Raw genomic sequence first — 55,018 nt, 5'->3', positions numbered from 1 at the left:
TCGTCGGATGCTCGGGATCGAGTACTTTTCCGCGGCGTTCAAGAACCGTATCCGTCAGTAAAAGCACAACGGCGAGCAACAGATAAACACCGATACTGGTGAAGAACGGCAGACTCAGATTTAATACGACCGGCAGGAACAGACCGACCAATACGATGAAACAATAATCAATCACGTACTGGATCTGGATGATCCGCTTCATTGCCGGGTTCGGCGTCAACGCCATATCCCGATTGACTTCTTTTGAGTGCAGGCGGGCAATCAGCACCAGCGCAACGATGAGAACGGCGAACGGCCAGTAAGCGCCGCGATTGGCGATAATCAAAATAATACTTGTTCCGTACAACAGTGCACTCAACATGCGTTGTTTCATCAGGCGCCGTTTTGCCTCCTGAATGAACCGGGTTCGCTCCTGTTTATTTTTCATGGATATTTCCTCTCCTTACCAGGACGGCGGGTCATTTCGATGATGGATATCCAGTTCGTGATCGTTTGACGTATACGCACGATCATCCATTGACCGTTCCCGGTAACCGCGTCGTGCCGCTAAAATCGTCATTCCTACAGCAATCACGGCAAATATGCCAATCATAATCATCGCCATTCCTCCTTTTAGAAATCTTCTAATTATATCCTATTCGCTTCCATTTACCGGATGTCCTTTAACCAGATTAAACAGTTGTTCCGTACGATTCCTAAAAATAAATTGATGGAATTTTTAGATAATTATCTCCATTCCGAACCAAAAAGGTTCTTTAATTGTATATAATGGTAAAATAATCATTTTTAAATGAAAAATATGACATAAAAAATCAAGGGAGGAACTGTGATGAGCGATGTATGTAAAAATCCAATCGTCATCCGAATGAATGAACCATCATTTATTGAACCTGTAATTTCGTTTTTTTATAGTCAAAGGATGATTGGAGGAACGGTCGATGCTGAAATTCATCTGGAATTCCTGGTGGCGTAACAAGGAGCGGTTCATCCTGCTCCTCGTCGGCGTCCTCATCGTCAGTACCGGACTCAGTTACCTGATCGGGACGACACAGGCGAGCAACGGCACCGTCGTCGATGAACTGCAGAAACGCTGGGGTTCCTCTTATGATATCGTCGTTCGTCCGCCGGACAGCCGCAGTGTGACGGAAGACTTAAAGTTGCTTGAGCCGAACTATATGAGCGGTCTCGACGGCGGCATCACGATGAAACAGTATAAAACGATTCAAAAAATTTCCGACGTTGAAGTCGCCGCACCGATTGCGATGATCGGAAATTATTATGCGGATGCCCAGATTGGGACATTCGATTTCAAAGAACAAGGCTTCTATAAAATCACCATTCAAGACGTTCAGGATACCGGTTTACGGAAAGAACAACAGTCCAGTTCTTCCTTCTTAGGTGCCGGATGGTCTCCTTCCGAGGGGGATGGCTTGAACCGGGATATTTCACCGCAAGCATTAGGAAAACAACCGCTGATGGAGTTCGGCAGTGCCACCATGCTTGCCGGAATTGATCCGGAAGCAGAAGCAAAACTCGTCGGTCTTGACCAAGCAACCAAAAAAGCGACACACAGCCGTTATTTCACAAGAGACGACATCGCGACAGATAACGGAGACGATGTATGGAATATCCCGTTGATTTTAAATAGTCACGAATACGTCGATGCCTACCGTAAATATCGTTACGAAAAAGTAGACATTCCTTTGGTTAATGATTCGATGACCGAGACAGTTAATGCCATCATGAAAAAAGGCGGCGCATCGCATCTGAAGACACTTCCGGTACAACCCGCTAAGGTGTACAAGATCACGACGAGCGAAACCTCGAAAAAGCTTGTCAACGATATTTTAAAAGGAACGGTCCCGTCTAAACCAACCGGAAGCTTCGACTGGATGTATTTAAAACCGTCTGCCGTCGAATACCAGACACTGACCAGTCCCTATGCTACCCGTTGGCCGTTTGCGTATCAGGTTACACCACAGGAAGTGCCGAAAGATGTCCTGCTGGCAAAACGGACGATGTATCGAAAAGCTCGGTCGTTTGGAGATACATCGATTAATTTAAAGTCTGTGCCTAAAATGAAGTTGAATTTCATCGGTGTCTTTGACCCACAAAAACTGAACATTTCAAAGGATCCGTTAACCGAGCTGCCGATGGAAACGTACTTCCCGGCGAAAGCCCAATGGGTCATGGACAAAAACGAACGTCCCGTTAATCCGGTCCGCGACGTCAAGCCGACAAATGATCCGTATGACTTCCTGACGAAACCGCCGTCGATGCTGACGACACTGGATGCGGCGTTTAAGCTCCGTGGTGATAAAGCCATTTCGGCCATTCGGGTCAACGTCAAAGGGGTCGAAGCCATGAATGCGACAAGCGAAAAAAAATTGCAGGCTGTCGCTCAAGAGATTGAAGACAAGACGGGACTGATTACCGATGTGACACTTGGTTCCTCCCCGCAACTCGCCCTGACCTACCTGCCCGGCTTAAAAAATGAATCTGCTTTAGGTTGGGTTCAGCAGCCGTGGATCAAGCTCGGTTCCTCGATGGCGATTTTTCAAGAGGCGAAAGTCGGCATGAGCGGTGTCATCGCGAGTGTGATTGCCGTTGCTCTCGTTTATGTCTTCAGCTCGAACATTATTTTGCTGTATGCCCGCAAAAAAGAGTTTGCGATTTTACTGTCGCTCGGTTGGCGTCCGCGTCAGTTGTCAAAGCTGCTGTTTTTTGAAGCGACGCTACTCGGTACCTTCGTCGCCCTGATTTCCTGGACGATTCTCGGGTCGTTCTGGCTGACGACGGATCATCCGATTGCGCTCGGACGGATTCTGTTGATCGGACTCGCCGGTCTGTTGATTTACTGGGGCGGGACGCTCGTTCCGATGGCTCTGATCCGCCGCATCCAGCCGTTTGAAAGCATGCGGTCCGGTGAAGTCTCTAAAGGCCGTCGGCTCGTCCGTTCGCAATCGATTTTCGGGATGAGTCTCAATCAGTTGTTCACGTACTGGCAACGGACGTTGCTGTCAGTCGTCGCGATTGCCCTGCCGACGAGTCTGTTCATCTTCTTCCTCTTCGTGACATTCCGGCTGAAAGGCGTCTTGTACGCGACCTGGCTCGGCGAGTACGTCGCGCTTGAAGTCGGTACGATGCACTATGTCGCAATGGCAGTCGCCCTCTTGATTGCCATCCTGACGACAACGGAAATCATGTGGCAAAACGTCAATGAGCGGAAACCGCAACTCGCTGTCTTAAAAGCAACCGGTTGGCGCGACGGTTGGATCCGGCTCCTTGTCCTGACGGAAGGCATGTTAACCGGTTTATTCGCCGGTCTGATTGGTCTCCTGATTGCGCTCGCCATGATCGGATACGTCTACAATCAGTTCCCGGTCAACGAGCTCTTGTTCCTCAGCGTGATGCTGTTCATCCCGGTCGTGACCGGCGTCCTCGGTGCCCTTTTACCAGCACAACGGGCCGTCCGGATTACGCCGAATGCGGCGATCGGCAGTGTCGCCGTCAATACCCAGGCGACGGAACGCCGCTTTAAACTGGCCCTTGGCACGATCGGCGTCGCCTTGGTCGCCGGCGTTACGAGCCTGTTCCTGTTTGCTGCAAACGAAGATATCACGCAAACACCAAAACAGGCGCAGGATAAACCGCCTGCCGTTCAAACGACAGGTGCGAAAATCGCTGATTCAAAACAGACCGAGTCGAAGAAAAAGACGGCGGTTTCGCAGACGGAAACGGATAAAAAAATCAAGAAGCTGATGAAAAAAGGTATGGTGCAGACGACTCCGGGCGGCGAACAGATCAGCAATCAGTTCTTTTATGTCGATCCGCTGATCGAGACACCGAAAGAACTGGATTTACAAGAAAAACCGGGTTACCGTTTTGTGACGGTTCCGGTGACCATGCAGGATAATCAGGACCCCCGCTCAAAAGGGTCCGTCGCCAACTACCGGCCAAGCACTTATGCGATGACCGCTCCTGACGGGAAAGAATACTTGCCGGTTGATTATGTCAATCATAATGAAAAAGCCTGGAAGTTCAGCTATCAGTATGTTTCGGGCGAAAAATCACATGTTGATCTCGTCTATCAAGTACCGGAAGACGAAAAAGTATTGGTCCTGTATGCATCGGACGATGCGTTTCCGAGAACGGTCACCGTCAAAATCGAATTGCGTCCGGTAGCAAAGGCATTGACGGATCAAGAAGAGAAAGCCGTCAAACAGATGATGGACAAAGGTGTCGTTCAGACCTATCCCGGTGATCCAAATCAGAAAAAATCGGTGTTTCATGTGGATGCTATGTTGCCGAATCCGCCGAAAGAATTGAAGTTAAAACCGCGCAACGGCTACCGGTTGGTCACGTTACCGTTGATTTTTCAGGATACATTCGAATCTTACGATGGAGGCTTCCTAGAATATCGGCCGAATACGTTTACGTTACAAGCAACTGACGGAACCGAGTATGAACAAATCGATTATCTCAATCGGAACGAAAAAGCATGGAAAAACGGGTTCCAGTACTATTATCCGTTGCGTTCGCGCGTTGATTTTGTATATGAAGTACCGGACGATCAGCACGTCTTCGTCATGTATGCATCAAGTCCAGCCTTCCCGAAACCGACAACCGTCAAAGTCGAACTGGACTAAAAAATGCTCTCTTCCGTCATTGGAAGGGAGCATTTTTGATTAGAGCCGGATCAGCACGATGCCGACAATCATCAGCCCGAGGCTGACCAGTTGAACACCTGTGACTGGCGCTTTCGCTGCGCCAAACAATCCGAACCGGTCAATTAACAGACTGCCGGTCAACAGACCGATGGTGACGATGACGACAGCAGCACCCGCTCCGACAAGCGGCACGATGACGGCATTCCCGGCGATGAACAAAGCACCGATCAAGCCGCCGATCCAAATCCACCATGGTGTCGGGAGCGACCGATCGAACTGCCACTTCGTCCGGACGATTAGATTGACAAGCAACAACGTTACCGTTCCGACGACAAAGGAAATCAATGCTGCTTTAATGGCGGAATCGAGAACCACTCCGAGATGCCCGTTGATCGCGGCTTGGGCGGCACTCATCATTCCCATGATGACACCCATGATCCGCCAACCGTAAATCGTCGGATCGACAGACTTCGCTTGTTCCGGATGTCGACGTTTTGCGAGCCAGTCACCGAGCGCAACGGTACCGACGACACCGAGCAGCACAAATCCGGCGCCGAGTAGTCGCGTCGACGACAAAGGTGTGACAGCAGTCGAAAACCAACCGAAGTTATCAATTAACAGGCCCATCAAGACCTGTCCGAAAATCGGCATAATGACGGTCTGAACACCGCCAATTCGCGGGAACAGCAGAATGTTTCCGGTCAAAAAGATGACACCGAGCACACCGCCGATCCAAATCCAGGCGGGTTCCGACCAGACACCCGGATTCAGACGGAAATTCTGTTCAACGAACAGCGTCAGCAAGATCAAAAAAACCGTCCCGATGCTGAACGACAGCAGAGATGCAAGGAACGGCGAGCCGACAATGCCGCGTAAGCGTGTATTGACACTCGTTTGAACGGGAACGAGGATCCCGATGATTAATCCAATGATAATGGCAAGAATAAGAAGCCCTCCTTTTGTACGAATCGTTCCTATCATATGCCAGAGGCGGACAGGAAAGCGATTTGCCTGCTTATACCGTCAGTTGAACACAAGAAAAAGCATCCGAATGTTACAGATGCTTTCTCAACAGATGGATTTAGTCAGCGGTATTCTTTACTTAACGGCTGTTCCGGATCGGCTCGACGGATACGGTAATCAAGGACGGTTTCGATGACAATTCCAAGCAGCATGAAGCCTGCCACGTAAAGCAGTGACATGTCCGTATCATCTCTAAGTTCAGTAGTGACGATCAGGAGCAGCATGAGTGAAATGATACCAAAACCCATGATGGACCTGAGTCGAATCAACCGTTTGGCACGTGTCGAGTCTGACAGCCGACTGATTTCGAAACTTTCGCGACCTAACATCATGCCGGAAACCGCGAGTGCACAGATTAGTACCAGAATCGACCAAATGGATTGGTCAAAAAAGTGAGCCGCTAAAAAGGCGCCGCCGGTAACGACTGCCGATAGAATCCGGGCCGGTTTCGTTCGCTTGCGGATGGTCTGAATGGTTTGGATCCATTCTTGTTTGTTCATCTTCTCACCTCATGACGATCATACGTGTTCTGGCTATAAGGGGTCCCTCATTATGCCAGACCTTTTCCCCCGTGCGGCTGATCTTCCAGCAGCCGCTCGACTTGCAGGAGAATCGGTCGCGCCTGTTCAATCAATTGCCGGGTCGCCGGCAACTGTAAAGACGCAGCATGTGCCGCTTGATCCGTCCAAATCTCCCGGACTATTACGGTATCAGCTTCTTCGGTCGTACTGACGACATACTGCTTACAATCCGAGACATCCTGTAAGGAAGTTGCTGCTTCTAACAGTACCTCCACCAATCGTTGTCCCTCACCGACTTGTGTCTTAAACTTTGTCCATAACCCATAATACATCTTTGTTTCCCCTCTCATGACATGATGATCGATTGTTTAAATCAAGTTTCTGGGAACATTTAGTTGAAAAATACGTATATTAAAAATAGCTTACATAAGAAAAAGGAGGATGCTCTATTGAAAAAACGTCTGCTTGTCACGACCGGTTTGTATCTGCTCGTCATGATGATGACGATTTATGCCATCTTTTTCGAACAATCCGATTCGACTTTTCTGCTAGTCATCCAACTTGGACTGTTGATCCATTTCTACTTTCAGTACCGGATGTCGTACATCGTCCCTGATCAGGATCTTCCTACTACACCATTTCGATTGAATGTCCTTCGAACCGTACTGATTGTAGCAGCCTTCGTCTCGTACATAATGCTTGATTCCGTGCCGCTCCTGCTCGCAACGGCTGTCGCTTTAGCGCTCGCTGTCCCGACGCTCGTTTCCTACTTGCGTTTACGGACGCAGGAAGACTGATGCGTTCAGCTTATTCCCGTTCCGGCAACGAGCGGGTCCGTCCGATGAAGACGACCTGTTGCTTGACCAGCCGAAAGACCTGATACTCGCCGCGCGGATCGGTTTTCAATTGAACAGCGACCTGATGCCTTGCCTCTTTCGAAGAAGCCGTCTTGTCATAGGCAGACCGGACCGCAACGATCGTCTCTTTGCCATATTGCTCGGCGACATGTTTCGTCACCCGGGCCCGTACGATTTGTTCAAACGTCTCATCCTGTTCCTGCTCAAGAAAAAACCAACCGATGCCGCCGATCATTCCTAATAAGAGTAGTGCCAGTACCGTCTTTCGCATTTCGAACGCCCCGTTTCCGTTTTGTTCTCTGTAGACAGAATTCGCTGTTCATTAAAGATTTCCTGCTTTTTGAATAAAGACCGAGATGGACAGGAATCCTTTTAAACAAGCCGTGCATCCACTCCCTTTTAGGGAATCGGATGCACGGCTTGTTCGTTATTGCCTTAATTCTTCAACTAAATTCTCGTGTTTGCGTCTTGTCGCAAATCAGAAAACACCGGTATACCGGTGTTTTTAAATCCAACAAAACAGCCCGCTGAGCATCTCAAGGGCTGTTTCCAAATTCAAATTAGTTGCGCGTGTCTTTTCGGTACGTCAAACCGATGAACTGTGACTTTTGATTAAATAATTTCCGGTACGACATGTAACCGACAAGAACAGCCGACGTCGCTGCCGTCGTAAGCAACAGGAATAAGATCAGCAGTTGATACAGAACGGCTTCCATCGGGTCGGCCCCGCCGATGATCAGACCGCTCATCATGCCCGGCAGTTGGACGAGTCCCATCGTCTTTTGCGCCTCAATCGTCGGAATCATACTCGTCCGAATCGCACTTTTGAGACTGGTATCAATCGCCGTTTTCGTATCACCGCCGAGGGATAAAATCAATTCAATCACTTCGTCGCTCCGTTCGACCTCATCCTTGAACTTATTCAAAAACAACAGTGACAGAATCATACAGTTCCCGATGACCATCCCGCTGATCGGGATGACTTGCTGGGCTTCAAACGGAATGATGTTCAATCCAAGCATCAGTCCCATCGTCAGGACTTCGACCGAGACCAAGGTCGCAAGGACAATCCACTGGATGCCCGGGATGCCGTCGCCCTTGCGGATGACGTTCAGCGTCGCGGCACCAATCATCAACAGAATCATCAACAGGATGTAAATCGGACTGTCGCTCTCAAAAACGAATGTCAGGATATACCCGATGATCAGCAGTTGAATGATCGAGCGGACGGTCGCAATTAAGATATCTTTTTCAAGCCCGAGTTTCAGCGTAAAGGCGAGAATGAGTGGTATCGCGATGAAAATCAGGGAAGTTGCCAGTTGGACGTAACTCATGACAATTCCCCCTTTAGGAACGCCTGAATGTCCGAACGTGCTCCGTCCGGCTCAAGCAACGAGACGTCCCCCTGCTCAAGCAATTGACCGTCTTTTAAGAACCAGACCTCTTCACTGACCCGGCGTGCCTGATCGAGATCATGCGTGATCCAGATGACGGTCACCTGAAGCTCGCGTTGCAGGCGCTGAATCAGCTGTTCGATTTCCTTGACCATCCGAAAATCAAGACTGGCCGTAATTTCGTCGAGCAACAAGACATCCGGTCGATTGACGAGCGTCCGGGCAATCGCAAGCCGGCTCCGTTCACCGCCTGACAACTCTTTGACCGGCTGTTTTAAGTCGACATGGAGGTCGACTTGTTCCAGCAGTCGCTTTGCTTCGTCCGGTGCCAAGGTCTCGCGGAAAATCGTTTTCGGCAAACTGAGATTATCCAGGACGGACTCCGGCAACATCGGCGCACTTTGAAACGCCATCCCGATTTGTTTCCGCAGTTCGACAAGGTTCATCTGTTCTAAGTCCTCGCCGCGGTAACGAATCCGTCCGCTGTCCGGAGAAATCAGTCCGTTGATTTGTTTTAAGCACGTCGATTTGCCAGCACCGCTTGGTCCGACGAGCGTCGTGATTTTTCCTTCCGTAAACGCACCCGAGATGCCACGGAGTATGTGTTTGTACTGCACGTCTTCAAAGGTAATGATCGACACGTCTGCTTCACCTGACTTTCTGGTTTCTGTTGATAGCTATGAAACAGGTATACCCGAAAATCACAAAAACATACAACGCATCGATGCGCTGTATGTTCAAAAAACCGTCTATTTTGCTTCTTTCGGATCAATCAGCGGTCGCACTTCCATCCGCCAGCCGTACTTCTGTGCTTCCGGTAACTGGGTCGTCGGATGAAGCAACGCCAGGTCGACCGCCTGTTCCAAATCATCCGCTTCAAACACGATCAGACTGCCGATCTGTTCCGTTTTGTCCGGGTCCGGTCCGTCCTGATGCTGAATCTGACCGTCGAGAAGCCGGGCCCGTTTCGTTTCGGCTCCCGGATGCCATTCATACAAAACGTTGAGTTTCGTAAAAAAGGTCTCGAGAGGTGGATTACACCGTTCCATGACGGCATCGAGCTCTTGTTGCGAGGACTGATTCATCTTTTCTGCATCGTAATAACCGATGAATAGAAATAACATCTGATCCCTCCTAGTTCCAAGGCCTCCTGAAGACGTCGTTCATTATTTAAATACCCTGTTTTTAATGGATGTAATACAAAACACCTTGTCTCCTTCGAGGAAACAAGGTGCCGCTTATTTATTAGCAATCTTCCGCAACAGATACAACGCGTACACCATTGACGGGATGGCCATGACGAGGACTGCTATGCGCAGCAAACCAAAGATAAAATTCAAGTCTGTATAATCCATTCATACTTCCTTCTTTCTTAATTTAACGATTTCGCGACGACTTGGCGCATCTTTTCAAAGCCAAGCCGTTCGTAGAAGATATCGACCCCGTCATTGCTCATCCAGTAGTCGAGATCGATTTTATGTATGCCCTGCTCTAGTGCCCTGCGCTCGACTTCAAGCAACAACTGACGGCCAAACCCTTGCTGCTGTTTGTCATCGACGATACAGAGATGATGGACGCGGGCTTTCGAATTGGCAAACTGAAAGGCACTTTCCGGACGGCGCAGGTATTCGATCCAGACGTAGCCGATCGCTTCTCCGTCGAGCTCCGCAATTAAAAACTGATGACTACCGGTCCCGGTGATTTTCGCAAAAAAAGCCCGGACCGTCGCAAAGTCGTACGGTTTAAAGAAGTCCGACTGCTGCGCGACGTGCGGCTCATGGACGTAGCGATTCAGCCTAGCTAGTGTATCCAGGTCCGTTGTCTCGACAATCTGCATGTGTACCCCTCCGCTCAGTGTGTGATTTGTCCGTTGAAGACGTACGGGACCGTCTGTTGCGTCGTCAGAATCTGTTCGTATTCTTTCGACAGATTCATGAACTGAACGGCGTCGGCAATCGTCACCCACGAAATCTCTTCGATTTCATCCGGAAAAATCGTGCCAATTTCGCCCCCGCGAATCTCCGACTGGAAAAAGAAGAACAGACAATGTTCATCGACTTGCGGAAAAAAGGCTTCGCTGACGTGCAACAGTTCCCCGACTGCGACGTCATAACCAGTCTCTTCTTTCGCTTCCCGGACGGCTGCTTCCGGCAACGTCTCCCCCGCTTCGACCGTTCCCCCGGGCAGCGTATAGTACGAATAAGACGGTCCGATGTTTTTGACCATCAAGACCTGATCCCGTGTCTCATTTAACAAGACATTATAGACGATGTTTTTTTGGCGTGTCATGCTCATTCCCCCTTGATTCACAGTTGGTATTTTTTAACTTATCTACTATACCATAGTCTTTTTCAAGCGGAGACAATTCATTATTCAAAAAAAGGAAAAATAATTCCATATGAATGCCCTTATGGTAAAATCATTCCATTACGTTAAAAAAAGGAGGATTAGGATGATACATTTGCAACAAGCTAAAGCCGAAGATGCACTTGCGTTATTTGAGCTGCAAGTCGCTGCGTTCAGCCCGTTGCTTGAGAAATATCAAGATTACGACACAAATCCGGCCAATGAGACGATTGACCGTGTCTACGCACGGATTCAACATCCGGCCGGCTGTTTCTACAAAATCATCGCGGACGGACAGCTCGTCGGTGCGATTTGTATTCGCTGGAAGGAAGACGTCCATTTCCGAATCAGTCCGCTGTTTCTAGCACCGGATGTGCAAGGCAACGGATTTGCCAAACAAGCGATGCTGCTTGCAGAAGCCCGTTATCCTCAGGCTGAGACTTGGGAACTGTCGAGTCTCTTTGAAGAAACGAAAACGTGTCAGTTATACAAAAAGATGGGTTACGTCGAAACCGGTGTCCGGAAACCGCTGAACGACAACGCAACGCTGATCCAGTATCAAAAAATCATGAGATGAAAAAAGGATACTCGTCTATGTTAAACAAATTTTTCGCGGCCGTTCTGACCGCAATCGCCACTTCCGGTCTGTTGACGTTGGTTTTATGCGTTTATGACTTTCTCGAAGATTCAGATGAAGATGTCTTTTCCGAGGCTTTCGATTATTTCCTCATCTATACGTTCTATTCGTTTCCCGTCATCTTAATTTCAGGAATCCTCGTCGACTGGTTGAAAAAACGATTCGTTTCATTTTTCCCTAAGCGCCGGAAGACAGTCCCTTTGTTGTATGGTGTGTCAGGCAGTACAATCGCCCTGGTTATTCTTTTACTAAATCATAATGGAGTCATTCAATTCAGTGAACTGTCTGTCTTACTGCCTCTTCTTGTGCTTTGCGGCGCATCAGCGATTCTGTATTTTTGGATTTCGCATAGGATTCTTAAAAAATCGTATAATAATCCTAAAAAATGACTCGCGGTTAAAACTACCGGAGTCATTTTTGAAGTCAGTCGAGCATCGTCCGTTTGAACTGAATAAGCATCGTCCGTTGACCGTTCAGTTCGACTTCTACTGCTTTGCTTTCTTGTTGGAATCCATTACTTGTCAGGATTTTTTGCGAAGCGATGTTTCCGTCCGTCGTTTTCGCTTGAATTTCCTTAATATCAAGTTTCTGACATTGTCCAATCAACAACCGGACGGCCGCTTTGGCAATCCCCTTACCCGTATGATTCTGTCCGATTCGGTACCCAAGTTCTGCCCGTTTCGTAGTTACATCCCGATCAACGAGATTGATGCGGCCCATAATTTCTCCGCCTTCATCTGTGATCAGGTAAAATAACGAAGTGCCATCCCGCTGCTCCTGCAAAAGTGACGCATGGCGTTGCTTAAAAATCTCAGGCATGTAATAGTCATCTCCGCGTGACGGAATCGATTGTTCAAAATATGTGCGGTTCTTGAGTTCAAATACATATAACTCTTCTGCGTCCAGTGCCGTACAGGCTTTCAATTTAATTTTCATGCCATCCCCCTTTAACTCCTAATTAACCCTTTAAACTTCCATATATTATCATTATAATCGTATAAGATACAGTTTATCATCAATTCATCACTACAGTTCAAGTTAGGAAAAATCATGTTCATCAAACGAAATCATCATAATCTAGCTACCCATAATGTCCGCGTCTTTTATTTCATTACCTTGTTTGGCACAATTAATCTCCTTGATCCGGTCATTACCTTATTTTATTTCCATCGCGGCTTGTCGGCATCTGACATTCTGATCATCCTCTTCATGTATTGTGCCGCGACGTTAGTATCAGAAATCCCGACCGGCGCTTTTGCCGACCGCTTCGGACCAAAAGCGTCGTTTTTAACCGGCAGCCTGATCAGCGTCTTTTCGACCAGTTTGTTGCTGATGGCGGATGACCTTTGGTGGTTTTCAATCCAAGGACTGCTGTGGGGATTATCAACGTCCTTCTTTTCCGGTTCAGACGATGCTCTGATTTACGAGTCCTTAAAGGAAAGTGGTCAGGAAAAGACGATGAGTCAGGTCATGGCGAAGATTTCGTCCGTGATGTTTTCCGTCACGATTTTCACCAGCCTGATCGGGGCCTATCTCGTCCGGGACTTGGCGGAAAGTCAGTTTCGGTTCCTGATTCTCATCGGAATTCTTTTCAAAGTCATTGAATTCTTGTTGATTTTCAGTCTGATCAATCCTAAATCGTTTGATCAGTTTCGGGACAACCCGTATACGCATGTCAAAAACGGTTGGCAGATTATCCGAAGGTCCCCGGATCTGATTAAAGTCTTTCTCAACTTCACGATTGTATTGATTCCGTCTGTCGTCATTTTCGGCAAGTTCGAGCAACCGTACGTAACGGGAGCCGGACTGCCCGTCGCTTGGCTCGGTGTCTTGTACGCAAGCGTCGCTCTACTCAGCATGCTGATCACGCGTCATCTCGCCTGGCTATTGGTCCGGTTCAAACGGACGACATTGATGCAACTATCGGGTATTATCACACTGCTTGCTGTCTCATTGGCGAGTTTCCTGTTTGACAGCTTATGGATTGCTTTAGTGCTCTTTTTTGTCCTGCGGATGCTTCGGTCAATCCGTCAACCGCTTTATTCCGGTATCATCAACGAACACATTCCGTCCGGCAGCCGGGCGACGACCCTTTCGCTGCTTAATCTCGTTGATTCCGCGTTCGATTTAATCATTCTCGGAACGATGTCATTTGTCGCGACCCTCGGATTATCGGCGATTTTTATCGGTTGTGCCCTGATTATCGGAGTGGGTCTGTTGTTTCCTGTGCGGGAGGCGAAGCAACCGGTACGGTAAGGTTGTTTCAATAGATTGAAGGCAGCAAAAAAGACACAGCTGTTCAATGTGTCTTTTTCTGCTTTTCTCTTTTTCCAATCAATACAATCGCGCAAAACAGAAAGACAGTACCTAAACCGGCACCGATAAACAGCGCTGAGTCGAAGACAGGCTGAAGTGCCAGACCTGCCATAGTAAAAGCAGCGTCCAGCAAGAGAAAGGTTGATATGTAGTTTTTCTTCATTTTACAGTTCCTTCCTTTTGTCAAAAGTACGTATTAAATCCGACTTCATCTTCCCGCAGAAAACCTTTTTCATTGATGTATTCCGTGGCCAGATTTCCGTGCCGGAGCAGTTTCTTTTTCTTTAAAGCTGTTGCCAACCGGTTCAGATTCTTTTCTTCCGTCGGTAATCGGTCCCGTTGCAGTGTAATCGTAATGAATGGCGGGATTTTCGCTTTCTGATATTCGCTTGACGATGTCGAATCCAATTTCAACTGCTGAACATCGTCCTGATAATAGACGGCCCTGTACACAGTCCCTGAACCGAAGATGTTTTCGACAAGCGGACGAATCTGTTCCGTCAGTTCCTGTGACCACTGTTCAGACAAGTACGTATCCGTGACCTGCTTTGTCTGCTGATCGATGTAGACGAAAAATTCCGTATCAGTTTTTGGATCCTGTAACTGTACGGCATAATCAAAATCAGAGTATTTTCCCGCAGCGTCGTAAAAGACGCCTTCCAGCTCTGCCTGTTTGAAGTGTTTTGTGATATACGATTTTGTCTCGCGCACCACACGGTCGGCTTCCGGTTCGTCCGGTTCCATCGACTGAACATACAGGAAAACCACCAGACCGGACATCACGACCATGACGCCCAAAAGGCTCAATACTTTTTTAGCAAAAGCATTCATGACACCCCTTCTTTTTTCTTAATATTACCATCCATTTTGTCAAATTGACTAAATTCATCCATATTTCACTTTCGCATTTCGTTTCCTATCCCTACAATGAACATAACCGATTGATATCTGAATCCTACTAATTGAAAGCGTGGTGGAAACATGCGTCGAACCATTTGGCTGATGCTGTTGAGTCTATTTATCGTAGCCATTTTATCCGGTTGTTCCGATCAGGCATACGTTATCGAAGAACTGAACGGCAATCAGCTTTCGCTCGGTCCGGACGAGCAAAATCCGGAGGAACAGTATGCCTTGACCGAAGTCACGCTGGACGGCGAGACGAAAATTGACGGGCGGACGAATCAATTATCCGTTCTCCAAAAGGGTGATGTTATCCGCTTTGAATACCGAAACGACAAAAAACCGCTCGTCGCAACGATTGAGCGGGTCAAATAATCCAGAGAGAAGGTTGAACAGATGGAACTGTCCGGAAAACGGATTCTCGTCACCGGTGTTACCGGGACGCTTGGACTGCGCATCGCAAAACGATTATTGCCAAAGGCGCTTGAAGTCCGAGGATTAATTCGAAGTGCGGAACGGTTCACTGAATTCGAGTCACTCGGCATCACACCGGTTCTTGGTGATTTGACCAATCAAACGTCACTTGAAAAAGCGATGGATCAGATCGACTGGGTCGTCCATTGCGCCGCCTATCTCGGTGATGATGAAAATCTCGCCCACCAGTCGAATGTCGAAGGAGTCAACCATTTAGCAACGGCCGCGCTGGATGCCGGAGCAAACATTCTCCACATCTCGACGACGTCCGTTTACGGTGAACCGGCAGATGGTCATTTGACGGAGTCGTCGCCGCTCGCGGTTGAACATCCGGCACCCTATATCCAAACAAAAATCCGGTCGGAACAGATTCTAAACGATTACGCCGCCCGCGGCTTGGACGTCCGGATTCTCCGCCCCGGTGCCATTTGCGCCGAACAGGATTCCCACTGGGGCGACCGGCAAGTCAGACGGATGCAGGAAGCGGATTGCGTGACCTGGGTCCACCCGGACGATCTCGTCAACTGGGTCCATGCCGATAACATTGCCGAGATGGTTTTCCTCGTCCTGACACGTGGAAAACCAGGTGATGTGTTTCACGCCGTCGATACCAACATTCCGGAAACGGACTTCCGAATGCGGCTGGTTGAAGCCTCCGGCAAACCGTACCAAATCCCTGATCGTGTCGCGGAACGTCCGACCTATGCAACAGACAAAATCAAGACACTCGGTTACGAACCGGTTCGATCGTTTGACGAGACAATAGAGCGGTTGCTCCAGTTGTTCTCACTGCAACCGAACGCCAAATAAAAGAGCTTCTTCTGCCTGACTAACGAAACGGAGGACTGAAATGAAAAAACAGTTGATTTTCATCCTGCTGAGCAGCATTTGTCTGACTGCCGGCTGTGCGCGGGAAACCGAAACGATCTCAACGACCGACATCATTGCGAAGGAAGCCCGCCAGGATCAATCAGCGGATTTAATCCGGATCCATGATCGTGTCTATAAACGGAGCGGCAAAGATATGACCATCGTGAAAAAAGATCTGGTTTCCATTACGACCGTCCAAAAACAGTTATCTGGAAAAGAAGCACTTGCCGACCGGACAGCAACCGACTGGCCGAAAGGAACGAAGTTGTACCAGTCAAAAAATTCAACGAGCGAATTGTACGTGTTTCAAGGGACTGTCGCGTTTCGGTACGAAGCCATTGCAGAGGGCTGAACCCGTTTCAGGACATCAGTCCGAACCTTACGATTTTGTTAGTTAAATCTCTTAAGGCTAGATGGTACACTAGCGGCATTATGAACAGCCATCCGCTAAGGGAGACTTCCTATGAAAGAAACCACGCCTACATCCACTTCTATTACGACCAATGAAAAAATCATCCGCTTGATCCAAGGATTGCACCAATTGCACACAGCTCCGATGAAAGCTGCCCACTATCAAAAGTTAGCCCGCTATTTACCGTATCCGTCTCTGACGGAAATCGAACGGCGATTCGGCTCCTGGACTCGTTTGCTCGAACAGGCGGGAATCATCCGGACTTCCGAACTATCGACTGAAAAACGGGCGGTGCTCGACCGCTCGAAAACCGATTCGGCAAACAGTGACCGCTGGAGTGTTGATGACAGCATCGCCTTTTATGTCAAAACATGCGGCTCCCGGGTGACCATCCGGTCCTATTCCGAACTGCGGGCCAATTATCCGCAAATGATGAGTGCGAATACCATTATCCGCCATCACGGAACCTGGAAACAGGCGTTGGCTCATTTTCAATTATCGTCAAGCGGCCTCTACTCAAATGAAGACTGCTTAAATGCCTTACGCGAAGCCTATGACGCGATTGGTCCGACTATCACGAGCCAGGAATATGTCCGGTACTCCCGGACACATCAAGCTCCTTCCTTAACGTTATTGATTGAACGCTTTTCCAGCTGGCGGGAAGCCCTGCGACTGCTCGAGGAGACACTGTACACAAAAGGTTGATCCCCGTCTGAGGATCAACCTTTTGTCATCTGTCAGATAATTCACCTGGACGTGCAGTAAAAACAATATGATCCTGACCTTCCTGACAATCGGTCAATGTAAAGACATATCCTTCGTTTTCAGCTTTCTTCTGCATGTTTCGACAGACTTCTTTTTCCCGGTCGTCGGCCTGGGAACCGTATTCGTCGCGCGATGAATCCAGTGAATAGACGAACTGTTTTCCGTCGTAGGTGATGTCTTCCAGAATTGCATCTCCTTCCGTCGTATAGTTCGTGATCCGAATTGTGTCTTTTTTATTCGCCTCCACCCGCTGTAAAAACGTTTCAAACTGGTCAACGTTCGCCCGTTCCGGTGTCGTGACGATATCGCCGTTTTTGATGGCTTCCTCTGACGGGTAATCGTTACTTGCACAACCGGCAAGCATCAGAATTCCAACTCCAAACAACAGATAGATTCGTTTTCTCATCCCCATCCCTCCTTCAGAGTGTCGTCGCAACGGTTTGTAAATCGTCAGCCGTCTCGGCAATCGATTCCGCGATATGGCGCATCCCTTCAATCGTTCCGGCGACCTGTTCCGTATCCTGCGACAATGTAATGATTTGTTTCGAGACATCGACCGTTTGACGGGAAATTGTCGTAAAGGCGGTGACGACACGGGTCAGCTCTTCCGTCGTTTGCACGACCGACTGCTCGGTCCCGCTCATCCGCTCCGAGACTTGTCCCATTTTCGAAGTGATTTCCTGCGCGATGCTTGATGCTTCTGACGCGGAACGTTTACTTTCTTCCGCCAGTTTCCGGATTTCCTGGGCGACGACGGTAAAGCCACGTCCCATCTCGCCGGCCCGTGCGGCCTCGATCGAGGCGTTGAGACTCAACAGGTTCGTCTGATCGGAAATCGCCGTCACCATTCCGGCAATTCGTTCGATTTCTTGCGATAAAAAAGCAAGTTGCGTCATCTGTTCCGTCGTCTGCGTCATCTCGTTGACGACGTGCTCGAACCGTTTCGTTTCCGCCTCGACCAAATCGACGCCATCCTCTGCTTCTTTCGCGGCTTGGCTTAATTGCGTCGCAATCGTTCCCGTCGTCACGGATACCTGTTGGGCATGCCGCTCCATTTCCTGAAAACTGGCAGACGATTGTTGACTCATCGCGGCCAGTTCCTCTGTCGACTTTTGAACAGTTTGTCCGACACGCTGTTTCGCATCCGTGACCGTCTGCCGCTCGGCTTCGACCATTTCCTCATACATCGTCAAAACGATCTGTTGTTCGAGATTAAACAGTTTCCCGGCGGAGCGGACGATCCGGACCTGTTCCGACTCCGGTAACGTACTGTCCTCGATTTGCCGGCTTAAGACGTTTAATACCTTTTGGAAGGCGGCGATGTACCACTTATTTTGCAGACCAATCCGGACATGCCGGTCGGCGATCCGTTTTCGGACATTGATGTAGTCCGGTGTAACCTGTCCGTCAAACATCTGGAGAATATGCTTGGCAAGCGTTCCTTTTAACCGTTCAAGTGTCGAATGCCGTTCAATCAGTTGTTTCAGCTCCGGCACCCGGACCAACTCCGCATAAAACGCATCGACCATCTGCGGCATCCACTCCGCGACATCATGACGGATCAAACGGACGATTTGTAAATCCTCGACCGTCAAATCAATCAGCTGGAGTTGTTGCGCAAATGCTGCTCCCGCTTCTAAACGAACATGTTCCCGTTCCTGATTCATTCGATCTGCAAACGTCATTTCCTGTTGTTTTGACCACCATTTCACACCATCGCGCTCCTTTTCGTTCATCTCACCTTATATAACGGTACCAGAGAAGGAAAAGTGAAGTAATTTCCCTTTTAATCCCCAAAAACATGTCCGTTAAACAGCAGATCCGATTCCCGTTTCCCCCGATAAAAAACGTCCCGTCATCAAACGGGGCGTTTAGCGATTTATTATAGGGTTCGTTGACTAAGCCATTGATCGAGACGATGCAATTGTGAAGTGAATCCTTCTTTCATTCCCATCTCAAGGACTTGTTTAACGGCTTCCTCGGTCTTGAAATCGGACCGGAACAACACCCGTGTCCGATTGCCGACGGATTCAAACGTCGTCGTGTTTTCACTACCGGGTAATTCCTCCGAGATCATCCCTGACGCGTCCGAGAAATAATCGGCGTGGGCGTAACTTTGCGGAGCGTCGATTTGACGGAAAATGGCTTTGCCCCAAGATTCCATTCCGTAGAAGTCGCCTTGCGCGGGATCGATGCACCGCATACAGTAATGCCAGATACCGCCCTCAACAAAATCAAAGGTCGTGATTTCCGTTTGCCAGCCTTCCGGACCCCACCAGGCTTCCAGTTGCTCTTTTTCCGTGAACGCGGCAAAGACCAGCTCACGTGGAGCATTAAACGTCCATTCCATCTGTAAAATGGAACCGTCGACCGTTGTTTTTAATTTTTCCTGCATCTTCATTCACTCCTTTGGATTGACTGCATTCTGCTTCTGCTCCAAATACGTTTCGAGTCGTGTCATCCGGCTGATCATCTGCTGTTCAAACGATTGGCTCCACGCAGTGAGTCCTTGAAACGGCTCTGTCCGCAAATGATAGATTCGGCGGTTGGCGACCGGTTCAATCCGGACGATATCTGCTTCGAGCAAAACTTTCAGGTGTTTCGATGTTTGCGGTTGGTTGAGACGTAACTGCGCCGCAATTTCACCGACCGGTAACGGACCTGTCTTCAACAGTTCGACGATTTTCAAGCGATTAGAATCGGATAAAGCAAATAACGTACGTGCAAGCCCATCTGACATGATTTCCACCTCTTCTGTATCTATATACCCTTTAAGGAATATTCCAAACAAGGAATATATAAAATTGAGCGAAACAGTTGTCAGAAGAAACGAACGTACAGTATCGTCAAAGCACACGCATGTAAAGAGAGAGTGAAGTCTTATGAAAACCGAATGGCTCGAAGCCTTTCACGTCACGGCGGAAACATCCAGCCTGACGAAAGCGAGCGAACTTTTGCATATGACGCAACCGGCGCTTAGCAAACAAATCAAAAATCTCGAACAGGCGGTCGGTGCTCCGCTGTTCACACGGACGACGAGCGGCGTCTCATTGACGCCGGCAGGAGAAATCGTCTTCAAAGACGGACAAAAAATTCTCGAACAGCTCGATGACATGCAACGAAAAATTGATCAGTTGCAGGGACAGACGTCGTTTACACTCGGTTCATGGCCGAGTGTCGCCATGTCTTACCTGCCGCAACACTTCGCCAACCATCCAACAGTGGGCGGTCCGGAACTGAAGATCAAGACGGCCCATACGTACATCGAACTGATGGCCGGTTTGGAGCAACATCAGTACGATGCCGTATTGCTCGACGATCGGCAAATCGAGCATCCGTATCCGTCGACACACCTGTATACGGAACCGTTTTTACTGTACTTCCATGAAGCCGACGAACGGTTCGAAGGCTGTGTCGATGTCCGGTTCGATCAAATCGAAGCCTCGTCGTTCCTGTCCTTGCCGATCGACTGTGACTCGACGAATATCCTGAAAGCCGCGTTTGCGGAACGCGGGGCGACCTATACCGTCGCCTCGGAAATGGAATTCGGTTCAAGCATCCTTGGCTTCATCCGGGCAAAACTCGGGATCGCGATTTTACCGGCAATCTTTCAGGATGGTCTCCCGCCGGAAGTCCGGACATTGCCGATCACCGGTTTTGATGTCACACGTGAACTGTCGCTTGTAACTAGGGATGCAGAACACCATCAGACGTTACTCCGTTTGATTGGTCATCCGCGTAGCCGTTGATTCAGTCGGTTCCGCAGAGCGTCGATTTCGGAACGGTCGAGCGTCTGATCATCGATTTCCCCGTAACGGACCATATGATAAAGTATCGGATCAATCGTCAACTTGATCCGGTCGAGCCAGTCCTGGACCGTTTCTTCCGGTCGGCGTTTTGATCCGTCCGGCAGCCGCCGGTCAAAAGAAGCAATCAATTGACGGACTTCGGAAACGGAGTCCGTTTGTTGTCGTTGTCGCTCCGGATGCCAGTCAAGCGGTGCTATCTTCGGACGCAAGATTTGCGGACCCCCCTCTTCCGTCGGCTCAAGCAACTGTTTACGCCGGCGGTATCCGAGTAACCGGCGGAACACAAACACAGATAAGAAGGCTGTGACCAGTGCTCCGACCGGCAGCAGAATATCCGGCAAGAACAAGGAGGCACCTTTGATCATTGGACCTTTCGGGAACGGTTTTGTTCCAAATTTCGGCCCCTTCATTGCTTTGCGCGGCTTAATTTTGTAGTGGAATGTGTAATCCGCCGGTTTATAAATATAAGTCGTGTAGACATAACGTTCAAAAGCAACCAGCGATGCTGCCAGTACTAAAACGGAGAGAATCATCAGTCCGAGCTTCCGTTTCATATCGCCCCTCCTTTTTTACCAAATAATAACATATCATTATCAGTCCATCAGCATTTTTCTTTCTTTTCAGTCAATTTGAGCGTACAGTAAAATTACACTGTCAGAATAGGATGTGATCATATGTACTTACCTTCGTTTCAACTGGATCAAAAAACCGTTCTTGTGACCGGTGCCGGTCGCGGCATCGGCCGTGCCCTGGCGATCGGAATGGCGGAAGCTGGCGCAGATGTCTTACTGGTCGCCCGCACAGAATCCGATTTACAGGAAACCGCAAAACAAATCGAACAGCTTGGACGACGGGCCTTTGTTTTGACGTGCGACGTCACCGACCGGACTCAGGTCCAAACGACGGTGGACCGTGCCTATACATATGTCGACCGGATCGATGTCCTCGTCAACAACGCCGGGATGAACATCCGCTCGAAAGCACTTGATGTCACGGAAGATGAGTGGGAAACGATTCAACAGACGAACTTAAAGTCTGCCTTCCTGTTCTCTCAGGAAATCGGACGCCGGATGCAGGACACCGGCGGCAGTATCCTGAACATTGCTTCGGTTGCGGGACACGTCGCCTTGCGGACCGGTGTCGTTTATGCGACGACCAAAGCAGCTTTGATTCAGATGACAAAAGTATTGGCGCTTGAATGGGGTCCGAAAAATATCCGCGTCAATGCAATCGGACCGTGGTATTTCAAGACGCCGCTGACGGAACCGTTGCTCGCCGACCCAACCTACTTACAGGAGATCGTCGACGTGACGCCGCTCGGCCGGGTCGGTGAACTGACGGAACTGGTTGGACCGGCTGTTTTTCTTTCGTCCGACGCTGGAACGTACGTCACCGGTCAAACGTTATTCGTCGACGGCGGGATGACGATTAAAGGGTTTTAACGTGAGACGAAAAAGGGCTTCCGATTTTAATCGAAAGTCCCTTTTTTCTGTCGTGCCCTATTTTTAAAGTGAGGTGGGAAATCTGTATGTGTTCATTAAAAGGTAGAATTGCTGTTGTCACAGGGGCATCCCGTGGTGCCGGTCGCGGAATCGCCTACGAACTCGGACAGGCCGGAGCAACCGTCTATGTGACGGGGCGCAGTATGCAGGAAAGCTCCACCGACGATCGTCCGGAAACAATTGAACAGACGGCCGCCGGCGTCACGGCGCGCGGCGGTATCGGTATCGCGGTCCGTTGTGACCATACAGATCCGGACGAGATAACTTGCCTGTTCCAACAGATTCAAGACCGGCACGGGCGGATCGATTTGCTCGTCAACAGTGTGTTCGGCGGTTCGGAAGCGTCCCTTCCTGCGGGACAAGGCAAACGATTTTGGGAACGGCCACCGGAACACTGGGACGCGATGATGGTCGCCGGACCAAAAGCCTATTTGCTGACGACACGGGCGGCTGTTCCGTTGCTTCAACAAAGTCCGGCTGCGTTGATCGTCAATTTAACATCGTTCAGCCCGGACAAAGCCGCCGGCAACTTGTATTACGATTTGGCGATGCAGTCGATTAACCGGATGACGTTTGTGATGGGTCAGGAGCTCCAAACGTCTCGCGTCGCTTCGATTGCGCTCTGTCCCGGCTTCATGCGGACAGAACGGGTCGTCGATGCAGGCTTCAGCAACAATGCGACCGAAACCACCGCTTACGTCGGACGAGCTGTCGTTGCCCTCGCACAGGATTCGGATATTCTGCAACGGACCGGGCAAGCTTTGTTCGTGGCGGACCTCGCGCGCGACTACGGCTTCACGGACGAGGACGGAACGCAGCCGGCGACGTTTATAACGTAACTTAACGTTTCCGCTTTGATAGTTGAATGGCCATAATGACCGGATAGGCGGTAATTGCTAAAATCCAAATCAGCTTTATCATCAGAGATGCTCTCCTTTTATGTGCAGTTTTTTTGACTCGCTTACACTTTTAACGATGGAGCTCATGATCAACAAGAAAAACGGGTACACCAGGAGCGAGCCGATTAAAATAAAGCCGGCAATCGGACCTGGTGCATCCCCTTCATTAGTCATCGGAAATAAACGATTCATCAGATAGAGCATCCCGAAAAAATACGGCAACCACAGAATACAGCTTACCTTTTGAACTTTTCGGTAACTCGTATGTAGAAGCGATGAAAGAGATAGAGCCGCTATCGTCAATACGATTCCGACAAAAAAACTACCATACCAGATAACGGTACTCGAGATGCCCGTCGTACGATTTAACCGATAGACGTTAAGCAATCCTTCTAGCGGAATAAGTAAGGCAACCGCATAAACGATGCTTATTGCATTGACTTTCATTAACGTTATTATAATGATTGCTCCTTTCTGCAACAGATCTTCATATGATACATACGTATCTAAACAGAAAAAGAAACACACAGGGAGGAAATGAAAATATTTCATTCAAACACTCGTAACTTAATCTGCCAAGCTCTCAAAAGTTACGGTCTCGTTTTTCGCTCACTCGAAATCGAACCCGTCTCTTTAACGACCTATGGCAAACACGGAGATGTACACTTCAAAATTCTTATTGAAGGACACCCCTATTCGATCCGTTTGTTGCCGGAACAGCGTTATACTGGGTCAGCGCTTTCATACTCCACATCGAATGCACTGGCGCTCCAGTTACGATACACCGATTATTTGCGGACACAGGGTATTCCGTTCATGGAGCGTGTGAAGCCGGAACAGGATACTTTTTTTACGGCCATCACCGATCCGGACGGACAGCATTGGACATGTTGTCTGTTTCACTGGATGGACGGACGTCACGTAACGGCGAATACAGAACAGACAGCCGCTCGGATGGGTCAGTTAGCCCGTCAGTTACATGATGTTTCGCTGCGCCAACAGGAAATTCAGTTTCCGTTTATTGATCATACGGTTACCTATCAGCGTTGGCTCGGCGATTTACAACGGCTCTCGATTTCTCGAATGCCGAAACCGGTCCAAAATTCATTTCAGGAGTACCTGACTCTGACACAACAACATCTCGACACCGCAAGACACCCAAAATCTTCTTCACTTCAACCGGTCATCTCGACTGACTTGAATTCGCTCAACATCTTATGGGATTCTGATCAACACATCGTTGGAATCGTTGATCACGAACACATCGGTGCAACCGACCGCGTGCAGGATTTGGCCTGGCTGATCAAATGGTATGCCCGGACGGAAGGCATTGGCTCGCATGACGTGTCCGGTCGCTTGGCAAAGACGTTACTTGCCCATTACAACTCGCCGACCGTCCTCGTACCGGAAGACGATCCACGGCTGGCTGCCTTGTTATGGCTCTCGGGCTGCTTCAATCTGCATTTCATTGAACGAACGAAACAGCTTGTGTTTGATGCAGAAAACAATCCGCCCGGTTATGATCAGTTCCAACTTCACTTGCAGACATACCGTGCAAGAGGTGAACAACTTTCCGGGCTGTTACGCAATTAAAAAAAGAAACAAGTCGTGGGACTTGTTTCTTCACAACACACGAAACGGGCTGACGCTGTCGGAAGGTTTTAAACGATATGTAGCAATTGGTTTAAAGTGGCTGTTCAGCGTCTTAACCTGGTACTTGCCTGATTCCGTAACTAACTCAAGGACATGGTAGGTTTTCGTTTTAATGTCATACGAGTAGTCGATCAAATCATCTTTACTGTCATATAAGACACGGACTTGTTTTGTCTTATGGTTGATTTCATACATTCGGTCCAGATTAAAGATCAGTTCGGTATCCTTTGTAAGGGTTTGTGTTTTCTCGATCCCGCCTTTTACGTGTTGGTCCGTTGTCATCATTTTCGTACTACGCTGTTTTTTGACGTCATACGACAAGACCGTCAATTTTTCATTTTTTTCCGAACGGATGCCGTAAATTTTGAGTTGCGAACCGGCCAGGCGAATGTACTTGGCATAAATTAATTCTTTGATGGTCTCATGCTGGAGAAGTTTCAATGATGTTGTATTAAAGGTATGGAGTTTGATCGAGTAATCGATTCCTTTCATATGATCTGCCAAAACATATAATTTGTCACCGGTCACGATCAAATCTTTTCCGAATCCGGTATAACGTTTCGTCGCACCGATTTTCTTAAAGTCCAATGTATATTTCGTCAGCGAAAATTGATTGATTGCCGATAAACTCATCACGTAATAGGCATTTTTATACTTCTTGATTCGCATCGGTCCCGGTTCAACTTGCTTGATCGTCGTCTTGCTATTTTTCAAATTGATGACACGGTTATGATACGAGCTGTATAACAGTCCGTCATGCAGACGATCAGCGCCTTTCAGCGCATAACGCACCGTTTCAATCTTTTTGTTGCCGACATAGGTCTCGAATGTCGTGAGCGGCTGTTCGTAACTTGTTGAAACGACTTGATACGTATCTTTTTGCGCCGCTACAGCGTGATCGAATCCGACGGTCGTACCAAGCACTGTTGCTGCCATCAGCAGCTTATAAGCTTTTTGCATAAGTTACACCCCTCCCTGAATTTTTCACAGCACCTGAAACGGCATCAAACGGCCGGTTGACTGAAACTTATAATCGGCAACCGGTATAAAGTGGCTGTTCAGCGTCTTGACCCGGAAAGATTTAGTTTCGAAGTTTCCTTCGAGAACGTGATACGTTTTTGTTTTACTGTCATACGTATAGTCAATCAATGCCTGTTTACTGCTGTACAGAACCCGGACCTGTTTCATCTTTTGATCAACTTCAAGCATGGAATACATATTGAAGACTAAATCTTTTGTCGGCGACAAGGCTTTTGTTTCGTTGACCCACATGACGGGTTGCTTGGACGTCAAAACGATTTTACCCTGTTGCTTTTTCAAGTCATACGACGCAATCGACAGCTCTTCCCCTGCTTCCGTTTTATTCCCGTACACTTTTAACTCGTTTCCGGCATGGCGGAAATGAAACGCAAAAACCATTGGCTTGATTTTCTCAAGATGGAGAGTCGTAAAATGTGTAGTATCAAATGTATGTACTTCAACCGAATTCGTTTTCGTCTTCATGTTATTTGCGAGAACATACACTTTATCTCCGGTTACGATCATGTCCCGTCCATGACCGTCAAATCGTTTCGTTTGGCCGATTTTCTTAAAATCAGACGTATATTTCGTCAGTGAAAATTCATTGAGTGCAGATATAGTTAAGACATAGTAGGCATTTTTATACTTCGTAATCCGCAGTGGCGAGTCGGCGACTTTTTTTAGTGTCGTTTTGCTGTTTTTCAGATTAATCACCTGATCACCGTAGGAGCTATATAATAAGCCGTCATGCAGACGGTCGACACTGCCTAATGCATAACGTACCGTCTCGACTTTTTTCCCGCCGATCACACTTTCGACTTGCGTCAACGGTTGACTGTAGCTCGTCGAAGCGATTTTGAAGTTGTCCGCCTGAGCAGACGCCGCTTCACTGAAGGCGAATGTACTGCCGGCAACGATGAAACCAATCCATAATTTATTTCCGATGGACATGTCTTTTAACCCTCTCCACGCAAACTGTATTGAGGGTCCGGCAACCGTCACATCCTGACGTCTCCACTTTCTCCTCTATACAAATAATACCCATTTAATGTAACTTAGAAAGTCGTGAATCATTAAATGGGTCAATTCGTTTTTGATATTCAAGTTTTCTGCTGCATTTTTAAGAAAGAATACGCGCAAACGTAAAACACGTAAGCGATACGGAAAATCAACCCTGAGAGGATTCATCAAATAGTAGGTTTGTGTCCTACATGCAAGAAATTGATTAGAAGTACCAGTTTGAGTAGGATTTCCCTCAGTTACCATAAGACGTTTACCTCTTATAAGTTTTCTATATTATAGGTAAATATTTTATTATATGTTATAATTATACAAATAATGCTTTTAGGGGAGTGTACATGAAAAGAATATTCATCATTTTATCAAGCGGAATTTTACTTGTTTTGGGTGGATGCAGTCAGGCTAATCCAGAGAGCACTGGTAGTTACGCGATGATTGTAGTGGTTAATAACAAAGAATATAACGGAACAGAAGCTCAATTGGATACAACCAAACAACTTGGGAAAGCAATTAGCAAAATAATCAAGAAAACAAAAGCTCATGAAATGCCTAAAGGAAATAATCAATCGAATTACTTTCCGGTCGGATCGAAAATCTATTCTGTTAAAGGAACAGAAAAATTTATCATCGTAAAAGACAAAGAAAATAAAAAATGGCTTTTAGAAAAGGTAACGAACAGAGAATAGAAAATTTTCTCTTATAATATTTTTTTGTAGTTATCGCAATTATGATGCATCACTATACGCGTGATTGCTATTTTAATGAGTAAGTTCAAAGCGTAGTCTTAAAAAATGAGTGGCGAGAATCCATATGATACGGGATTTTGACATACATATTCGAGCGATGACCTCTCAGGATTTTTATTTAATGGTAAGGTGGTTAAATAATCAGAAGGTATTAGAGTTCTATGAAGAACCAATTTCAAATCTAGATTAAGTAGTACATACATATGGTCCTAGAATTAAGGGTGAACACCGTGTCACATCTTGTATTGTAGAGTACTAAAACGAACCGATAGGTTATATACAATACTATAAGATTCAAGAAACCAATTTGGATAAATATGAACTTCTAAAAAACTTAAAATATTTAATGAACGTTTGAAGATAATTCAAAAAGGCACGAACGCTTGTTCAACAGCGTTTTGTGCCTTTTCCTGTAAACCTTATTCCAATTCAGTGCAACAGGACTTACTTCTTAAAAACCGGTCGCATCGGATCAAAGATGGCTTTTGAATCGAAAAACGGATTCAAGACTTTGGTCTTCCCGGCAATCGCCTGGCGAAGCCGGATTCCGTCGACATTAATCCGCGCCTGGCGGTAATAGTCTTTGCCTAACTGTTTCCACGCATGCTGCGACGCATCGACGTTATAAAAATAATGGAACCCTTGTTGCGTCAAGTAGCGGTATTTGTCCCCCGTATACCCATGCCAATTCTGAATATCACTGCCGAACGGATAAATCAACTGACGGGTCGTTCCGATCAATGGGGCGACATCACGTTTGTAGCGGGCGGTATCGGCTTGAATCGTTGCCAGACTGACTTTTCCGATCGCGATGTGACCATACGTGTGGCTGGCAAACTGCCAGCCGTCCTTCTTCAAGGCCGTCGCAGTTGTTTTCGCCTGTTGACGCGCCTGCTCGACTTTAGTCGATGAACCGTACTGCGCATACGACGACCGGTACCCGAGGACACCGTTGTAGCCGGTGATACCAAGCAATCCTTTCGCACCATGGTAAGAGAAGTCCGGATGGCGGTTGACGAACGCATCCACAATCGGTACGAGATCATAAGCACCGTCCGGTTTTCCGGTCATCGAATTGGTGATCCGCCCGTTTTTCACTTTCAACGTCGTCGCAAAACCGTCTCCCGTCATGTATTCATAGTAGTTGACGTCATCCTGCGACAGGACAAGCGGCTTTTTGCCCTTTGGAAAAGGAAGCCCCTTTTCCGTCATCCGTCCGTCTTTCCACACCGCGAGATCCGTCGGCCGGACAAGGACGTAGTTCCGCTGATACAAGGCAGTCAAAATCCGTTCGAACTCCCCTTGCGTCACCATATAATCATCGTAGCCCTGCTGTTTCCGGTCCCCGTCAAAGGCACGTTTCGGCTCGGCGATCAAGGAGTGGAAAAACAAGTGCGGCACGGATGTCCCGGCTTTGATCGTTCCGAGATTCGTCAGTTTCGCCGCATATTCCTTCCGCTTTTGTTTCGCTTCCGTCGTCTTCAGGCGGTCGACAATTCGAATTGCCCGGGCGTAATCATACTGGGCGGCAATGAACGCGGCGCGTTTTAATTCCTGACGTATGTAGCTTGTGTCTGTCGCTTGACGCTGCACCTGCTTCGTTTTCGTTTCCGATGCAGCCGACTGTTGACCGCATCCACTGATCAATACGATGCCTGTAAGACTGACGACCACCCATTTTCTATTCATAAGAATCCCGCCCTTTCTCGGAAATAAAACGTCCGCTTCTGCTTACTCTTTATATTCCCGATTATTCAATCGCTTAACGGATTTTACAAGGGTATTCCAGTTCGTTATGCCCCCCATCCAAAGCGGAAGTACACAAACCGGTCCGATGGGTGTTTAATAAGGGACGTAATGAAAACACACGGAGGTGCAACACATGATTGAACAAAACGTAATTAATGGAGTTTGGTATAACACAGAAGAAACGATTCCCGTCTTTAACCCGGCAACAAAAGAATTGCTCGGACACGTCCCGAGCAGCACAGCTGACGATGCAGCACGTGCCGTCGAGGCGGCAAGTACAGCTTTCGTCGACTGGTCGGAACGGACGGCCGATGACCGCGCTGATAAAATCGATGCCTGGTACCGCTTGATTCAGGAACACCGTGATGAACTGGCAGACATCATGACACGTGAACAAGGGAAACCGTTCGTCGAAGCACGCGGCGAAATCGACTACGGCAATCAATATGTCCGCTGGTACGCAGAAGAAGCGCGCCGGATTTACGGCGAAACGATTCCAGCATCTGTTCCCGGGAAACGCCTCTTCGTCGAAAAAGAACCGGTTGGTGTCGTCGCGGCAATCACACCATGGAACTTCCCGGCAGCGATGATTACACGGAAACTCGCTCCGGCGCTCGCTGCCGGCTGTACCGTCGTTCTGAAACCGTCGGAAGAAACACCGTATACGGCACTTCGCCTCGTCGAACTGGCAATCGAAGCAGGTATTCCGGCTGGTGCGATCAACGTCCTGACCGGTGACGCAGCAACGATCAGCGGTGTCTGGCAAGCGGATTCGCGTGTCCGGAAAATCACGTTCACGGGCTCAACAGCCGTCGGTAAATTAATCATGCGTCAAGCGGCTGATACAATGAAAAAATTATCACTTGAACTCGGTGGTCACGCGCCGTTCATCGTCACGGAAAATGCGGATCTCGATAAAGCCGTTCAAGGCGCCATCCGCTCGAAATTCCGCAACGGCGGACAAGCCTGTGTCGCAACGAACCGCTTTTATGTCCAGGCATCGGTTCTCGACGCCTTCACTGAAAAATTCGTCGCCGAAGTCAAGCGGTTGAAAGTCGGCAACGGGCTCGATGCGGATTCGACGATCGGACCATTGATCAATGCGAAGGCTGTCGCCAAAGTCAAAGCACACATCGACGATGCCGTTGCAAAAGGTGCAACGATTTTAACAGGCGGCACAATTGACGACTCTGTCGGTTACTTCGTTACACCAACCGTCCTCGGTAATGTCACGGAAGACATGATCTGCATGCAGGAAGAAACGTTTGGTCCGCTTGCTCCGATCTCTGTCTTCGAAACACTCGACGAGGTCATCGAACGCGCGAACAACACACCATACGGTCTTGCCGCATATGCGTTCTCTGAAAAAATCGACGAAGCGCTTCGTCTCGGTAAAAAACTCGAGTACGGCATCGTCGGTTTAAATGACGGTGCTCCATCCGCTGCTCAAGCACCATTCGGCGGTTATAAAGAAAGTGGACTCGGTCGTGAAGGCGGCGTCTACGGCATCGAGGATTACCTCGAAGTCAAATACTTGTCACTCGGTTAATCGCAAAACAGCCCCTGTCCATGGACAGGGGCTGTTTTTTCGTTTACTCGACGTACTCGTAGAGGACGACACTTTCGATATAGTGGATGAACCGGCGTAACTCTTTTTCTTCTTCGCCGGACAAATCGCCTTCCTTCGACATCGAAGCGATTTCCTGACGCTGGACTTCGATTGCCCGTAAACAGAGTTCTTCTTTTTGTTGATCGACGTCGGCTTTTCCGCCGACCGGTGACGACCAGCGCGTATGCTTAAACCGTAAGCGTTTGTAGAATTCGAGCACGCTTTGGACGACATCGGCCGGATAATCGCCGCGGCATCCTTCGAGACGGCTGATGACTTCCCCCATGACCTGTTCGTACAGCTCATGTTCGACCTGCGTCAAGTGAATCAACTGATCGGACGACATGTTTGACCGTTTCCGTTTCCAGAGGATTTTGCGGATCGGTTGCGACAGGCGGAAGCGTGCTTCCTTCTCAATCGCTTCACGCCGGTTATCGATCGACCGGAAAACTTCTTTTTTCAGCTGATCGGGCGTCTTATGCTCCTGCAGGAACTGCTTCGTAAAGTCGCGTTCCCACTGGACAGCCTCAAGCCGCAGTTTTTTCAGCTGTTGGTTGAAGTGGGTTAATTCTTCCTCACTTTTCTCCTGGGCCCGTAGAAGACGCAGCATGACGTGATATTCATTTAACAAGTCAAAGGCGACGGTCGAGTTTTCTTCCTGGACGACCTGTTTGATTTCCGTGATCGCCCGTTTGACCATCCGCTGTTTGTACGAATTCAAATCGAGTTCCGGTTGGACATCAGCCTCGCCGCGGTTAAGCAACGGCAGAAGAATCGTTGCAAGCACCAGTGTAAAGATGATGACACCGGCCGCGAGGAAAATAATCAATGACCGTTCCGGGAACGCTTCGCCCGATTCAGTCAGAAACGGCAGAGACAGGACCCCGACCATTGTAATCGTACCGCGGACCCCGACCAGTGTCGTGATGATGTCCTGTTTGAATGCCGGCTTTTGATGATCGGCCTTTTTCAGGAAGCGATGGTCGAACCAGTTGAAGAATATCGTCCAAATCAAACGGATCAATAGAATGACACTGCCGATTTCAATGACGTAGAGCATGAGCCGCCAGTTATTGATGGCGTCGTCAGCAAAGATTTCGCGTGTCGCTTCCGGTAACGTCAGACCGAGCAACAGGAAGATGATCCCGTTTAGAATGTAAGCAATCATCGTCCAGATGTTGTCGGTCAACGTCTGTTCCTGGGCGAAAAACGTTTCCGTCCGTTCTTTAATCAAGGCATGGAGAATACCGCCTGTGACGACAGCGATGACGCCGGATGCATGCAGAATTTCTTCCGCGACGAAAAAGATGATGAACGGTGTCAGGATTTGCAGTAACGCATAAAAGACGACATCTTCAATCCCGGTCCGGCGTAATTTCATCTTCAGCCAGTTCATCGCGATGCTGATCGCAAGACCGACGACGGCTCCGACGACGAACATGTAGACGAATTCCGTCGTTGCCTGCTGGATCGAGAAGTAACCGGTGACGACGGCTGCGACCGCATAACTGAAGGCAACCAGTCCCGAGGCGTCATTGATCAACGACTCACCGCGGACAAGATTTAAGATCTGTTCCGGAATCTGAACGCGTTTCGCGATCCCGTTGACGGCAATCGGATCAGTCGGTGACAGGATGGCCGCGAGCGCAAAGGCGGCCGCGACCGGAATGACCGGTACAAGCCAGTTGATGAAGTAACCGCCGATGACCGTCGTCAACAGGACGAGGACGATGGCATTACCGAAAATGGCGGCACGCATCTTCCACAGTTCATCACGCGGAAAATGTGAACTGTCGTTATAAAGCAATGGAGCGATGAATAATAACAGGAACCATTCCGATTCGACTTCAATCTTCAGCCCGCTGATCAGCAGCGCGGCAATCGTTCCGACGAGGATTTGAATCAACGCGGTCGGAATGAAGCGGATGTAGTGTCCAAGGACTTGAGTCAAGATGATTAAGGCAAGCATTAACAAAATAAGTGATAACGTTTCCATAGAAAACCCCTTCCATACTTTCACTGTTTCTCTGGTTATATCGTAACATAGTTTCTCACTGACTTAGGAACAGAACCCCTTGTCAGTCCTCATATAAGGCGATGACCGCCCGGGCCTGCTCCTGGATCTCTTGACGCAGGAGCAACGGTTCGAGAACCCGCACTTCCCCCCCCAATCCGAATAACTGTCGTCCGAGAAACGGCAGTTCCGTAACCGGCACGGACCACGTCCGCAACGCATTCAGCGGCAAAACCCCTTCAAGTAACCGTTCGCCGAGCGGCGTTAACTCGAGACGGACCGTCACCTGTTCTCCCGCCTGCCCGAGCTGCTCCGCCTCCTCAAACGTCATTCGCTGTGACGGAACCGTCGTCTCGGTCACCTGCTCCATCCGGTCGACCCGGTACTGGCGTAATCCGCGGTCTGTCTGCGCGAGCAGATACCAGCGGTTCCGTTCAAACGTCAGACCAATCGGATCAATCCGAATCGTCCGACGACCGCTTATCGTCCGGTAAATCAGTTCACCCTGCACTTCCATTTCCATCAGCCGCAACAAGTCGCGCGTCAATGGAGACGCCGGTGTATCCGGTTTGGCAAAACGGACACGCCCTTTCAACCGGTCGAGCTTCAGTTCGAGATCGGCCGGCAGTTCGTGCAGATACCACTCGGCAAGATTGCCGCGTAACGTACCGAACGGCAAATCCGGCACCTGACCGACCCAGTCGAGCATCAAAAACAACGTGATTGCTTCCTGTTCCCGCAAGGCAAGCGGCGGCAACAGCCGGTTCGGTAAGACCCGGTAGCCGCCGGCCGGTCCGCGTTCGCTGTAAATCGGATAGCCGTTTGCTTCAAGCTCCAGCAAATCGCGCTGGATCGTCCGCAAGGAAACGCCGCATGCTTCCGCCAGTTCCCGCGCCGTCAGCAGTTGTTGCCGATTCAATAAACGCATCAGTTTCAACTGTCGGGTTTTCATGATAAAAAACCTCCTTCAATTACGACATCTTTTGTCATGATTATACCGTAGACTAAAAACAGAACGAACCAAAGGAGGAAAAAAAGATGACACAAACCGTTTTATATATTGCCTGCAGCTTAGACGGGAAAATCGCCCGTTCGGACGATTCACTCGATTGGTTGTTTGCTGTTGAAGGAGACGGTGACAACGGCTACGCAACGTTCATGCAGGACGTCGGTGCCGTCATCATGGGGCGGAAAACGTTTGACGAAGTACTTGTTCTCAGTGACGACTACCCTTACTCCGCCATCGACAACTATGTCCTGACCCGGCAAACCGGTAAACAGTCGGAGCATGCTATGTTTACGAATGAACCGCTTGATGTCTTACTTGACCGGATCGGTCCGACGATCGACGGGAAAATTTGGCTGGTTGGCGGCGGCGAAGTCATTCAAGAAGCGTTACGACTCAAGCGCGTCGATAAGCTGGAGCTGGCGATCGCACCGGTCGTCCTCGGGAGCGGCATCCCGCTGTTTCCGGAGGGAACGCTTGAAACCCGGTTCCGACTGACCGGTTGCCGACCGTCCGGACAGTTCATCATGGCCACGTATGACGTCTTAAAAGGATGACATCTCAAAAATACGCTGACCGGGCTTGAAGCCGGTCAGCGTATTTTCGAATCAGGATTTCGGTTTCGTTTTTTTCGGTTTTGGTTCCGTCCACTTGAATATTCCGTTCATAAAGTTGAAAATCCGTCTTGATTCCTTTGTCATCAGCGGTCCGAGAATCGCGAGAATCAGGACATACAGTGCCGAGAACGGGGACAGGATCTCCATCAGACCGCCGGCGATGCCGAGATTCGCGACAATGATCGAAAATTCACCACGCGAGACAATCGTCAGCCCGATGTTCGAGGACGCTTTATGCGACAGTCCGGCTCTGCGTCCGGCAATCATTCCGGCGACATAGTTTCCGACAATCGTGATGACGACGGCACCGAGGGCGAGCCAGACGGCGTCAAGCAACATCGTCGGATCAATGCTCAGTCCGAAGCTGAAGAAGAAAATGGCTCCGAAGAAGTCACGGAACGGTACGACGAGGTGCTCAATCCGTTCGCCTTGATCCGTTTCCGAAAAGACGAGTCCGAGCAGTAAGGCTCCAATCGCCTCTGCAACATGAATCGTTTCCGAAAAACCAGCAACGAAGAACAGAGCAGCAAAAACGACGATGATGAAGACTTCATCCGAGGCAATCTTCAGCATCCGGTTGAGGAGCGGTGTTGCTTTCCGAGCGATGATGAAGAACAGCAGCATATAACCGAGGGCGATTAAAATCGATGTGACCGAAGACAGTAACGTCGTCCCGTCGCCAAGCAGGAGTCCTGATAAGACGGACAGGTAAACGGCGAGGAAAATGTCTTCGAACATGATGATCCCGAGAATCAACTCGGTTTCCGTATTCCCGGTCCGACGTAAGTCGACCAGAACTTTTGCGACGATAGCGCTCGACGAGATCGTGATGATTCCGGCGATGATCAGCACTTCATATAACGGGAAGCCGGCGATGAATCCGTACAATAACCCCCCGGTGAAGTTAATCGATAAATAAATCGTTCCGCTCGTGACGATTGATTTACCCGACCGGATCAATTTCCCGATTGAGAACTCCAGTCCGAGATAAAACAAGAGGAACAGGACACCGATGCGTCCGAGGAAGCTGATAAACTCAGCACTTTCAATAAACTTGAAGTCTAGTATCCCGATTGTCGGAGCGTGTGGTCCAACGATCATCCCTAAAATGATTAAAAACGGAATGATCGAAAAATTCAATTTATTCGCAAGCAAAGCTGCGATCGCCACTAAGATAAGCGCGGTACCGACTTCAAATATCAAATGATCCATCTATCATCCGCCTCCTTCGACTGAGAAGAGTGCTTTCGTGATGTGGCGGATATGTTGACGTTCTCCCGACAGGACGATCGTATCCCCTGCTTCAAGACGCGTCTCCGGACCCGGGTTCAATGATTTCGATTTATCGTGTTTCAGGACGGCGATGATCGAGATGTCATACTCGTTTCGAACGTCGAGTTCCCCGATTGTCCGGTTGTTGACGGATGAATCCTCACCGATCTTAAACCATTCGATGACGAGATCGTCAAACGCCAGTTCAATTTTTTCAAGGTCTTTCGGTTTATACGCAAGGCCGCCTAAAATACCTGCCATCTGTCTTGCCTCTGCGTCGTTAAATGTCACACTTGAGATACTCTCATCAAAATCGTCATCGTCATAATGGTGCATTTCCCGGCGTCCGTCATCGTGGACAATCACGACCACCTTGTCTCCTCGTGTCGTAATGCCTTCGAACTTCCGTCCGATTCCCGGTAAATCTACTTCGCGCATATCCATTGTTAATTCCTCCTTTAAATTGATCGAACGTTTTATAAATGATGATTTGCTTTTTGGATGAGTGATTTGAATTTCTCGTCACTCAAAATATCTTGAAGGTCATGCAGCTGTTGTAAATCCGCTTTCGCCATAATGACAAACCCGTCTTCCTCGATGAAGGCAACGCGATCTCCTTCCTCCACTTGTAACGCCTGTCTGATTTTTTTCGGGATCGTAATCTGTCCTTTGGACGTCAACTTCGATAGCTCCATTCCGAACTTCCTTCTTTCTTTTTCTGATTTTCCTTACTTCCTTACTTTTCTTATTTCTAGCATATCATATCTCCAGTTTAATTCCGAGTACTTTGCTTTGAATTAATGAAAAAGATTTTTTTCTCATTCTTCAGGCGGGCAATTTCTAAACAAAGATGGACTATACTTGAGGAAAGAAAGGAGGAACGATCCATGAAAAAATGGCGTCTCGTCTACTTGCAACTTGTATGCAGCGGGTTGTTGATTAGTCTGTTCGGATTGGCGGGAGTCGCCATCTCCCTGCTTATTAAAAGAGCACAAAGGGGATTCTCACTGGAGGTTTTATTCGATAAACCGGGTTATTTCATCTTGATGGCGGGACTGCTCGCATTAATTCCTTGTCTGATGATCTTGGTGCATATCTTAAGAATTCTTCGGTCACTTAAGAGAAGTATGGCTGAAGCGAATGTCCTCTCTTCTTCCTTCGGCACAATTAAAATCTGTTTTATCCTTATCAGTTGTGTCGCGGTCGGTCTGTTTCCGGTCATGTTTATCGTCGCCGATCGGGATGATGCACCGGGTCTGATCCTGTTTGCTTTTATATTAATTTTGATTCCCGCTACACTCGGTATCATCAGTTCGCTTCTGCAGTCACTTGTGAAACAAAAGAACTTGATTTCCGGAACAACACCTTAAGAGATGGGTCTGGTATACCGACCGGACAACCTGTATAATTTTGGTAAAATGCATCTGAAAAGTAGGTGAATCCGGTTGTCTCGTTCTTCGACCCTTTTGGCTTCATTCGGTATCTCCCAGTTTGGAGATTTTGTTTATCTCGTTGCGATCAACGTCTACCTCTATCAACTGACCGGTTCTGCCGCTGCAGTCGCCGGTCTTTGGATCATCGGTCCGCTCGCCGCCCTGTTGACGAAATTTTGGGCCGGCAGCGTGGTTGACCGGGTCGATGTCCGACGATGGCTAATCGGAACCGACCTGATCCGGGCGTTGCTCGTTGCATTGCTTCCCTTTTTATCATCTTTATCGTTGATTTACTTGACGTTGTTCGAACTGGCGCTCGTCAAAGCGTTTTTTGAACCGGCCGCCATCCGTTATCTGACGCAGATCATTCCGGAAAGCGGACGCAAGTCGTTTAACGCGTACCGGAGCCTGATCACATCCAGTGCCTTTTTGATTGGTCCGGCGCTCGCCGGTCTGCTGTTATTGATGGCGACACCCGATGTCGCCATTTGGATCAATGCCGGTTCGTTTCTCGTGTCCGGGTTACTGCTTCTGACGTTGCCGTCCGTTTCGCGTGCGATCACACCAATCGTCCGCCTGTCGGATATCGGAACCGATTGGCGGATGGTCAGCCGGTTCAGCCGGACCAACCACTTTGTCAGCCGGATTTATCTGGTCGGCATTTTGTCGATGAGTCTCGCGCTCGCGATGGATGCTCAGGAAGTTGTCTTTCTGCAAACGGTCGTCGGTTTGACCGCCACCGACTACGGTCTTCTGATCAGCATTACGGGAATCGGTTCCGTCATCGGTGGTCTAACCGTTGCGCGTTTGGCGAACCGTCTGTCACTCAAGAGATTACTTATCAGCGGTTATCTGTTCGTCGCAATCGGCTACCTGATGTATGCGACTGCCAGCTCATTTCTAATCGTGATGGTCGGATTTTTACTGCTCGGATTTTTTAATGCCTTTGCCGGAACCGGCTTCATGACGTTTTATCAAAACAACGTCCCGCAAGATTTGATCGGCCGCTTTACGAGTCTGTACGGTCTCGGTCAAAGCGTCGTCCAGATTCTGTTGATTTTAGCAATCGGCTTTACAGGCGACCTGTTCCCGCTTCGCTTCAGCATCATTGCCGGTTCTGTCTTGCTTTCGCTGCTGAGTCTTGTCTTAATCCGTCATGTCCTGCAACCGGACAAGGAAGACTTTTTCCTGGACGATCAGACGACCAAACAAATTTCTTAATACATAAAAGGACGTGCTCATATGAAGATTTTAATCGGCCAACCGAAGCAGGAAACACAACTCGAACAATTGCAACGTGAAATAGCGGCTTATCCGGACATCGATCTTCTGCTGTATCCGGAAGGCTACTGCCGCGAGACGGATGTCGAGACGTTACGTCACTTGGCGAAGCAATTCGCAACCGTCATCGTGACCGGTTACCGCGATGCAGATCGCCTGGACCGGACCCTCATCATCAATGCAGCAGGCGAGATTCTGCTCGACCGGGCGAAGACACCGGAAGCCGGTCCACTTTATACGCCGTCGACTGCCGTAATTGACGGGCAATCAACCGGTTATCTGCTCTGCCGCGAGATTTTCCTCGGCCTGGACGGTCTGAAGCATGACAAAGTCGACATCATTTTTAATCCGATCGGTGTCGGGATGTTCAGTGAGGAGCAATACACGGACTGGTCCGGTGAAGCCCGGCAAATCAGCCGCCAGCAATCGGCACTGTTCCTCGGGACGAGTCACGCCGACGGCTCTTACCGCAATTGCGGCTTCTCGATTCCGACGGCGTTTGCTTTTGACGCGACCGGCGAAGCGATCTTTCTCTCAAAAGATGATCCGCGGACACGGATTCTCGATACAGAGACGCACACGATTGAATTCGTGAACGGTCCCTCGGTCGAGCAGACGATTTAAGCAGAAAACCCCCAAGCCGGTTTGCCGGTTTGGGGGTTTCGTCTCATTGATGCTGTTTTGTATTGGCTTCCTTCTTTTGCGTCACTGCGGCATACTCGTCCCGTAACATCGCATACATCTTGACGTCATGAAACGCCCCTTTAATGAAGATTAATCGGCGTAACGTTCCCTCGTACGTCATCCCGACTTTTTCCATCACCCGAGCTGAACCGATGTTCGGCTCCATGCACCGCGCCTGGATCCGCTCGAGCTTTAGTTCTTCAAAACCGTATGCCATGACACGTGCGACGGCTTCCGTGACAATTCCTTTGCCCCAGAACTCGCGCGATAACGCATATCCGAGTTCCGCCTGTTTATTGTCGTCAAGCAACAGGTGGATGAAATCAATTGTTCCGATCATCTTGCCGGTTTCCTTCCAAACGATTGCCCATGGTGCTTCGTTCCCCTGTTCGTAGTTTGACAGGACATAATTCAAAAACTGTTCGGCCTGTTCGATCGTCTGATTGGCATTCCACGTCACGTAACGGGCGGTTTCCTCGTCCTGCGTGTATTCAAATAAATCGTCGAGATCTTTCGCTTTCAGTGGTCGCAACACTAATCGTTCGGTCTCAAGAATCGGTAAGTGTTGGTAAAATTCCGTTGTCGTCATGTTCGTTCCCCCGTTCTTTTTTTACATTATATAGAAAAAATAACAGGAATGCGATACAGTGGAGAAAAATATATCCGGAGGTATACGTTATGACCTTTCAAGCTGTCCCGATGAACGTTGATCAGGCAACTGCCATTCTGAAGTGGACCTATCCGCCGCCGTACGATTTTTACAACATGGAAACGTCGGAGGAGGCATATGCTGAACTGCTTGACGGTTCCTATCAGGCCGTCATCGCTCACAAACAACTCGTCGGCTTCTTTTGTACGGGCCGTTCTGCGCAAGTCCCACCTGGTCGCCCGCTTCATTTGTACCCAGATGACCATTTGGATATCGGACTCGGCCGGCAGCCCGAACTGACCGGACAAGGGACAGGATTTGCGTTTTGTTCGTTTGTCCTTGATACCGCCAAATCCCAAACTTCCTTACCCATTCGTTTGACCGTCGCTTCGTTTAATGAACGGGCCATTCACCTGTACGAACAGCTTGGATTTCAACGATACGCCACGTTTTCGACGATTCATGCCACGTTTCTCATCATGACGCAATCTCATACGTAAAACGCCATTCCGATTTTATTCGGGATGGCGTTTTTTGTTACTGCCGTTGTTTGTTCTTGACCGTTTCCACTGTTTGAAAGACATTCGAATACATGGCGGCAATATGTCCCTTCGTTTTGACATCGTTGTATAACCCGTATGTCCAAAACAAAGTCGTTTTCCCGTTTAAGTAACCGGCTGCATAATCGGTCGTCTCTCCCGCCGCTTCCTTGTACGAAATCCAGTCCGCGATAAACGGCACATGCCCCTTATTCGATCCGATGAAAAACGTCGGAATTCGCATTTTCAGGTAGGTGTCGGCATACTCGCCTTGATCCGCTTCCAGTAACTTGTTCGGCATGATCATGACCGCGTCGAAAGTCGAAGCGACCTGCTTACGATTTTTTAATTCTGTGAATGAAATTTCCTTTAAACGGACGTTGTCTTCCCGAACTTCCGGTGCTTTCCCGATATAGGCAATGTGTAAATATTCGCCCGTATACCGAGGGAAGTCGGGCTCTTTCGGTTGTCCGGTTCCACATCCGCCAAGCATCAGCGCCATCGTGACCGAACAAAAAACTCGTTTTTTCATAACGGCACTCCTTTTAAATAAATATGTGCAGATAATCGTTAAAAATCCTCGTCATAACCTTCGGTGTATTGGCGATGTAGACGTTGATCTGTTCCTGATTCGACTGAAGCGGATCAAGATCCGTCTCGTCCGTCGGAACATCCGAGATGCCTTTGATGATGATGCATTCGACGTCATTTTTACGGCAGATATAGGCAATCGCCGCTGCTTCCGTATCGGCAATCGTAATGTCGTTCGCCTGCAGTTCGAGATAATCGTTCCACATGACGACGGCACGGTCAGCCGTCCCAATCGTCCCGTGACTTTTCATGCCGTATTTCAGCACATCGAGTTCCACGATGAACGACGGTTTAAGTAACGGTTCGACTTCTTTGACCGTACAGTCATATTGAACGGCACGATCCGGAATAATAATGTCGAGTACATCAAACCGTTCATCGATGCCGGCGCATGTCCCGACGACGAGCACTTTCGTGATTGGAAAACGCGCCAGCATGTACTGATTACTGCCGACACCGTTCACTTTCCGGACACCGGTACTGTAAAAGACGACAGGTTTCCCGTTGATTGTCCGGCAAAAGTATTCTCCGTACGGATACGTCGTGCGTTCCGTTTCTTTTACGTCAAAGTAACTTAAAGCTGCCTCGAATTCCCAAACGGTGGCGATACTGACGCCGATTTCAATCCGCTTTAAATCAGGAATCAATCCCATTTTTCTTCTTCGTCCATCCAGACGTTCCGTTTTAAATCGAGTGTCTGCCCTTCATCGTGGACACCGAAGTAACACGGCAGTTCGATTGTTGCGCCGCCGGCTTGCTCAAAGCAGCTACGGAACCATTCACCAATCATGCGCTGTTCCTCTTCAAACAGCGTTTCCTCCTGTTCTTCATAAAAAACATCAAATGCCTCTGACCGGTCGTCCGGTACGTCCATATAGACGATTTCATCGAGCACCGATTTACTGCCGGCAAAGCCCGGTGTTCCCTCTTCTTCAAATACTTCGTTGGCTTCCCGGTCCATCGAAAAGAACATGATTGATAGATCATGCCGCGACGGTTCGATAAACGCAGAAAAATCTAGCAGTTCGACATCCTGTGCAAAGTTCGCCTCTGCGATTGTCTTCAAATTTTTGACCAGCACGTCTGTGTGCTGCGCAAGATTCGTTTTGATTGAAGCTAAATACTCATCAACTGTAAACATATGTATAACCTCCATCATATTTTTGAATCATCCTGTATTTAGGATGATTTTTATTTATCCATACAAAAAATGGATGATGCTTTCTTCATCATCCCGTCTTTCCCTTGTTCAGGCAAGTCTTTTTTGAATACAACAAACAACCTCCACCCGTGTTCAGGTGGAGGTCTGTCTGCTTAACGTTGTGCTGCTTTGTCATACGCCAAGTCTTGTCCGTTTGTCGCAATGACCTGTTTGTACCAGTCAAACGAATCTTTTTTCATCCGCTCCATCGAGCCGTTGCCTTCGTTGTCGCGGTCGACATAAATCATCCCGTAGCGTTTTTTCATCTCACCTGTCGTAAACGACACGATATCGATGATGCCCCATGGTGTGTACCCCATCAGTTCGACGCCATCTTCCGTGACCGCTTCCGTCAACGCTTCGATATGCGTCTTGAGATAATCAATCCGCGCTGCGTCATGAATCTTGCCGTCTTCAATCGTATCGACGGCCCCAAAGCCGTTTTCGACGATGAAGAGCGGGAGTTGGTACCGGTCATAGAGCCGGTTCAGAACGTAGCGGAGTCCAATCGGATCAATCGCCCAACCCCAGTCGCTCGACTGGATGTACGGATTCTCGACGCCATTCGCCAGACCGCCGTTGACGATGTTGCCCGTATTGTTGACAGTCGCATCGTGTTTGACGGTCGTCGACATATAGTAACTGAAGCCGATATAGTCGACCGTTCCGTTTTTCAGGATCTCGTCGTCGCCGTCGAGAATCGGAATCTGATACCCTTCGCGTTCAAACTCTTTTAAGGCATAGTTCGGATAATACCCGCGGGCCTGAACGTCCGGGAAGAAGTAGCGTTGACGCATCGATTTTTCCGCCAGCATGACGTCTTCCGGATGTGATGAATATGGATAAATCGGCACGTGGGAAATCATCGCTCCGATCTGGAAGTCGGGATTGATTGCTTTCCCTTTCGCGACGGCAAGGGCACTGGCAATCAACTCGTGGTGACCGGTCTGATACATGACTTCCATCGCGTTTTCACCCGGCTCGACTTTGACACCGGAGTTCGTCCAAAGGAACAACGGGTTTTCGACATCCATCTTGTTGTTGATTTCGTTGAACGTCATCCAGTATGTCACTTTGTCTTTGTAACGCGTGAAGCAGACTTCAGCGAACCGTTCGAAGAACTCGGCGACTTTCCGGTTGCGGAACCCGCCGTATTCGCGGGCCAGATGCAACGGCATCTCGAAGTGTGATAACGTGATAATCGGTTCGATGCCGTGTTTCAACAATTCGTCAAACACATCATCATAAAACTGCAGTCCGGCTTCGTTCGGTTCCGTTTCATCGCCGTTCGGGAAAATCCGGCTCCAGCCGATTGACGTCCGGAGACATTTCAGACCCATTTCAGCAAACAAGGCGATGTCTTCTTTATAACGGTGATAAAAATCGATTGCTTCATGGTTCGGATAAAACGTTCCTTCTTCAATCGTCTCGGTGATCCGGCGGGCGACGCCGTGTTCGCCTGCCGTCATGACGTCGACGACGCTTGGTCCTTTACCGCCGGCGTTCCAGCCGCCTTCAAATTGATGCGCAGCAAGTGCCCCGCCCCATAAAAAATCGTTTGGTAATGTCTTCATCTTCATTTCCTCCTTGTATCTTTCTGTTATTTGACGATCGTTAAAATCGCAGTATTGGTTTCGACCGTTTCCTGTTTCCCGACGATCACTTCCGCGTAACTCGACGCGTTCGTGACGATGACGGGTGTAATTGTCTGTAAGCCGTGCTGTTCAATCGCCTTCGCGTCAAACGTCAACAGCTTTTGACCCGCTTCGACATGTGCTCCGTCTTCAACGTGTAACGTAAACGGTTGTCCGTCCAAGCCGACGGTTTCGAGACCGACGTGAATCAACACTTCGACGCCGCTCGTCGACCGCAGACCGATCGCGTGTTTTGTCGGCGCAATCATGACGACCGTACCGGTGAACGGTGCGACGACCGTGTTTGAAGTCGGACGAATCGCGATACCTTGCCCCATTGCTCCCGATGCAAACACTTCGTCCGGTACGTCCGAAAGCGGCACAACTTGTCCTGCCAGTGGTGCTTGAATCGTTTCTTCGTTCGTCAACGTTGCGCTGACTTCCTGTGCCGGAACAGGTGTTGCCGGTGTCGTCGTCACCGGGACGACTTTTTCTTCGCCGAATCCGAGGATTTGAATCAGGACGATCGGTAAAATCAAAGCAATCGCTGTTCCGATCAATAATCCGACGATCGACGATGGATAATCGGAACTGATGCCGTTGACGAGCGTCAATGGTCCCGGCAGACCGGCATAGGCGAAGTAATACGGTTTGAAGAAACTCGCGACGACCGCTCCGACCGCGCCCGAGATACAGCCGTAGATGAATGGTTTCTTAAAGCGTAACGTTACGCCGTAAATCGCCGGTTCCGTAATTCCGAAGATTCCGGTCAGACCAGCTGAGACACCAACCTTTTTCGTTTCCTTGTTGCGGGTTTTTAAAATGACACCAATGACGGCACCGACTTGAGCGATGACGGCAATCGTTTGATAGGCCTGGAACGAATCCCGACCATATTGTTCGAAGTTCGCCAGGACCATCGGTGTGACGCCCCAGTGAACACCGAAGATGACGATGATTTGCCAAAAACCGCCGATAATCAATCCGGCCAGCGCTGGTGCATTTTCGGCCAGATAATTGTATCCGTTTGCAATTCCTTCCGCTCCGAGTGTCGTGATCGGACCAATGACGAGAATCGTCAACGGCACCATGATGACCATGCTGAAGAACGGGACGAACAACGGTTTGATGACTTCATTGATCGTCCGGTTTAAGAACCGTTCGAGATAGGACAGCAACCAGACGAGGAACAACGGTGGCAAGACCGATGACGTATACGTCGTTCCCGATAAGGCGATGCCGATGAATGAAATCGACTCCCCTGACGTGATCCGTCCCGCCATCTCGGCCCACGTCGGGCTGACGAGTGCCGCACTACAGGCGACGGCGATGAATTGGTTGACTTTAAAGTGGTTCGCTGCCGTGATTGCAATGAAAATCGGCAGGAACGTAAACGGTGCCCATGAGATAAAGCTGAACACTTCATATGTTCCCGTCGCGGCAAAGTCTTTAAACACAAGCGAAATTAAGATGAGTGCCCCTTGCAGGATACCGGCTGCCGCTAAGATATAGACGAACGGTGCAAAGACGGCGGACATCGTTGCGATGATCCGGTTCAAGATGGTTCCTTTCGGTGCTTCGGTTCCCTGTTCCGAATTCCCGTCTTCTAATGAAACAAGTGGTCGAAACGCTTCATAGACTTCCCCGACATGCTGCCCGATGACGACCTGGAACTGACCGCCTGATTCGACGACCGTGATGACACCCGGTAAAGCAGCGACCTGGTCTTTCGCTTTCGCGTCCGATCGTTTCAAGACTAAACGAAGCCGTGTCGCACACCGTGCGACGCTGATGATATTGTCCTCGCCGCCGACCGCCTCCAAAATCGAATGCGCCAGCTGCTGATAATCCCGCACTTTACTCATCCCTGAACCTCCTTATGTTGTAAACCCGAATCGTACATCCTCATTATAATTGTACATGTACAATTTATCAATCCATATTTAATTTAATTATTTGGATGATTTAGTTCATATCAGTCGTATGCTATAGTAAAAAAGCAGAACAATTACTGGAAAATGAGGGTGAGCCATGCTGAAATACCAACAGACGGCAACGGAAATCGAAGCCTATATCGAACAACATGCCTTACAGCAAGGTGACAAACTACCGGTTCTCGATCAATTGATCCGTCAATTTGCAGTCAGCAAGACGACGATGACAAAAGCACTGGAACTATTGGAGCGAAAAGGCACCATCTTTCAAGTCCGCGGCAGCGGAATTTTTGTCCGGAAGACGAATCGCAAAGGCTACATCGAGCTGTTTTCGACGCAAGGCTTTAAACAGAATCTCGTCGAGCACGACATCCAATCCAAAGTCCTGTCGTTTGAGTTGATCCCGTGCCCGGAAGAAATCATCGAAAACCTTGGGAGTGCTCCTGGCGAAATGGTCTATGCCATTAAACGGATCCGTTACATTGACGGCAACATCATGTGCCTTGAAGAATCGTATTACCGGCAAACGATTGTTCCCTATCTGAACCGGGAAATCGTCGAACAATCGATTTTTGAATATCTGGAGACAGCACTCGGACTGAACATCGGGTTCTCGGATATGTACATGCATGTCGGCAAGTTGCCGGACTCGATTGCGCAACACTTGGAGCTAAAAGCCGGTGATCCGGCATTGACGGTCGAAACGATCTTCCACCTGACGAACGGCCGGCCGTTCGACTATTCCGTCATCACCTATCATTATGAGCACTCACAATTCGTCGTTCAGGCGAACGGCTTGTATTTATGAGGGAGATGATCGCATGAATGAAGAAGTACTATTTTATTACGCACTTTTCGCAGGCGGTATCGTCTGTATAGTGCTGAGTGTATTGTTATATTTCTGGCTCCGTGAAGATAACGGAATCGAATTTTCTCTGTTTTTCCGACTCGTTTTACTGTGTTTATTCGGTGTGGGACTCATCTGGTATACGGCTCCGAGCCTGAAGTACGTCGTCTATCATGACTATGCGACGACTAAAGGAGTCTGTACGGTAGAGTACGATGATCAATCCAAACCGCGCACGATTGATCTTTACTACGACAAAACAGGCGATTATTTCAGTTTCTTGGATCGTGCTGAACTCGGTGCGTACGGTCCGGACGTCCCGTATACGTGTCACGTGACCACCACAAAAGATCATGCATTCGAGATTTCTTACCGGCTCTACGATTTTAAGACGAACCGGTTACTCTATTCGTCTGAATGACCGAAATGACTTTGAAGGGAAGGTGACCACCATATGACCATCGAAACCGATAGATTGACGATTGTTCCTTATAGCGCGCAATGGACGCCACTCGTTTTGGCGCAAACATATGAAAATGGGCCTGAGCTTGAGAACCATTTAATTGGACTAGCAGAAAACCCTGCTCTGCTCCACTGGGGCAGCTGGCTTGTTATTCGCAAGGATAGGAACATCATCGGTGATATCGGATTTAAAGGATTACCTTCTGCAAATCAGACCGTTGAAATCGGCTACGGGTTGCTCGATTGTTATCAAAATAACGGCTATGCCACGGAAGCAGTCGCCGCTCTTGTCGCCTGGGCTTTGTCACGCCCGAACGTTAAAACTGTTTCAGCTGAAACATCGATGACAAATCAAGCTTCGATTCGAGTCTTGGAGAAAATTGGTTTTAAAAAAGCAACTGTGTCCGACACATTTATCCATTGGTCATGTCTTCAAACGGACGTATGCAAATGAATCCTGAAATCATCTCTTATTTTTTCATTTTCTTGCTAGGTGTCGGGTTTGTCTTACCGGCCTGTTATGTTCTTGTGCTTCACTTCGACAATAAGCAATATGCTTTCTTAAAAAAGCTCAAGTGGACGGGTGTCCTGTTACTCGGATTGCTGTGTCTTTGGATCACGGTGCCGAGCTTCACCGAGATGGTGTTTCGTGATTACCGTGTATTAGAAGGTGCCTGTGTTTTAGAACCGTCTGAGTCAAAAAGAACATCCATCGATATCACGTTAACGGAAACCAACGACACATTTTCTTTCCGTGACGCACCTGATCTTAATGCTTACGGCAAAAAGGTTCCGTATTATTGCCGGATGACGACGACTCGGAATCAGGCGTTCGAAATTAATTACCGGGTCTACGAAAAAGATACGAAAAAGCTGCTCTATGCAAATTGAGCAGACAAAACAAGCGGAGTCCCTGTTTTCAGGAACTCCGCTTGTTTTACTGTTCGATGCCGGCACGTTCAGCCGGTTCAAGAAACAGTTCATCATCAAATGTCGTCAGTTCAATCATTCGGCCGTCTTTTTCATACCAGGCGGCCAGCCCTTCCCGGTCGACCCACTTCCAGCCGGCTTGCCGGATCCGCATTTCGTATAATACGCCGGGTCCTTCGACTTCCGACACGAGATGCGTCTTGACTAATAAGCCCTCCGGCTTTTCCTCGACGGTTCCCGTCCGTGGAATCGGAAAACCGTTCACTTGTGACGTCTCAAACAGATAATACCAAGCCGTTCCGCTGATGATCACCACACCTAACAAACCTGCCAGCCACTTTCCCATGCGTCGCATATTCATGTCATCCTGCCCCTCTTCCTTCAACTATGTATCCATTTGATTTTACCAATCATTTCCTTACGTTGACCTCCTGCTTAGGGCGGATTCTTGACGGACAAACAAAATGAAAACGAATGAAAAACGTGTCATTTTTGTGAAAAGAAATGAAAAAAATTAATATTTTTTCATTTATCTTGACGACAAGACGTCTTCCTTACAGTCTCAACGGTTTGACAACTCCCGGCACAGAGCCGTTTTCAGTCATTTTCAAGTCGTTAAGCGGCTTAGCGACTTGACTTCATTTCTTACTATGTTACGATACGAACTTATTAAAGGGAGTGAACAGAACTTATGAAATTCAGAAAAGAAAAAGTCAATGTCGTCGACATGAAGCAAACCAAAAAAAGTGTCTATGCGACCGGAATTGGGAATGCGATGGAATGGTTCGATTTTGGTCTTTATTCGTATCTCGCAATCATCATCAGTCAAAACTTCTTTAGTGCCGTTGAAAATGATGAACTGAAGCTTGTCTTTACCTTTGCGACGTTTGCGATCGCTTTTTTAATGCGACCAATCGGTGGAATCGTCTTTGGACGCATCGGGGATCGGCTCGGACGGAAGGTTGTCCTGACGACGACCATCGTCATGATGGCGGGTTCGACCCTCATCATCGGATTATTACCAACGTATGATCAAATCGGGATTTGGGCACCAATCTTACTATTACTGGCCCGGATTTTACAAGGGTTCTCAACCGGCGGTGAATATGCCGGTGCGATGGTCTACATCGCAGAATCATCACCCGACAATAAACGAAGCGCCCTCGGAAGTGGTCTTGAAATCGGGACACTCGGTGGTTACATTTTAGCGTCGATTCTTGCGACCATCCTGTTCGTCACGTTATCCGACGAACAAATGGCGTCATGGGGCTGGCGGATTCCGTTTATCTTAGGGGCACCACTCGGACTGTTTGGTCTGTACCTGCGTCGTCATCTTGATGAATCGCCGATCTTCGAAAACGAAATCAATGCAAATACGGAAGAACCGGCGTCGTTCCGGGAAATCCTCCGCGACCATAAACGCGATATCATCGTCTGTTTTATCGCCGTCGCCTTCTTCAATATCACGAACTACATGCTGCTGTCGTATATGCCGTCTTACCTGAATGAAGTCATGGGCATCTCAAGCTCAACGAGTACGATTTTGATTACCGGTGTCATGTTCATCATGATTCCACTCGCTTACTTCTTCGGGAAACTCAGCGATAAAAAAGGTAACCGGAACATCGTCCTGTTTGCACTGGCCGGTCTATCAATCTTGTCGATTCTCTCATTCTACCTGATTGGTCTGAAGCCGCTCTTGTTCGTCGGAATCGGAATCTTCATCCTTGGTTTCTTCCTGGCGATCTTCGAAGGAACGATGCCAAGTCTGTTGCCAAGTATCTTTTATACGGATGTCCGTTACCGGACACTGTCCGTGACGTTTAACGTGTCCGTCTCGATTTTCGGCGGAACGACACCACTTGTCTCGACATGGCTCGTCCATGCGACACAAAATCCGCTCGCTCCGGCGTATTACCTGACAGCCGTCAGCGTGATCGGCTTCATCACGTTCTTCTTCTTCTTCAAGAGTACATCGGGCAAAGCCTTAAAAGGTTCACACCCGACCGTCTCGACGGAAAAAGAACTGCATGCCGTTGCGAAGAAACCGGATGATGCTTTGTGGTGGGCTGAATAATCGATTAAAAAAAGGACCGGCGTCGCTTGTGCGATGCCGGTCCTTTTGCTTATTTTGAGACCGATGTCTGCGTCAATGTCGCACCGTTCGAGGCGATGACTTCTTTGTACCAGTAGAACGAATCTTTCCGTGACCGGGCCAGCGTCCCCGAACCGTCATCGTGTTTATCGACATAGATGAATCCGTACCGTTTACTGTATTCTCCGGTCGATGCACTGACGAGATCAATGCAGCCCCAGCTTGTGTACCCCATCATCTCAACGCCATCCTCGATTGCTTCCATCATCGCTTTCAAGTGGCCTTCGAGATACGCAATCCGGTACGAGTCATGAATCGCACCGTCGGCTTCCACTTCATCGTAGGCACCGAGTCCGTTTTCAACGATGAACAACGGAATCTGATACCGGTCATATAATTTATTTAAGATGATCCGTAAACCATCCGGATCGATTTCCCAGCCCCAGTCGCTTGCTTTCAAGTACGGATTTTTGACACCGCTCATGATGTTCCCGCCGGCATCATTTCCGTCTTTTTCCGCTTTTTCTGTCCGCGACATGTAGTAACTGAGCGAGAAGAAATCAACCGTGTAGTCATGCAACAGTTCGAGATCGCCGTCTTCGACAACGAGCTCGATGTTGTTTTCAGAGAAGAAACGGTCGGCAAACGCCGGATACGCTCCGCGGACGTGGACATCCCCGCAGAAGTAGTTCATCATCCGTTCTTCTTCCAGTGCAAACTGGACATCGACCGGGTTTGAGCTGAACGGATAAACCGGAGCGGCAATCAGCATGCAGCCGATTTGCATTGTCGGGTCAATTTCACGGGCGGCCTTTGTCGCCAGACTGCTTGCAACGAATTGGTGATGCAGCCCTTGATAGGTCGATTGCAGCATGTTTTCGTCTTCGCGGACTGCCATCCCGAGGCTGAGCATCGGCATGAACTGAGCACCGTTGATTTCGTTGAACGTCAGCCAGTACTTGACCTTTCCTTGATAACGCTCGAACAAGACCCGGCTGTAGCGTTCAAAGAACGTCACGAGCCGGCGGTCGCGCCAGCCGCCGTACTCTTTCGCCAAATGGAGCGGCAGTTCGTAATGCGAAATCGTGACGAGCGGCTCAATGCCGTGTTTCAGCAATTCATCAAAGACATTGTCATAAAACTGCAGACCTGCTTCATTCGGTTCCGTTTCGTCCCCGTTCGGGAAGATCCGGCTCCAGGCGATCGACATCCGGTACGTCTTGAAGCCCATTTCAGCAAACAGGGCAATGTCTTCCTTGTAGTGATGGTAAAAGTCGATTCCGTCGTGATTCGGATACGTATACTCTTCTTTCAGCTCGAAATCAAACTGCGGATCATGGATGACCTGCATCCGGTGTTTACCGCCCGGCATGACGTCGGCAATCGACAATCCTTTGCCGTCCGTCGCGTACGCCCCTTCGAGTTGATTGGCAGCCGTTGCGCCGCCCCATAGAAAATCGGATTTGATCTGTTTCATGAATAATTCCTCCTCTGATTGGGTTTAGACTAAGATGCGTAAGACATCACGTGACGGTTCGACCGTTCCTTGATACGTCGGCAAGACATCGAGATAACTGGCGGTATTCGTTACGATGACCGGTGTGATGATGTCGTAGCCGGCTTGTTTGATCTGTTCGATGTCGAAACGGATCAACGGATCACCGACCCGGATTGACTGGCCGCTCTCGACGAACGATTCAAAGTGTTGACCGTTCAGTTGGACGGTGTCGAGACCGATATGGACCAAAATCTCGACGCCGGTGTCCGACCTTAAACCGATGGCGTGTTTCGACGGATAGACCGTGACGACCTCTCCGTCAAACGGGGCATAAACGATTCCTTCATCCGGAATGATCGCCAATCCTTTTCCCATCGCACCACTTGAGAAGACGGCATCATCCACTTGTTCGAGTGAAATGATTTGCCCTTTGACCGGTGCGAGGACCGGTAGACCAACTTGTTCACTGATCGTCGGCACTTCATCCGTGACCTGTTGTTTGTCGCGGGCAAAGAAGTACGTCAGTCCGAACGCAACCAGTGCAGCGACGGTAAGACCAATCAGTGCACCCCAGAATGTCAGGTTGATGCCAGTCTGCGGAATCATGACCGGAACACCGAAGATGCCGAGTCCGCCCATCGCGTAGGAGGCTGTTCCGAGTCCACCGCCGACCAAACCGCCGACTGCTCCACCGATGATACCGAAAATGAACGGCTTTTTACGCGGTAATGTCAAACCGTACATCGCCGGTTCCGTGATCCCGAAGATCCCGGCAATCGTCGACGACGTTCCAAGTCCTTTAATCTTTGGATCCTTCGCCCGTAACGTGATGGCGAAGACGGCACCGACTTGACCAAACGTTGCCATCAGGACACCGACCGTGATGGTGTCAAAACCGTTGACCGACAAGTTATTGATGATAATCGGGACCAATCCCCAGTGAAGACCGAACATGACGAAGATCTGCCAAAACGCTCCGATGAAGGCAATCGCGATGACCGGACTCAAGTTGTAAAGGAATGAGTAACCGGCTGCAAGTCCCTGACTCGCGTATGTCGCAAGCGGTCCAATCGCAAGGAATGTCAACGGCACGACGAGCATCAGGACAAGCATCGGTGTCGTGAAGTTTTTGACCGCTTCATGCGAGTGACGGTTGAAGAATTTTTCAAGTTTTGATGAGACGAGTGTCGCCAGGATAATCGGAATGACGGATGAGGCGTAACTCATCAGGACGACCGGAATCGTCAGGAACGTCAGACTCTCCCCTGAAGCTTGCAGCGCGACGATCGACGGATAGACGAGCGCCCCACCAATAATCATCCCGATATATGGATTACCGCCAAATTTTTTCGCAGCGGAATGACCGAGCACGACCGGCAGGAAGTAAAACAGTGCGTCCGCCGTCGCATTCAAGACGATGTATGTGCCCATCGTCGGTGTCAATAATCCGGTCGCCACAAGAAGTGCGAGTAATCCTTTTAACAGTCCGCTTCCTGCCATCGGACCAAGAATCGGTGTAAAGATACCGGCAATCGTATCAATGAAGCGGTTGAACAGACTGGTTTTTTCCGTTTCTTCTGAAGTCTCTTGACCGATTCCGTTCAATTCGTTATAGACGTCACCGACATGATTCCCGATGACGACCTGGAACTGTCCGCCGCTCTTGACGACGGTGATTACACCGTCGACCTGTTTCAACGCTTCGGCATCGGCTTTTTGTTCGTCCTTTAATTTAAAGCGTAACCGTGTCGCACAGTGAAAAACCGTCTTGACGTTGTCTTCGCCTCCGACCAATCGGACGATGTCTTGTGCAAGTACTTGATATTTGCCCACCTGATTCACTCCATTCTCCATTTTGGAATAAAAAAACCTAAACGATAACAAGTGAAAAACACCTGAAATCATTTAGGTTTGGCCCGTCGATGCGGTAACCATCCTTACGTTCGATTCTGTTTCATGAGATTTTCGATATGAATCATCAAGTAAAGCCGTTCATCTTTCGAAACTGTGTAGTCATACTTCCCAGTAATCAGATTGGCGATCTTTTCGACACACTCAAACGCTTTCGGATAGCGGGATTTGACCATTTCATACAGTTCTTCGTCTCCGCCGGTGTTCAGCTTTGTTTTTGAGACAATCCGCTGAACAAAAAACTTTAAATGGGTTAAAAAGCGGACGTACGCGTGAGACTCTTCATCCAGCTCGACCTGAAAATGATACGTGATGATCGTCATGATGGCTTGCGTCGCTTTCGTCATTTCGGTCACGATGTGTAAACTTTCGCCTTTGACACCGGACATCGAGGCATTGACCAGGTGCAGCGCAATCGAGACCGCTTCTTCTTCGTCGAGATTGACGCCGTGCCGTTCGTTGATCAGGCGGACGGCTTCTTTGCCTGCCGCAAATTCCGGACCGTAAAACCGTTTGACTTCCCAGACGAGCGGATTGCGGATGATGATTCCGTCTGCATATCGTGACAGTGCGTAGTGGATATGATCGGCCAGTGTCACGTACACCGTATCATGGAGCGATTTGTCGAGTCTGGCTTCGGCCATCTTGACGATTTCCTTGACCGTCTCGATTTCAGCCTGCGGCATCTCGTTCAAAAAATCGATGAACCGTTCCCGGCTCTCTTTACTCTCGAGCGTAAAGACTTTTTCGATCCGGGATTCGTCAATCACATCACCCATTCGTTTTTGAAATGCGATTCCCCGACCCATGACCACATGTTCCTGCCCGTTCGATTCAATCGCCACGACATTGTTATTAAAGACTTTCACGATTTGCACGGAATCCTTCACCTCCACCCTTAAGCATCGTATTGAAAAGAAAAAACCTAAATTCATATCCATCGCCGCAACACGCAACAGATATCAATTTAGGTTTTGCCTGCTTGCGCAGTAACAATCCTGATTGGTTTATTCTTTTCATTACTAGAATACGACGGAAAACGTGCCGCGTCAATCATTTTATGAAGCGCTTTCACCATATATTTTAAAGCAGAAAAAAGCAAGCACCTAGACTGACCTAGCGATATGAGACACATATAAAACACCTTGATTAGGCTGCCAGTACACCATATTTTATCGGTGTCAGGTAGCCTAATTTTTCTTGGATTCGTTCTTCGTTATAGTAATTT

General features: G+C 48.8%; 64 protein-coding genes (1 of these 64 cut by a window edge). 25 read left to right on the top strand and 39 right to left on the bottom strand.

Annotation, left to right across the window (positions count from 1 at the left end):
- Both R7V76_RS06895 and R7V76_RS06890 read right to left on the bottom strand, forming a co-directional pair.
- Window positions 1-427, bottom strand: the 5' portion of a protein-coding gene (locus R7V76_RS06895; RefSeq protein ID WP_318091733.1) for a hypothetical protein. It extends 50 nt beyond the left edge of the window; only the first 427 of its 477 coding nucleotides appear in the window; it begins with the start codon at window positions 425-427; the stop codon falls past the left edge of the window.
- A 15-nt stretch (window positions 428-442) separates the two neighbouring features.
- Window positions 443-598 carry a hypothetical protein gene (locus R7V76_RS06890; protein ID WP_012370382.1) on the bottom strand — a complete coding sequence of 52 codons (156 nt, stop codon included), beginning with the start codon at window positions 596-598 and terminating at the stop codon, window positions 443-445.
- A gap of 340 nt (window positions 599-938) precedes the next feature.
- Here R7V76_RS06890 and R7V76_RS06885 point away from each other — a divergent pair, with 340 nt between their 5' ends.
- On the top strand, window positions 939-4,649 hold the full coding sequence (locus R7V76_RS06885) for an FtsX-like permease family protein (RefSeq protein WP_318091732.1): 3,711 nt from the start codon (window positions 939-941) through the stop codon (window positions 4,647-4,649).
- 39 nt (window positions 4,650-4,688) lie between these two features.
- Here the strand turns inward: R7V76_RS06885 and R7V76_RS06880 are convergent, their stop codons facing one another.
- From R7V76_RS06880 to R7V76_RS06870, 3 genes are all read right to left on the bottom strand, one after another.
- Window positions 4,689-5,651, bottom strand: a complete 963-nt coding sequence (locus tag R7V76_RS06880) for a DMT family transporter (protein ID WP_318091731.1) — start codon at window positions 5,649-5,651, stop codon at window positions 4,689-4,691.
- A gap of 104 nt (window positions 5,652-5,755) precedes the next feature.
- Window positions 5,756-6,193 (bottom strand): hypothetical protein, encoded by a 438-nt coding sequence (locus R7V76_RS06875; RefSeq protein WP_318091730.1) that lies wholly within the window; start codon window positions 6,191-6,193, stop codon window positions 5,756-5,758.
- A 50-nt stretch (window positions 6,194-6,243) separates the two neighbouring features.
- Entirely contained in the window at window positions 6,244-6,546 is a 303-nt protein-coding gene (locus R7V76_RS06870) for a putative quinol monooxygenase (RefSeq protein ID WP_318091729.1), read from the bottom strand.
- A gap of 117 nt (window positions 6,547-6,663) precedes the next feature.
- Between R7V76_RS06870 and R7V76_RS06865 the strand changes: the two genes are divergently transcribed.
- Window positions 6,664-7,011: a hypothetical protein gene (locus R7V76_RS06865; RefSeq protein WP_131972715.1), complete on the top strand. Its 348-nt coding sequence runs from the start codon at window positions 6,664-6,666 to the stop codon at window positions 7,009-7,011.
- 10 nt (window positions 7,012-7,021) lie between these two features.
- Here R7V76_RS06865 and R7V76_RS06860 read toward each other — a convergent pair whose 3' ends face one another.
- The 6 genes from R7V76_RS06860 to R7V76_RS06835 all read right to left on the bottom strand — a co-directional run bounded on the left by R7V76_RS06860 (window position 7,022) and on the right by R7V76_RS06835 (window position 10,754).
- A complete protein-coding gene (locus tag R7V76_RS06860; protein ID WP_290826753.1) occupies window positions 7,022-7,342 on the bottom strand; it encodes a hypothetical protein in 321 nt (106 codons plus the stop codon).
- A 289-nt stretch (window positions 7,343-7,631) separates the two neighbouring features.
- The gene (locus R7V76_RS06855) at window positions 7,632-8,405 is read right to left on the bottom strand and encodes an ABC transporter permease (RefSeq protein WP_318091728.1); all 774 of its coding nucleotides are present in this window, start codon (window positions 8,403-8,405) and stop codon (window positions 7,632-7,634) included.
- Window positions 8,402-9,106 carry an ABC transporter ATP-binding protein gene (locus R7V76_RS06850; protein WP_318091727.1) on the bottom strand — a complete coding sequence of 235 codons (705 nt, stop codon included), beginning with the start codon at window positions 9,104-9,106 and terminating at the stop codon, window positions 8,402-8,404. The genes R7V76_RS06855 and R7V76_RS06850 overlap by 4 nt, the downstream gene beginning before the upstream one ends.
- A 108-nt stretch (window positions 9,107-9,214) precedes the next feature.
- Window positions 9,215-9,589 (bottom strand): YciI family protein, encoded by a 375-nt coding sequence (locus R7V76_RS06845; protein ID WP_318091726.1) that lies wholly within the window; start codon window positions 9,587-9,589, stop codon window positions 9,215-9,217.
- A gap of 248 nt (window positions 9,590-9,837) precedes the next feature.
- Window positions 9,838-10,302, bottom strand: coding sequence for a GNAT family N-acetyltransferase (locus R7V76_RS06840; RefSeq protein WP_318091725.1), 465 nt, complete (start codon window positions 10,300-10,302; stop codon window positions 9,838-9,840).
- A gap of 14 nt (window positions 10,303-10,316) precedes the next feature.
- Window positions 10,317-10,754, bottom strand: a complete 438-nt coding sequence (locus R7V76_RS06835) for an NUDIX domain-containing protein (RefSeq protein ID WP_026828370.1) — start codon at window positions 10,752-10,754, stop codon at window positions 10,317-10,319.
- A 163-nt stretch (window positions 10,755-10,917) separates the two neighbouring features.
- Here R7V76_RS06835 and R7V76_RS06830 point away from each other — a divergent pair, with 163 nt between their 5' ends.
- Entirely contained in the window at window positions 10,918-11,388 is a 471-nt protein-coding gene (locus tag R7V76_RS06830) for a GNAT family N-acetyltransferase (protein ID WP_318091724.1), read from the top strand.
- A 17-nt stretch (window positions 11,389-11,405) separates the two neighbouring features.
- Window positions 11,406-11,837, top strand: a complete 432-nt coding sequence (locus R7V76_RS06825; RefSeq protein WP_318091723.1) for a hypothetical protein — start codon at window positions 11,406-11,408, stop codon at window positions 11,835-11,837.
- A 34-nt stretch (window positions 11,838-11,871) separates the two neighbouring features.
- On the opposite strand, the gene R7V76_RS06820 is transcribed toward R7V76_RS06825, so the two are convergent.
- A complete protein-coding gene (locus tag R7V76_RS06820) occupies window positions 11,872-12,384 on the bottom strand; it encodes a GNAT family N-acetyltransferase (RefSeq protein ID WP_318091721.1) in 513 nt (170 codons plus the stop codon).
- A 114-nt stretch (window positions 12,385-12,498) separates the two neighbouring features.
- Between R7V76_RS06820 and R7V76_RS06815 the strand changes: the two genes are divergently transcribed.
- On the top strand, window positions 12,499-13,704 hold the full coding sequence (locus tag R7V76_RS06815) for an MFS transporter (protein ID WP_318091720.1): 1,206 nt from the start codon (window positions 12,499-12,501) through the stop codon (window positions 13,702-13,704).
- A 43-nt stretch (window positions 13,705-13,747) separates the two neighbouring features.
- Here the strand turns inward: R7V76_RS06815 and R7V76_RS06810 are convergent, their stop codons facing one another.
- Together R7V76_RS06810 and R7V76_RS06805 are read right to left on the bottom strand one after the other, a co-directional pair.
- The gene (locus tag R7V76_RS06810; RefSeq protein WP_318091719.1) at window positions 13,748-13,927 is read right to left on the bottom strand and encodes a hypothetical protein; all 180 of its coding nucleotides are present in this window, start codon (window positions 13,925-13,927) and stop codon (window positions 13,748-13,750) included.
- Between the two features lie 20 nt (window positions 13,928-13,947).
- Complete coding sequence (locus R7V76_RS06805) at window positions 13,948-14,595, bottom strand: hypothetical protein (protein ID WP_318091717.1); 648 nt, start codon at window positions 14,593-14,595, stop codon at window positions 13,948-13,950.
- 150 nt (window positions 14,596-14,745) lie between these two features.
- On the opposite strand from R7V76_RS06805, the gene R7V76_RS06800 reads away from it, so the two are divergent.
- The 4 genes from R7V76_RS06800 (at window position 14,746) to R7V76_RS06785 (ending at window position 17,125) form a co-directional block, all read left to right on the top strand.
- Window positions 14,746-15,039: a hypothetical protein gene (locus R7V76_RS06800; protein ID WP_318091716.1), complete on the top strand. Its 294-nt coding sequence runs from the start codon at window positions 14,746-14,748 to the stop codon at window positions 15,037-15,039.
- Between the two features lie 21 nt (window positions 15,040-15,060).
- Window positions 15,061-15,948, top strand: a complete 888-nt coding sequence (locus tag R7V76_RS06795) for an NAD-dependent epimerase/dehydratase family protein (protein WP_318091715.1) — start codon at window positions 15,061-15,063, stop codon at window positions 15,946-15,948.
- A gap of 40 nt (window positions 15,949-15,988) precedes the next feature.
- Entirely contained in the window at window positions 15,989-16,360 is a 372-nt protein-coding gene (locus R7V76_RS06790) for a hypothetical protein (RefSeq protein ID WP_318091714.1), read from the top strand.
- 111 nt (window positions 16,361-16,471) lie between these two features.
- Window positions 16,472-17,125, top strand: a complete 654-nt coding sequence (locus tag R7V76_RS06785; RefSeq protein WP_318091713.1) for a homing endonuclease associated repeat-containing protein — start codon at window positions 16,472-16,474, stop codon at window positions 17,123-17,125.
- A 25-nt stretch (window positions 17,126-17,150) separates the two neighbouring features.
- On the opposite strand, the gene R7V76_RS06780 is transcribed toward R7V76_RS06785, so the two are convergent.
- The 4 genes from R7V76_RS06780 to R7V76_RS06765 form a co-directional block, all read right to left on the bottom strand.
- Complete coding sequence (locus R7V76_RS06780; protein ID WP_214764828.1) at window positions 17,151-17,591, bottom strand: DUF4362 domain-containing protein; 441 nt, start codon at window positions 17,589-17,591, stop codon at window positions 17,151-17,153.
- Window positions 17,592-17,604: 13 nt separating this feature from the next.
- Window positions 17,605-18,897, bottom strand: coding sequence for a globin-coupled sensor protein (locus R7V76_RS06775; protein ID WP_318091712.1), 1,293 nt, complete (start codon window positions 18,895-18,897; stop codon window positions 17,605-17,607).
- Window positions 18,898-19,067: 170 nt separating this feature from the next.
- Window positions 19,068-19,580, bottom strand: a complete 513-nt coding sequence (locus tag R7V76_RS06770) for an SRPBCC family protein (protein WP_114595854.1) — start codon at window positions 19,578-19,580, stop codon at window positions 19,068-19,070.
- A gap of 6 nt (window positions 19,581-19,586) precedes the next feature.
- Entirely contained in the window at window positions 19,587-19,925 is a 339-nt protein-coding gene (locus R7V76_RS06765) for an ArsR/SmtB family transcription factor (protein WP_114595855.1), read from the bottom strand.
- A 142-nt stretch (window positions 19,926-20,067) separates the two neighbouring features.
- On the opposite strand from R7V76_RS06765, the gene R7V76_RS06760 reads away from it, so the two are divergent.
- A complete protein-coding gene (locus tag R7V76_RS06760) occupies window positions 20,068-20,934 on the top strand; it encodes a LysR family transcriptional regulator (RefSeq protein ID WP_318091711.1) in 867 nt (288 codons plus the stop codon).
- Here the strand turns inward: R7V76_RS06760 and R7V76_RS06755 are convergent.
- Window positions 20,916-21,548: a hypothetical protein gene (locus R7V76_RS06755; RefSeq protein ID WP_318091710.1), complete on the bottom strand. Its 633-nt coding sequence runs from the start codon at window positions 21,546-21,548 to the stop codon at window positions 20,916-20,918. The two genes, R7V76_RS06760 and R7V76_RS06755, sit on opposite strands and share 19 nt — an antisense overlap.
- Before the next feature lie 120 nt (window positions 21,549-21,668).
- Between R7V76_RS06755 and R7V76_RS06750 the strand changes: the two genes are divergently transcribed.
- Together R7V76_RS06750 and R7V76_RS06745 are read left to right on the top strand one after the other, a co-directional pair.
- Entirely contained in the window at window positions 21,669-22,436 is a 768-nt protein-coding gene (locus tag R7V76_RS06750) for an SDR family NAD(P)-dependent oxidoreductase (protein WP_318091709.1), read from the top strand.
- 86 nt (window positions 22,437-22,522) lie between these two features.
- Window positions 22,523-23,335: an SDR family NAD(P)-dependent oxidoreductase gene (locus tag R7V76_RS06745; protein ID WP_318091707.1), complete on the top strand. Its 813-nt coding sequence runs from the start codon at window positions 22,523-22,525 to the stop codon at window positions 23,333-23,335.
- A gap of 81 nt (window positions 23,336-23,416) precedes the next feature.
- Here the strand turns inward: R7V76_RS06745 and R7V76_RS06740 are convergent, their stop codons facing one another.
- Window positions 23,417-23,842 carry a hypothetical protein gene (locus R7V76_RS06740; protein WP_318091706.1) on the bottom strand — a complete coding sequence of 142 codons (426 nt, stop codon included), beginning with the start codon at window positions 23,840-23,842 and terminating at the stop codon, window positions 23,417-23,419.
- A gap of 90 nt (window positions 23,843-23,932) precedes the next feature.
- On the opposite strand from R7V76_RS06740, the gene R7V76_RS06735 reads away from it, so the two are divergent.
- Window positions 23,933-24,988, top strand: coding sequence for an aminoglycoside phosphotransferase family protein (locus R7V76_RS06735; protein ID WP_318091705.1), 1,056 nt, complete (start codon window positions 23,933-23,935; stop codon window positions 24,986-24,988).
- Between the two features lie 30 nt (window positions 24,989-25,018).
- On the opposite strand, the gene R7V76_RS06730 is transcribed toward R7V76_RS06735, so the two are convergent.
- Both R7V76_RS06730 and R7V76_RS06725 read right to left on the bottom strand, forming a co-directional pair.
- A complete protein-coding gene (locus R7V76_RS06730; protein ID WP_318091704.1) occupies window positions 25,019-26,008 on the bottom strand; it encodes a hypothetical protein in 990 nt (329 codons plus the stop codon).
- Window positions 26,009-26,032: 24 nt separating this feature from the next.
- Complete coding sequence (locus tag R7V76_RS06725) at window positions 26,033-27,019, bottom strand: hypothetical protein (RefSeq protein WP_131504128.1); 987 nt, start codon at window positions 27,017-27,019, stop codon at window positions 26,033-26,035.
- 407 nt (window positions 27,020-27,426) lie between these two features.
- Here R7V76_RS06725 and R7V76_RS06720 point away from each other — a divergent pair, with 407 nt between their 5' ends.
- Entirely contained in the window at window positions 27,427-27,774 is a 348-nt protein-coding gene (locus R7V76_RS06720; RefSeq protein WP_131504127.1) for a hypothetical protein, read from the top strand.
- 504 nt (window positions 27,775-28,278) lie between these two features.
- On the opposite strand, the gene R7V76_RS06715 is transcribed toward R7V76_RS06720, so the two are convergent.
- A complete protein-coding gene (locus R7V76_RS06715; protein WP_318091703.1) occupies window positions 28,279-29,523 on the bottom strand; it encodes a polysaccharide deacetylase in 1,245 nt (414 codons plus the stop codon).
- Window positions 29,524-29,716: 193 nt separating this feature from the next.
- On the opposite strand from R7V76_RS06715, the gene R7V76_RS06710 reads away from it, so the two are divergent.
- Window positions 29,717-31,132 carry an NAD-dependent succinate-semialdehyde dehydrogenase gene (locus tag R7V76_RS06710; RefSeq protein ID WP_318091702.1) on the top strand — a complete coding sequence of 472 codons (1,416 nt, stop codon included), beginning with the start codon at window positions 29,717-29,719 and terminating at the stop codon, window positions 31,130-31,132.
- Between the two features lie 43 nt (window positions 31,133-31,175).
- On the opposite strand, the gene R7V76_RS06705 is transcribed toward R7V76_RS06710, so the two are convergent.
- Together R7V76_RS06705 and R7V76_RS06700 are read right to left on the bottom strand one after the other, a co-directional pair.
- Window positions 31,176-33,188 carry a Na+/H+ antiporter gene (locus R7V76_RS06705; RefSeq protein ID WP_290826819.1) on the bottom strand — a complete coding sequence of 671 codons (2,013 nt, stop codon included), beginning with the start codon at window positions 33,186-33,188 and terminating at the stop codon, window positions 31,176-31,178.
- Between the two features lie 82 nt (window positions 33,189-33,270).
- Window positions 33,271-34,158, bottom strand: coding sequence for a helix-turn-helix transcriptional regulator (locus tag R7V76_RS06700; RefSeq protein ID WP_290826821.1), 888 nt, complete (start codon window positions 34,156-34,158; stop codon window positions 33,271-33,273).
- Between the two features lie 86 nt (window positions 34,159-34,244).
- On the opposite strand from R7V76_RS06700, the gene R7V76_RS06695 reads away from it, so the two are divergent.
- Complete coding sequence (locus tag R7V76_RS06695) at window positions 34,245-34,769, top strand: dihydrofolate reductase family protein (protein WP_290826823.1); 525 nt, start codon at window positions 34,245-34,247, stop codon at window positions 34,767-34,769.
- A 51-nt stretch (window positions 34,770-34,820) separates the two neighbouring features.
- On the opposite strand, the gene R7V76_RS06690 is transcribed toward R7V76_RS06695, so the two are convergent.
- The 3 genes from R7V76_RS06690 to R7V76_RS06680 are packed head-to-tail and all read right to left on the bottom strand — an operon-like array spanning window position 34,821 to window position 36,796.
- Window positions 34,821-36,041, bottom strand: a complete 1,221-nt coding sequence (locus R7V76_RS06690; protein ID WP_131972773.1) for a cation:proton antiporter — start codon at window positions 36,039-36,041, stop codon at window positions 34,821-34,823.
- 3 nt (window positions 36,042-36,044) lie between these two features.
- Complete coding sequence (locus tag R7V76_RS06685; protein WP_318091700.1) at window positions 36,045-36,545, bottom strand: cation:proton antiporter regulatory subunit; 501 nt, start codon at window positions 36,543-36,545, stop codon at window positions 36,045-36,047.
- Between the two features lie 32 nt (window positions 36,546-36,577).
- Window positions 36,578-36,796 carry an AbrB/MazE/SpoVT family DNA-binding domain-containing protein gene (locus R7V76_RS06680; protein ID WP_318091699.1) on the bottom strand — a complete coding sequence of 73 codons (219 nt, stop codon included), beginning with the start codon at window positions 36,794-36,796 and terminating at the stop codon, window positions 36,578-36,580.
- Window positions 36,797-36,988: 192 nt separating this feature from the next.
- Between R7V76_RS06680 and R7V76_RS06675 the strand changes: the two genes are divergently transcribed.
- From R7V76_RS06675 to R7V76_RS06665, 3 genes are all read left to right on the top strand, one after another.
- Window positions 36,989-37,471 (top strand): DUF2975 domain-containing protein, encoded by a 483-nt coding sequence (locus tag R7V76_RS06675; protein ID WP_318091698.1) that lies wholly within the window; start codon window positions 36,989-36,991, stop codon window positions 37,469-37,471.
- A gap of 75 nt (window positions 37,472-37,546) precedes the next feature.
- On the top strand, window positions 37,547-38,755 hold the full coding sequence (locus R7V76_RS06670) for an MFS transporter (protein ID WP_318091697.1): 1,209 nt from the start codon (window positions 37,547-37,549) through the stop codon (window positions 38,753-38,755).
- 21 nt (window positions 38,756-38,776) lie between these two features.
- Entirely contained in the window at window positions 38,777-39,439 is a 663-nt protein-coding gene (locus R7V76_RS06665; RefSeq protein WP_318091696.1) for a hypothetical protein, read from the top strand.
- A 43-nt stretch (window positions 39,440-39,482) separates the two neighbouring features.
- Here R7V76_RS06665 and R7V76_RS06660 read toward each other — a convergent pair whose 3' ends face one another.
- Window positions 39,483-40,088 carry a GNAT family N-acetyltransferase gene (locus R7V76_RS06660; RefSeq protein WP_318091695.1) on the bottom strand — a complete coding sequence of 202 codons (606 nt, stop codon included), beginning with the start codon at window positions 40,086-40,088 and terminating at the stop codon, window positions 39,483-39,485.
- A gap of 89 nt (window positions 40,089-40,177) precedes the next feature.
- Between R7V76_RS06660 and R7V76_RS06655 the strand changes: the two genes are divergently transcribed.
- The gene (locus tag R7V76_RS06655) at window positions 40,178-40,648 is read left to right on the top strand and encodes a GNAT family N-acetyltransferase (RefSeq protein ID WP_318091694.1); all 471 of its coding nucleotides are present in this window, start codon (window positions 40,178-40,180) and stop codon (window positions 40,646-40,648) included.
- Between the two features lie 37 nt (window positions 40,649-40,685).
- On the opposite strand, the gene R7V76_RS06650 is transcribed toward R7V76_RS06655, so the two are convergent.
- From R7V76_RS06650 to R7V76_RS06630, 5 genes are all read right to left on the bottom strand, one after another.
- Window positions 40,686-41,219 (bottom strand): hypothetical protein, encoded by a 534-nt coding sequence (locus R7V76_RS06650; protein ID WP_318091693.1) that lies wholly within the window; start codon window positions 41,217-41,219, stop codon window positions 40,686-40,688.
- Between the two features lie 13 nt (window positions 41,220-41,232).
- Window positions 41,233-41,931 (bottom strand): 5'-methylthioadenosine/S-adenosylhomocysteine nucleosidase family protein, encoded by a 699-nt coding sequence (locus R7V76_RS06645; RefSeq protein WP_318091692.1) that lies wholly within the window; start codon window positions 41,929-41,931, stop codon window positions 41,233-41,235.
- Complete coding sequence (locus tag R7V76_RS06640) at window positions 41,922-42,419, bottom strand: hypothetical protein (protein ID WP_318091691.1); 498 nt, start codon at window positions 42,417-42,419, stop codon at window positions 41,922-41,924. The genes R7V76_RS06645 and R7V76_RS06640 overlap by 10 nt, the downstream gene beginning before the upstream one ends.
- Before the next feature lie 173 nt (window positions 42,420-42,592).
- Complete coding sequence (bglA, locus tag R7V76_RS06635; RefSeq protein WP_318091690.1) at window positions 42,593-44,053, bottom strand: 6-phospho-beta-glucosidase BglA; 1,461 nt, start codon at window positions 44,051-44,053, stop codon at window positions 42,593-42,595.
- Window positions 44,054-44,079: 26 nt separating this feature from the next.
- Window positions 44,080-45,978, bottom strand: a complete 1,899-nt coding sequence (locus R7V76_RS06630; RefSeq protein WP_318091689.1) for a beta-glucoside-specific PTS transporter subunit IIABC — start codon at window positions 45,976-45,978, stop codon at window positions 44,080-44,082.
- Window positions 45,979-46,144: 166 nt separating this feature from the next.
- Here R7V76_RS06630 and R7V76_RS06625 point away from each other — a divergent pair, with 166 nt between their 5' ends.
- Genes R7V76_RS06625 through R7V76_RS06610 form a run of 4 tightly spaced genes read left to right on the top strand, consistent with a single transcriptional unit; the run spans window position 46,145 to window position 48,247 of the window.
- On the top strand, window positions 46,145-46,855 hold the full coding sequence (locus R7V76_RS06625; RefSeq protein ID WP_318091688.1) for a GntR family transcriptional regulator: 711 nt from the start codon (window positions 46,145-46,147) through the stop codon (window positions 46,853-46,855).
- A gap of 13 nt (window positions 46,856-46,868) precedes the next feature.
- Window positions 46,869-47,315, top strand: coding sequence for a hypothetical protein (locus R7V76_RS06620; protein ID WP_318091687.1), 447 nt, complete (start codon window positions 46,869-46,871; stop codon window positions 47,313-47,315).
- Between the two features lie 33 nt (window positions 47,316-47,348).
- Window positions 47,349-47,810: a GNAT family N-acetyltransferase gene (locus R7V76_RS06615; protein ID WP_318091686.1), complete on the top strand. Its 462-nt coding sequence runs from the start codon at window positions 47,349-47,351 to the stop codon at window positions 47,808-47,810.
- Window positions 47,807-48,247 (top strand): hypothetical protein, encoded by a 441-nt coding sequence (locus R7V76_RS06610; protein WP_318091684.1) that lies wholly within the window; start codon window positions 47,807-47,809, stop codon window positions 48,245-48,247. Before R7V76_RS06615 ends, R7V76_RS06610 begins: the two co-directional genes overlap by 4 nt.
- A 46-nt stretch (window positions 48,248-48,293) precedes the next feature.
- Here the strand turns inward: R7V76_RS06610 and R7V76_RS06605 are convergent, their stop codons facing one another.
- Entirely contained in the window at window positions 48,294-48,647 is a 354-nt protein-coding gene (locus R7V76_RS06605) for a hypothetical protein (RefSeq protein ID WP_290826880.1), read from the bottom strand.
- A gap of 330 nt (window positions 48,648-48,977) precedes the next feature.
- On the opposite strand from R7V76_RS06605, the gene R7V76_RS06600 reads away from it, so the two are divergent.
- Complete coding sequence (locus tag R7V76_RS06600) at window positions 48,978-50,363, top strand: MFS transporter (protein WP_318091683.1); 1,386 nt, start codon at window positions 48,978-48,980, stop codon at window positions 50,361-50,363.
- Between the two features lie 49 nt (window positions 50,364-50,412).
- On the opposite strand, the gene R7V76_RS06595 is transcribed toward R7V76_RS06600, so the two are convergent.
- The 4 genes from R7V76_RS06595 to R7V76_RS16665 all read right to left on the bottom strand — a co-directional run.
- The gene (locus R7V76_RS06595) at window positions 50,413-51,858 is read right to left on the bottom strand and encodes a glycoside hydrolase family 1 protein (protein ID WP_318091682.1); all 1,446 of its coding nucleotides are present in this window, start codon (window positions 51,856-51,858) and stop codon (window positions 50,413-50,415) included.
- A 24-nt stretch (window positions 51,859-51,882) separates the two neighbouring features.
- Complete coding sequence (locus R7V76_RS06590; protein WP_318091681.1) at window positions 51,883-53,733, bottom strand: beta-glucoside-specific PTS transporter subunit IIABC; 1,851 nt, start codon at window positions 53,731-53,733, stop codon at window positions 51,883-51,885.
- Between the two features lie 83 nt (window positions 53,734-53,816).
- The gene (gene licT / locus R7V76_RS06585; protein ID WP_318091680.1) at window positions 53,817-54,668 is read right to left on the bottom strand and encodes a BglG family transcription antiterminator LicT; all 852 of its coding nucleotides are present in this window, start codon (window positions 54,666-54,668) and stop codon (window positions 53,817-53,819) included.
- Between the two features lie 271 nt (window positions 54,669-54,939).
- A partial coding sequence (locus R7V76_RS16665; RefSeq protein ID WP_369076250.1) for an IS3 family transposase occupies window positions 54,940-55,018 on the bottom strand: 79 nt, incomplete at its 5' end.

The sequence above is a fragment of the Exiguobacterium artemiae genome (genome assembly GCF_033342815.1).
GTDB lineage: Bacteria > Bacillota > Bacilli > Exiguobacteriales > Exiguobacteriaceae > Exiguobacterium_A > Exiguobacterium_A artemiae_A.
The sequence above is the reverse complement of the archived record's forward strand: the minus strand, read 5'-3'. Positions and strand labels throughout refer to the sequence as shown.

Excerpts from the sequence above, each read along its gene's own strand:
- R7V76_RS06890 (WP_012370382.1), bottom strand. The coding sequence starts at position 598 with ATGATTATGATTGGCATATTTGCCGTGATTGCTGTAGGAATGACGATT.
- R7V76_RS06885 (WP_318091732.1), top strand. The coding sequence starts at position 939 with ATGCTGAAATTCATCTGGAATTCCTGGTGGCGTAACAAGGAGCGGTTC.
- R7V76_RS06880 (WP_318091731.1), bottom strand. The coding sequence starts at position 5,651 with ATGATAGGAACGATTCGTACAAAAGGAGGGCTTCTTATTCTTGCCATT.
- R7V76_RS06875 (WP_318091730.1), bottom strand. The coding sequence starts at position 6,193 with ATGAACAAACAAGAATGGATCCAAACCATTCAGACCATCCGCAAGCGA.
- R7V76_RS06870 (WP_318091729.1), bottom strand. The coding sequence starts at position 6,546 with ATGTATTATGGGTTATGGACAAAGTTTAAGACACAAGTCGGTGAGGGA.
- R7V76_RS06860 (WP_290826753.1), bottom strand. The coding sequence starts at position 7,342 with ATGCGAAAGACGGTACTGGCACTACTCTTATTAGGAATGATCGGCGGC.
- R7V76_RS06855 (WP_318091728.1), bottom strand. The coding sequence starts at position 8,405 with ATGAGTTACGTCCAACTGGCAACTTCCCTGATTTTCATCGCGATACCA.
- R7V76_RS06845 (WP_318091726.1), bottom strand. The coding sequence starts at position 9,589 with ATGTTATTTCTATTCATCGGTTATTACGATGCAGAAAAGATGAATCAG.
- R7V76_RS06840 (WP_318091725.1), bottom strand. The coding sequence starts at position 10,302 with ATGCAGATTGTCGAGACAACGGACCTGGATACACTAGCTAGGCTGAAT.
- R7V76_RS06835 (WP_026828370.1), bottom strand. The coding sequence starts at position 10,754 with ATGACACGCCAAAAAAACATCGTCTATAATGTCTTGTTAAATGAGACA.
- R7V76_RS06830 (WP_318091724.1), top strand. The coding sequence starts at position 10,918 with ATGATACATTTGCAACAAGCTAAAGCCGAAGATGCACTTGCGTTATTT.
- R7V76_RS06825 (WP_318091723.1), top strand. The coding sequence starts at position 11,406 with ATGTTAAACAAATTTTTCGCGGCCGTTCTGACCGCAATCGCCACTTCC.
- R7V76_RS06820 (WP_318091721.1), bottom strand. The coding sequence starts at position 12,384 with ATGAAAATTAAATTGAAAGCCTGTACGGCACTGGACGCAGAAGAGTTA.
- R7V76_RS06815 (WP_318091720.1), top strand. The coding sequence starts at position 12,499 with ATGTTCATCAAACGAAATCATCATAATCTAGCTACCCATAATGTCCGC.
- R7V76_RS06810 (WP_318091719.1), bottom strand. The coding sequence starts at position 13,927 with ATGAAGAAAAACTACATATCAACCTTTCTCTTGCTGGACGCTGCTTTT.
- R7V76_RS06805 (WP_318091717.1), bottom strand. The coding sequence starts at position 14,595 with ATGAATGCTTTTGCTAAAAAAGTATTGAGCCTTTTGGGCGTCATGGTC.
- R7V76_RS06800 (WP_318091716.1), top strand. The coding sequence starts at position 14,746 with ATGCGTCGAACCATTTGGCTGATGCTGTTGAGTCTATTTATCGTAGCC.
- R7V76_RS06795 (WP_318091715.1), top strand. The coding sequence starts at position 15,061 with ATGGAACTGTCCGGAAAACGGATTCTCGTCACCGGTGTTACCGGGACG.
- R7V76_RS06790 (WP_318091714.1), top strand. The coding sequence starts at position 15,989 with ATGAAAAAACAGTTGATTTTCATCCTGCTGAGCAGCATTTGTCTGACT.
- R7V76_RS06785 (WP_318091713.1), top strand. The coding sequence starts at position 16,472 with ATGAAAGAAACCACGCCTACATCCACTTCTATTACGACCAATGAAAAA.
- R7V76_RS06780 (WP_214764828.1), bottom strand. The coding sequence starts at position 17,591 with ATGAGAAAACGAATCTATCTGTTGTTTGGAGTTGGAATTCTGATGCTT.
- R7V76_RS06770 (WP_114595854.1), bottom strand. The coding sequence starts at position 19,580 with ATGCAGGAAAAATTAAAAACAACGGTCGACGGTTCCATTTTACAGATG.
- R7V76_RS06765 (WP_114595855.1), bottom strand. The coding sequence starts at position 19,925 with ATGTCAGATGGGCTTGCACGTACGTTATTTGCTTTATCCGATTCTAAT.
- R7V76_RS06760 (WP_318091711.1), top strand. The coding sequence starts at position 20,068 with ATGAAAACCGAATGGCTCGAAGCCTTTCACGTCACGGCGGAAACATCC.
- R7V76_RS06755 (WP_318091710.1), bottom strand. The coding sequence starts at position 21,548 with ATGAAACGGAAGCTCGGACTGATGATTCTCTCCGTTTTAGTACTGGCA.
- R7V76_RS06750 (WP_318091709.1), top strand. The coding sequence starts at position 21,669 with ATGTACTTACCTTCGTTTCAACTGGATCAAAAAACCGTTCTTGTGACC.
- R7V76_RS06745 (WP_318091707.1), top strand. The coding sequence starts at position 22,523 with ATGTGTTCATTAAAAGGTAGAATTGCTGTTGTCACAGGGGCATCCCGT.
- R7V76_RS06740 (WP_318091706.1), bottom strand. The coding sequence starts at position 23,842 with ATGAAAGTCAATGCAATAAGCATCGTTTATGCGGTTGCCTTACTTATT.
- R7V76_RS06735 (WP_318091705.1), top strand. The coding sequence starts at position 23,933 with ATGAAAATATTTCATTCAAACACTCGTAACTTAATCTGCCAAGCTCTC.
- R7V76_RS06730 (WP_318091704.1), bottom strand. The coding sequence starts at position 26,008 with ATGCAAAAAGCTTATAAGCTGCTGATGGCAGCAACAGTGCTTGGTACG.
- R7V76_RS06725 (WP_131504128.1), bottom strand. The coding sequence starts at position 27,019 with ATGTCCATCGGAAATAAATTATGGATTGGTTTCATCGTTGCCGGCAGT.
- R7V76_RS06720 (WP_131504127.1), top strand. The coding sequence starts at position 27,427 with ATGAAAAGAATATTCATCATTTTATCAAGCGGAATTTTACTTGTTTTG.
- R7V76_RS06715 (WP_318091703.1), bottom strand. The coding sequence starts at position 29,523 with ATGAATAGAAAATGGGTGGTCGTCAGTCTTACAGGCATCGTATTGATC.
- R7V76_RS06710 (WP_318091702.1), top strand. The coding sequence starts at position 29,717 with ATGATTGAACAAAACGTAATTAATGGAGTTTGGTATAACACAGAAGAA.
- R7V76_RS06705 (WP_290826819.1), bottom strand. The coding sequence starts at position 33,188 with ATGGAAACGTTATCACTTATTTTGTTAATGCTTGCCTTAATCATCTTG.
- R7V76_RS06700 (WP_290826821.1), bottom strand. The coding sequence starts at position 34,158 with ATGAAAACCCGACAGTTGAAACTGATGCGTTTATTGAATCGGCAACAA.
- R7V76_RS06695 (WP_290826823.1), top strand. The coding sequence starts at position 34,245 with ATGACACAAACCGTTTTATATATTGCCTGCAGCTTAGACGGGAAAATC.
- R7V76_RS06690 (WP_131972773.1), bottom strand. The coding sequence starts at position 36,041 with ATGGATCATTTGATATTTGAAGTCGGTACCGCGCTTATCTTAGTGGCG.
- R7V76_RS06685 (WP_318091700.1), bottom strand. The coding sequence starts at position 36,545 with ATGGATATGCGCGAAGTAGATTTACCGGGAATCGGACGGAAGTTCGAA.
- R7V76_RS06680 (WP_318091699.1), bottom strand. The coding sequence starts at position 36,796 with ATGGAGCTATCGAAGTTGACGTCCAAAGGACAGATTACGATCCCGAAA.
- R7V76_RS06675 (WP_318091698.1), top strand. The coding sequence starts at position 36,989 with ATGAAAAAATGGCGTCTCGTCTACTTGCAACTTGTATGCAGCGGGTTG.
- R7V76_RS06665 (WP_318091696.1), top strand. The coding sequence starts at position 38,777 with ATGAAGATTTTAATCGGCCAACCGAAGCAGGAAACACAACTCGAACAA.
- R7V76_RS06660 (WP_318091695.1), bottom strand. The coding sequence starts at position 40,088 with ATGACGACAACGGAATTTTACCAACACTTACCGATTCTTGAGACCGAA.
- R7V76_RS06655 (WP_318091694.1), top strand. The coding sequence starts at position 40,178 with ATGACCTTTCAAGCTGTCCCGATGAACGTTGATCAGGCAACTGCCATT.
- R7V76_RS06650 (WP_318091693.1), bottom strand. The coding sequence starts at position 41,219 with ATGAAAAAACGAGTTTTTTGTTCGGTCACGATGGCGCTGATGCTTGGC.
- R7V76_RS06645 (WP_318091692.1), bottom strand. The coding sequence starts at position 41,931 with ATGGGATTGATTCCTGATTTAAAGCGGATTGAAATCGGCGTCAGTATC.
- R7V76_RS06640 (WP_318091691.1), bottom strand. The coding sequence starts at position 42,419 with ATGTTTACAGTTGATGAGTATTTAGCTTCAATCAAAACGAATCTTGCG.
- bglA (WP_318091690.1), bottom strand. The coding sequence starts at position 44,053 with ATGAAGACATTACCAAACGATTTTTTATGGGGCGGGGCACTTGCTGCG.
- R7V76_RS06630 (WP_318091689.1), bottom strand. The coding sequence starts at position 45,978 with ATGAGTAAAGTGCGGGATTATCAGCAGCTGGCGCATTCGATTTTGGAG.
- R7V76_RS06625 (WP_318091688.1), top strand. The coding sequence starts at position 46,145 with ATGCTGAAATACCAACAGACGGCAACGGAAATCGAAGCCTATATCGAA.
- R7V76_RS06620 (WP_318091687.1), top strand. The coding sequence starts at position 46,869 with ATGAATGAAGAAGTACTATTTTATTACGCACTTTTCGCAGGCGGTATC.
- R7V76_RS06615 (WP_318091686.1), top strand. The coding sequence starts at position 47,349 with ATGACCATCGAAACCGATAGATTGACGATTGTTCCTTATAGCGCGCAA.
- R7V76_RS06610 (WP_318091684.1), top strand. The coding sequence starts at position 47,807 with ATGAATCCTGAAATCATCTCTTATTTTTTCATTTTCTTGCTAGGTGTC.
- R7V76_RS06605 (WP_290826880.1), bottom strand. The coding sequence starts at position 48,647 with ATGAATATGCGACGCATGGGAAAGTGGCTGGCAGGTTTGTTAGGTGTG.
- R7V76_RS06600 (WP_318091683.1), top strand. The coding sequence starts at position 48,978 with ATGAAATTCAGAAAAGAAAAAGTCAATGTCGTCGACATGAAGCAAACC.
- R7V76_RS06595 (WP_318091682.1), bottom strand. The coding sequence starts at position 51,858 with ATGAAACAGATCAAATCCGATTTTCTATGGGGCGGCGCAACGGCTGCC.
- R7V76_RS06590 (WP_318091681.1), bottom strand. The coding sequence starts at position 53,733 with ATGGAGAATGGAGTGAATCAGGTGGGCAAATATCAAGTACTTGCACAA.